Below are 55,213 nucleotides of genomic sequence, written 5' to 3'. Positions count from 1 at the left end.
GCGTCGAGGTGTGGGCCGACCCGCACAACGCCGACCCCCGCTTCGCCCGCTCCCGGCTGCGGCACGAGGTGCTGCCGCTGCTGGAGGACGTGCTGGGCGGCGGGGTCGCGGCTGCGCTGGCGCGCACCGCGGACCAGCTCCACGACGACGACGCCGCCCTCTCCGCCGCCGCTGCCCGGTTGCTGTCCGCGGCCCGCGTGGCCACGGACGGTGAGCGGGCCGCGCGGGCGGGGGAGCCGGGGCCGGGTGATTCCGGTGACAACGGCCCACCGCCGGGTGCCGCCGTGACGGAGCCGGCCGGGCCCGGGGCGGGGGCCGGTGAGGCCGTCGGCACCCCCCTCGACGCCGGGGTCCTGGCCGGTGCCGAGCCCGCCGTACGACGCCGGGTCCTGCGGGAATGGCTCGCCGGAGCCGGCGCGCGGGCACTCACCGACGCGCAGCTGCGGGCCGCCGACGACCTCGTCGGGGCGTGGCGCGGACAGGGCGGGCCGGCGCTGGGCGGCGGCTTGGTGCTGACCCGCGCCCGTGGCAGGCTCGTGCTGCGCCGCCACAGTCGGCCGCGTGACCGGGCGTGACCGCGGACCCGGTGGAGGCGTCGACCGGACCGACACACGGTCCGTGCGAGGGGGTCGGGTGTACGACGGGGACATCTCCTCGGTGCTGGTCACCGAGGAGCAGGTGCGCGAGAAGACCGCGGAGCTGGCGCAGCAGATCGCCGGTGACTACGCCGACCTCGTGCGTGACGGCCGCGAGTCCGACCTCGTGCTGATCGGCGTCCTCAAGGGCGCCGTCATGTTCATGACCGACTTCGCCCGCGCGCTGCCCATCCCGGCCCAGCTGGAGTTCATGGCGGTCAGCTCCTACGGCTCGTCGACGTCGTCGTCGGGCGTCGTGCGGATCCTCAAGGACCTCGACCGCGACATCGCCGGGCGGCACGTGCTGATCGTCGAGGACATCATCGACTCGGGGCTGACCCTGAACTGGCTGCTGGGCAACCTGCAGACCCGCTCGCCCGCGTCGCTGGAGGTCGTGACGCTGCTGCGCAAGCCGGACGCGGTGAAGGTCGACGTCCCGGTCCGCTACGTCGGCTTCGACATCCCGAACGAGTTCGTCGTCGGCTACGGCCTCGACTACGCCGAGCGCTACCGCGACCTGCCCTACATCGGCACGCTCGACCCGTCGGTCTACGCCTGAGGGCGGCTCAGCCGAGCCCGGGCCCGGCGGGGGTGGCCAGCGCCCGCGGGTCCACCCCGGGCGGGGTGGCGGTGAACGCGTGCCCGCCGGCGAGCGCGAGACCGGCCGGGCCGTCGGTGCGGGCGGCGTAGTCCAGCGCCTTCGCCAGGTCGGTGTACTCGATGCTGGGCAGGTCGTCGGTGGTGGTGAGGCTGGACAGCACGCCGATCGCGCGGCCCTGCGCGTCGAGCAGCGGGCTGCCCGACTCCCCGGCCACACCGTCCTGCACGGCGAAGATCGCGTGCCCCCAGCCGCCGCCGACCTCGGCGGCGGCCGCACCGGCGCGCACCCCGACCGTGCGGCCGCCGTCGGCGTCGGGCGGGTTGGTGAGGCCGAAGACCGGGGTTCCTGCGGGCAGCGGCGCGGTGCGGACCGCGCCGGGGCCGCCGAAGAACGGCACCGCGGCACCCACCGAGGGGCCGGCGCCCGCGGGCAGCTCGACGAGCGCGAGGTCGTTGTAGGCGCAGACGTCGGGGTTGCGCTCGCCCCGGGCCTGCATGGTGTTCCACGAGCTCCAGGCCAGCGTCCCGGTGACGGTCCCGCCGCGGCCGTGCACCAGCACCGGGGTGCCCAGCGGCACCGCGTCGGAGGTGCAGCCGTCGGTCTCGGTCTCGTCGCCGGTGCCGCCGCAGTGCGCGGCCTGGCCGAGGAAGGTGCGCTCGCCCGCGGTGAACACGAACCCGGCCGTGCACAGGCCCGCGCCGGTGGTCTCGGTGACGGTGCCCGGCCCGATCGACCCCGGCCCCGCGACGACGGCCGGGCGCGACGCGAGCGGGCCGGCGTCGGCCCGGGCGGTGGTCGCCGGCGGCGCGGTGACCACCGGCGGCGCCGGTGCGGCGGCCGCGGGCGGCGCGGTCACGGGCACGGCGACGGCCGCCCCGGCCGGCGCGGTGAAGACCGCCAGTGCCGCCGCGGCGGCGAGTCCGGTGGCGAGCAGCGACACCGTCCGCCGAGGTCCGGCCACCGTGTCGAGCGCCATCCGATCGTCCCTCCCGGCCCGCAGATCGTCGCCGCTGGTCCGGACGGAGCAGGGCGCCGCTGCCCTCCGCCGCCGTCCGGGTACCGAGCGTGCTGCACAGTTGTCCCACACGACGGTGCCGACGTGTGCGCCGGGACACCCCTGTGGGGGAACCGGGCAGCTCGCCGGTTCGTTCACCGGACGTCCGCCCGCACACCGGGCGGTCCGGCCAGGTCCGTCCGGAGCACTCCACCCACCGTGGGGCTATCCTGACGGGTCAGGGCCCTCCGGCGGGGCGGTACACCGTCCGCCGCCGCTGCCGAGAACCACTCCCGGGAAGGTGAAGGCCACCCAGGCCGACGTTGCATGGACCGCAAGCGCCTGCTCCGCAACCCGCTGATCTGGATCCTCGTCGCGCTCCTGATCTATCTCGGGTTCAGCCAGCTGTTCGACGACACCCGTGGATACACCGAGGTCACGACGTCGGTCGCGCTCTCCCAGGTGCAGTCGGGCAATGTCAAGGACGCCCTCGTCGAGGACCGTGAGCAACAGCTCCGCCTGACGCTGGACCGCCCGATCGAGGTCAACGGCAACGAGACCACCCAGATCCTCACCCAGTACCCGGCGCAGATCTCCGGCCAGATCTTCGACCAGATCCGCCAGGTCCCGGGGATCGCCGAGTACGACACCGTCGTGCGCCAGGACTCCTTCCTGTCCACGCTGCTGATCACGATGATCCCGCTGGCGCTGGTGCTGATCCTGCTGTTCTGGTTCCTGAACAACGCCCAGGGCGGCGGGAACCGGGTCATGAGCTTCGGCAAGTCCAAGGCCAAGCAGCTGAACAAGGACATGCCGAAGAACACGTTCGCGGACGTGGCGGGCGCTGACGAGGCGGTCGAGGAGCTCTACGAGATCAAGGACTTCCTGCAGAACCCGGGCCGCTACCAGGCCCTGGGCGCGAAGATCCCCAAGGGCGTCCTGCTCTACGGCCCGCCCGGCACCGGCAAGACGCTGCTGGCCCGTGCGGTCGCCGGCGAGGCGGGCGTGCCGTTCTACACGATCTCGGGCTCCGACTTCGTCGAGATGTTCGTCGGCGTCGGTGCCTCCCGCGTGCGTGACCTGTTCGAGCAGGCCAAGCAGAACGCGCCCTGCATCATCTTCGTCGACGAGATCGACGCGGTCGGCCGCCAGCGCGGCGCCGGTCTCGGCGGCGGTCACGACGAGCGCGAGCAGACCCTGAACCAGCTGCTCGTCGAGATGGACGGCTTCGACGCCCGCGGCGGGATCATCCTGATCGCCGCGACGAACCGGCCCGACATCCTGGACCCGGCGCTGCTGCGTCCCGGCCGGTTCGACCGGCAGATCCCGGTCGGTGCCCCCGACCTGGCGGGCCGTCGCGCGATCCTGGCCGTGCACTCCAAGGGCAAGCCCTTCGCCGACGACGTCGACCTCGAGTCGCTGGCCAAGCGCACCGTGGGCATGTCCGGCGCCGACCTGGCCAACGTGATCAACGAGGCCGCGCTGCTGACCGCCCGCGAGCACGGGACGCTGATCAACGGCGCCGCGCTGGAGGAGTCGGTCGACCGGGTCGTCGGCGGCCCCCGGCGCAAGTCGAAGATCGTCTCCGAGCGCGAGAAGAAGATCACCGCCTACCACGAGGGCGGGCACGCGCTGGCCGCGTGGGCCATGCCGGACCTGGAGCCGGTCTACAAGCTCACGATCCTGCCGCGCGGTCGCACCGGTGGGCACGCGCTCGTCGTCCCCGAGGACGACAAGGGCCTCATGACCCGCGCCGAGATGATCGCGCGGCTGGTGTTCGCGATGGGCGGCCGCTCGGCCGAGGAGCTCGTCTTCCACGAGCCCACGACCGGTGCGTCCTCCGACATCGACCAGGCCACCAAGATCGCCCGCGCGATGGTGACCGAGTACGGCATGAGCGCCAAGCTCGGCGCCGTCCGCTACGGCCGTGAGCAGGGCGACCCGTTCCTCGGCCGCTCGATGGGCAACCAGGCCGACTACTCGCTCGAGGTCGCCCACGAGATCGACGAGGAGGTGCGCAAGCTCATCGAGGCCGCGCACACCGAGGCGTGGGAGATCCTCAACACCTACCGCGACGTGCTCGACGACCTGGTGCTGGAGCTCCTGGACAAGGAGACCCTGAACCGCAAGGACCTCGAGCGGATCTTCGGGTCGGTGGAGAAGCGGCCGCGGATCACCGCGTTCGACGACTTCGGCGTGCGCACGCCGTCGGAGAAGCCGCCGATCAAGACCCGGCGCGAGCTGGCGTACGAGCGCGGCGAGGTGCTGCCTCCCGAGGAGGAGGAGCGCACCCCGGCCGAGGTCGGCTCGGGCTCCGCGAACGGCTACGGCGACGCGCCCGGCACCCCCGGTGCCTCCCCGTTCCCGGCCGGCGGCCCGGTCCCGAGCCGCCCGGACGCCCCGAACGACGGCGGGTACGGATCCGGGAACGGTGCCGGCAACGGGAACGGCAACGGCTACGGCGCGCCCGGCAACGGGCACGGCGCCCCGGCACACGGCTACGGCCGGGCCGGTTCCTACGGCGGCCCGGGGCAGCCCCCGCCGCCCGCCGTCGCCCCGAACTACGGTGCCCCGCCGGACTGGCGGCCCGCGACGACCCCGCAGGGGCAGAGCTGGCCGCCGCCGAACTGGGCGCAGCCGCCGCAGCAGGGCGGCCCGCAGGGGCCGGCCCAGGGCGGTCCGTGGTCCGGGCCGGGCAACGGCGGCAACGGCAGTGGCAACAGCAGTGGTAACAGCACTGGTAACGGCACTGGTAACGGCACTGGTGACGGCACTGGCAACGGTGCGCACGGCAACGGCGCGCCGGGTGGTGCGGACGACTCCGGCGCCGGCGAGCAGCGGCGCGGACACGACCCGGAGGCAGGACACTGAGCACGTCGACGACGGACGGACGCCTCGGTCCGGTGGAGTCCGCCGCGGTGGCGGCCGGGGTGACCCAGGCCGTGCCCGGCGGGATCGACCTGGACCGTGCGGAGCGCGCCGTCCGCGAGCTGCTGATCGCGGTCGGGGAGGACCCGGACCGCGAGGGCCTCAAGGAGACCCCGGCCCGGGTCGCGCGCGCCTACGGCGAGATCTTCGCCGGGCTGTTCGTCGACCCGGACTCGGTGCTGGAGAAGACGTTCGACGAGGGCCACGGCGAGCTCGTGCTGGTCAAGGACATCCCGATGTTCTCCACCTGCGAGCACCACCTGGTGCCCTTCCACGGGGTGGCCCACGTCGGCTACATCCCGGCCGTCGACGGGCAGGTCACCGGCCTGTCCAAGCTGGCCCGGGTGGTCGACCTGTACGCCAAGCGCCCGCAGGTGCAGGAGCGGCTGACCGCGCAGATCGCCGACGCCCTGGTGCGCAAGCTGAACCCGCGCGCGGTGATCGTCGTGCTGGAGGCCGAGCACCTGTGCATGGCCATGCGCGGCATCCGCAAGCCGGGGTCGCGCACCACCACCTCGGCGGTGCGCGGGCTGTTCAAGAGCTCGGCGTCCTCCCGCGCGGAGGCGTTGTCGCTGATCAGGGGGCGCTGACGTGGTCGCCCCCGGCGGGGCGCTGCCCGAGCTCGGCCGCTGCGCGGTCATGGGGATCCTGAACGTCACCCCCGACTCGTTCTCCGACGGCGGCCGCTACGTCGACCGGTCGCACGCCGTCGCGCACGGCGTCGCGATGCGCGACGCCGGCGCCGACCTCGTCGACGTCGGTGGGGAGTCGACCCGGCCCGGCGCGCAGCGGATCGACGCGGAGACCGAGCGGGAGCGCGTGCTGCCCGTGGTGCGCGAGCTCGTCGCCGCGGGCGTGCGGGTCAGCGTCGACACGACCCGGTCCGAGGTCGCCCTGGCCTGCGTCGAGGCCGGTGCGGCGATGGTCAACGACGTCTCCGGCGGCCTCGCCGACCCGCGGATGGCCGCGGTCGTCGCCGAGTCCCGGACGCCCTGGGTGATCATGCACTGGCGCGGGCACAGCGCCGGGATGGCCCAGCTCGCGGGCTACGAGGACGTGATCGGCGAGGTCCGGTCCGAGCTCGTCGCCCGGGTCGACCACGCCGTGATGTCCGGGGTCGACCCCGGCCGGATCGTGCTCGACCCCGGGCTCGGGTTCGCCAAGAACGCCTCGCACAACTGGGCGCTGCTGCGGCGGCTGGACGTGTTCGTCGACCTGGGCTTCCCGGTGCTGGTCGGGGCCTCGCGCAAGCGGTTCCTCGGCGAGCTGCTGGCCTCGGCCGACGGCGAGCCGCGCACGCCGGCGGGCCGCGACATCGCGACCGCCGCGATCAGCGCGCTCGCGGCGAACGCGGGCGCCTGGGGTGTGCGGGTGCACGACGTCGAGTCCACGATGGACGCCATCGCGGTCGCGGCCGCCTGCCGGCTCGGCGCCTCGCGCGCCCGCTCCCCGCGGGAGACCGGGCGGTGAGCGACCGGATCGAGCTGCGGGGGCTGCGGGTCCGCGGCCACCACGGCGTGTTCGACCACGAGCGCCGCGACGGCCAGGAGTTCGTCGTCGACCTGGTGGTGCACGCCGACCTCGCGCCCGCCGCCGCCTCGGACGACCTGGCCGACACGCTGCACTACGGCGAGCTCGCCGAGCTGGCCGCGGGCATCGTCGGCGGCCCGGCCCGCGACCTGATCGAGGCCGTCGCCGGGGAGATCGCGCAGGCCGTGCTGGACTTCGACGCCCGGATCGCCGCCGTCGAGGTGACGCTGCACAAGCCGTCGGCGCCGATCCCGCTGACCTTCGACGACGTCGCGGTGGTCCTGACCCGGAGCCGGGCGTGACCCGCGCGGTCCTGTCCCTCGGCTCCAACCTGGGTGACCGGGCCGCGCACCTGCGTACGGTCGTCGCGGACCTGGGGTCGGCCGTCGTGGCGGTGTCGCCGGTGTTCGAGACGGCGCCCTGGGGCGTGACCGACCAACCGGACTTCCTCAACGCGGTGCTCGTCGCCGACGACCCGGCACTCGACGCCCGGGGCTGGCTGCGCCGCGGGCAGGCACTCGAGGACGCCTCGGGCCGGGTCCGCGAGCAGCGGTGGGGGCCGCGCACCCTCGACGTCGACATCGTGCAGGTGACCGACGACGGCGCCCCGGTGACCTCGGACGACCCGGAGCTGCTCCTGCCGCACCCCGGCACCCCCGACCGGGCCACCGTGCTGCTGCCGTGGCTGCTCGCCGAGCCCGGCGCCGTCCTGCACGGGCACGGCCCGGTCGCCGACCTGCTGGACCGGCTCGGCCCGGACGGCTGCGCGGGCGTGCACCGCCGCGACGACGTCGTGCTGCGGGACCCGGCATGACCGCGCCCGGACCGGGCGGTCAGCGCCCCGGGCGCGGCCCGGACGACGACCCGCGCCCGACCGTGCGCCCGACCCGGGTCCGCGACGTCGCCGCCATCGCGGTGGTCGCGGCCCTGCTCGGCAACATTCTCGTCCAGCTGACCTACGGGATGCTGCCGACGTTGCCGGTCGCCGCGGCGGTCGTCGTCGCGGTGCTCGCCGCCGCCGAGGCCGCGGGCGGGGTCGTGCTGCGGCGCCGGATCGACCGCCGGAACGGGGCCGCGCCGGTGCCGCCGCTCGTCGCGGCCCGGGCGGTGCTGCTCGCGAAGGCCTCCGCGGTCGGGGGCGCGGTCGTCGCCGGGTTGTGGGTGGGCGTGCTGATGCACACGTTGCCGCGGGCCGCGGTCGTGGTGGCCGCGTTCCGGGACAGCGTCGTCGCCGGGGTCGGCCTGGTCAGCGCGCTGCTGCTGGTCGGTGCCGCGTTCTGGCTGGAGTACTGCTGCCGTTCCCCCGACGACCCGGACGACACCGACGGTGGGATCCGTGCCGGCTGAGGCGCGTCCCCCCGCGCGGCGGGGGCGGTTCTCTACGCTGGAGGGTCATGACGTCCCCGACGCTCGGCCGCCCGTACGCCCCGGTGCCGGCGCCGTCGGCCAAGCGACGGGGCGTGCTGCTGCCGGTCGTGGGCCTGGTGGTGCTGGCCCTGCTCGCGGTGATCACGCTCGGGGTGCTGCAACGCGCGATCGGGACGCCGGGAGTGGTCGTCGGGACCCTGGCCGCGCTGCTGCCGGTCGTGCCGGTGGTGGCGGCGTTCCTCTGGGTGGACCGCTGGGAGCCCGAGCCGCCGCGGATGCTGATGGGTGCGTTCCTCTGGGGCGCCGGGTTCGCCGCACTGGTCGCCCTGCTGATCAACACCAGCGCCTCGGCGGTGCTCGACGCGGCCGCCGGCCGCGGCGCGGGTGACCTGTTCGGCCCGGTCGTGGTCGCCCCGGTCGTCGAGGAGTTCACCAAGGGACTGTTCCTGATCGGGCTGCTGCTGTTCCGGCGCCGTGAGTTCGACGGGATCGTCGACGGCGTCGTCTACGCCGGGATCGTCGCCGCCGGGTTCGCGTTCAGCGAGAACATCCTCTACCTGGGCCGCGCGGTGTCCGAGCCGGAGTCGGCCGGGGTCCTCGCGACGCTGTTCGTCCGCGGCGTCGCCTCGCCGTTCGCGCACCCGCTGTTCACCTGCATGATCGGCATCGCTGCCGGGATCGCGGCGGCCAGCCGCAGCATCGGGGTCCGGGTGCTGGCGATGATCGCCGGCTACATCGCCGCGGTGGTGCTGCACGCGCTCTGGAACGGCGCGTCGGTGCTGGCCGCGACGCCCGGCGGCTTCTACCAGATCTACCTGTTCGTGATGGTCCCGATCTTCGTGGGGCTGATCCTGCTCGTGGTGTTCGCCCGTCGCCGCGAGGCGCGGATCGTCGCCGCCCAGCTGCCCGGGTTCGCCGCCGCGGGGTGGATCGCGCCCAGCGAGGTGCCCCTGCTGGCCCGGCTGTCCCGGCGGAGGGGCTGGCGCACGCTGGTGCGGCGCCGCTCCGGCCCGGCCGCGGCGAAGGCCGTCGCCGACTACCAGTCCGCGGTCACCGAGCTGGCGTTCATGCGGAACCGGATCGCGCGCGGCGCGGTGCGGGAGAGCGCCCACGCCCTGCACGACGAGAAGCTGGCCGCGCTGCTGCGGGCCCGCGCCGTCGCCGTCGGGGTGCCGGAGGCGCTGGTCGCGGCCTGGGCGCGGCAGCGTCCGTCGGACTGGGAGCCGCCGCCCCCGGCCGCGCCGGACGGCAGCTTCTCGGGCCAGTTCCGCATCCCGACCTTCCCCGACGGCGGCGGCTCGGCCGCCGCCGGCCCGCCCGTACCGCCGCTCCCGCCCGGCCCCGTCACGCTGGCGGCCGCCGCGCCGTGGGGACGGCCCGACGAGCTGCGCCCGCCCCGGTGGGCGGAGGCCCGGCGGAGCCCCACCCCGCCGGCGCCGGACACCCGGCCCGTCGGCCGCCCCGAGTCCCCGGCCACCGAGCACCGGGGCCGCCACCACGACGACCCGTCCGACCCCGGGCCGACCCGCCCGATGCGCCGCCCGGACGACGAGCCGGACCGCCCCCGCTGACCACCAGCCGGTGATCACCGGTCGTGGAGCCCTGCGTCCGCCTCGCGAACGCTCCGCTCCACAACCGTCGATCACGGGCGGGGCCGGGGTGAGGCCGGTCTCAGGAGCGCGCCCCGGACCCGGGGCCCGTCTACCCTCGCCTCCGGCGCGCGGCCACCGGAGGTCGCGCCGACCGCGGATTGCCCGACCGGTACCCCACCAGGACCGGAACGGGAGGAAACGGATTCTCGTGATGGACTCTGCGATCGATGGCGGTCGCCCCGCGCGGCTCGCGGTCGGGGTGGTCTCGGCCGGTCGGGTCGGCGCGGTGCTCGGTGCGGCGCTCGCCCGCGCGGGCCACGTCGTCGTCGCGGCCTCGGGGGTCTCCCAGGCCTCGGTGCGCCGGGCGGAGACCCTGCTCCCCGACGTCCCCCTGCTCCCGCCCGACGAGGTCTGCTCCCGCGCCGACCTGGTCCTGCTCGCCGTCCCCGACGACGTCCTGCCCGGCCTGGTCCGCGGCCTCGCCGCCGCCGGCTGCTTCCGCCCGGGCCAGATCGCCGTCCACACGGCGGGGTCGCGCGGCGTCGCGGTGCTGGACCCGGCGACGGAGCAGGGCGTACTGCCGCTGGCGCTGCACCCGGCGATGACCGTGACCGGCCGCCCCGAGGACGTCGAGCGGCTCGCCGCCTGCTGCATCGGCGTCACCGCACCCGGCGACCCGGAGCACGGCGACCCGCGCGACGCCGTCGGCTGGAGCGTCGCCGAGGCGCTCGTGCTGGAGATGTCGGCCGAGCCCGTCCGCATCCCGGAGGCGATGCGTCCGCTGTACCACGCCGCACTCGCCCACGGCGCCAACCACCTGACCACGCTGGTCGGGGACTGCGTGCAGCTGCTGGAGACCGCGGGCATCGCGCCCGCGGAGCGTCTGGTCGCGCCGTTGCTGTCGGCCGCGCTGGACAACGCGCTGCGTCACGGCGACCGCGCGCTGACCGGACCGGTCGCCCGCGGCGACGCCGGCACCGTCCGGACCCATCTGGCCCGCATCGGCGACGCCGACCCCGACCTGGCCGCCGTCTACCGCGCGCTGGCCGGGCGGACCGCCCACCGCGCCGCCGCCGCCGGGCTCCTCGGCCCCGACGGCGTCCGCGACATCGAGACCGCACTGGAGGAGAAGTGAGCACCCCCGGCTCCACCCGGAACGGGTACGGCACCGGCCGGCTGACCGTGCACAGCGACCCGGCGAAGCTCGCCGCGGTCACCCGTGCGCTGCGCGGCGCCGGCCGCAAGGTCGTCCTCGTCCCCACGATGGGCGCGCTGCACGAGGGCCACCGCGAGCTGATCCGGCACGCCAAGCGGATCCCCGGCGCCGTCGTCCCGGTCGTGTCGATCTTCGTGAACCCGCTGCAGTTCGGTGCGGACGAGGACCTCGACCGCTACCCGCGCCCGATCGAGGCCGACCTCGACGCCTGCCGCGACGAGGGAGTCGAGCTGGTGTTCACCCCGCAGGTCGAGCACATGTACCCGCCGGGCTCGCAGACTCGGGTCACCGCAGGACCGCTCGGCGACGAGCTGGAGGGCGCCTCCCGCACGGGCCACTTCGACGGCGTCCTCACCGTCGTGTCGAAGCTGTTCCACATCGTCGGCCCGGACGTCGCGCTGTTCGGCGAGAAGGACTACCAGCAGCTCACGCTGATCCGGCGGATGGTGCGCGACCTGGACTTCCCGACCCGGGTCGTCGGCGTCCCGACCGTCCGCGAGGACGACGGGCTGGCCCTGTCCTCGCGCAACGTCTACCTCGACCCCGGTCAGCGCCGCGCTGCCGCCGTGCTGTCGCGGGCGCTGGCCGCCGGTGCCGCGGTGTCGGTCCGCGGGCACGACGCGGTGCTGGAGGCCGCCCGCGCCGAGCTGGCGACCGAGCCGGAGGTCGACGTCGACTACCTGGAGCTGCGCGACGCCGACCTCGGCCCCGCTCCCGCTCCGGGCGGCGGGGACGGCCGCCTGCTCGTCGCCGCCCGGGTCGGCACCACCCGGCTCATCGACAACGCCCCCATCGCGTTCTGACCGCCTCCGAGGAGAACCGCCGTGAACCGCACGATGATGAAGTCCAAGATCCACCGCGCCACCGTGACGCAGGCCGACCTGCACTACGTCGGCTCGGTCACCGTCGACGCCGACCTGATGGCGGCCGCCGACCTCCTCGAGGGCGAGCAGGTCAGCATCGTCGACATCACCAACGGCGCCCGCCTGGAGACCTACGTGATCACCGGTGAGCCCGGCTCCGGGGTGATCGGCATCAACGGCGCCGCCGCGCACCTGGTGCACCCCGGTGACCTGGTCATCCTGATCTCCTACGGCTCCTACGACGAGGCCGAGCTGCGCGACTACAGCCCGCGCGTCGTCTTCGTCGACGCCGACAACCGGATCGCGGACCTGGGCGCCGACCCGGGGCACGCCCCGGCAGGCTCGGGTCTGCTGACCAGCGCGGCCCGGTAGGGACGACGCGGTGCTGCTCTGCATCGACGTCGGGAACACCCACGTCTCGCTGGGGCTCTACCCCGACACCGGGACCGATGCGGAGGGGCTCGACCCGGTGCCGGAGCGGCGCTGGCGGCTGCGCACCGACACCTCCGCCACCGCCGACGAGCTGGACCTCACCGTCTCCGGGATGCTCGGCGCGCACTTCCCCGAGGTCACCGCGGTCGCCGCGCTGTCCACGGTGCCCGGGCCGTCGCGGGAGCTGCGCACCCTGCTCGCGCGCTGGTCGGACCGGATGCGGACGCTCGTCGTCGGGCCGGGGGTGCGGACGGGCGTGCCGCTGCTGGTGGACCACCCGCGCGAGGTGGGCGCGGACCGAGTGGTGAACTCGCTCGCCGCGCACCACCTGTTCGGTACCACCTGCATCTGCGTCGACCTCGGGACCTGCACGAACATCGACGTGGTCACCGCGAAGGGCGAGTTCCTCGGCGGCGCGCTGGCCCCGGGCGTCGACATCGCGATGCAGGCGCTGGCCGAGCGGGCGTCGTCGCTGCGGCCGGTGGACCTGGTCGAGCCGCGCTCGGTGATCGGCCGCACGACGGTCGAGGCGGTCCAGGCCGGGGTGCTCTACGGGGCGGCAGGTCAGGTCGACGGGCTGGTCCGCCGGATCCTGGCCGAGCTGGGGCCGGACGCGCTGCCGGTCAGCGTGATCGTCACCGGCGGGCTCGCGGAACTCGTCCACGGGCGCGCCGACACCGTCACCCACCATGTCCCGGACCTGACCCTGCACGGGCTGCGGCTGACCCACCTGCGCCACCACCGGACCCGCTGACGGGCTGCCGACGGGGCTCAGGCGCGCCGGGCCCGCCACACGATGGTGCGCATCGGCATCGTGAACCGGCCGTCGGCGTCGGCGACCCGCTCGCGCAGGAAGCCACGCACGGCGGCGAACACCGCGTCGCGCTCGTCGGGGGTGCTCAGGAGTGCCCAGGAGTGGGTGGCGATGTCGGCGACGTGCTGCTCGACGCCGGTCGCCCGCGGCCAGGTGACCTGCTCCTGGTGCGCGTCGGTGAACCAGGGCTCGCCGGGCATCCGGGGCGGGGTGCCGCCCCCGGCCGCGTTCCCGGGGACCCGCCGTCCACGCTCACCCACCTCGCCCAGCTCGCGGACCCAGCCGACGTCGGGGTCGCCGCTGTTCCACAGCCCGGCCAGCACCCCGCCGGGGCGCAGCACCCTGGCGATCTCCGGTACGGCCCGGTCCAGGTCGAACCAGTGCAGGGCCTGCCCGACCAGCACGGCGTCGACGTCGCCGTCGGGCAGCGGGATCGTCTCCGCGGACCCGGCCCTGGCGTCGGCGCCGGGGGTGCGCGCCCGCAGCACCGCGAGCATCTCCGGGTCCGGTTCCACCGCCACGACGTCGAGCCCGCGCGCCACCAGTGACCGGGTCAGCTTGCCGGTCCCCGCGCCCAGGTCGAGGACCCGCACCCGCCCCGGGCCGGTCCCGGCCAGCGCCAGGTCGACGGCGGCGTCGGGGTAGGAGGGCCGGTGGTCGTCGTAGGCAGGGGCGACGGCGCCGAACGTGCGGCCGCGGTCCACCTCGTCGTCGGGCACCGTCCCACGGTAGGCCGGTGATCGGCCGCCGCGCGATGTCCCGACGCCCCGCCGCGTGCGCCGGTCGCCGGGCAGGGGGGTGACGACGGGCGCTCCCGGGTACCGCCGATAGCCTGACCTGCCGTGAACACTCCCGGCACCCCGACCGACCCGGCGACCGAGGCCGACCTCCCCGAGCAGATGCGGGTGCGCCGGGCCAAGCGCGCGGAGCTGATCGCCGCGGGCACCGACCCGTACCCCGTCGAGGTCCCCCGCACGCACTCGCTGCGCCAGGTCCGCGAGGCCCACCCGGACCTGCCCGCGGACACCGCGACGGGCGAGACCGTCGCCGTCGCCGGCCGGGTGATCTTCGTGCGGAACACCGGCAAGCTCTGCTTCGCGACGCTGCGCGAGGGCGACGGCACCGAGCTGCAGGCCATGCTCTCCCTCGACCGGGTCGGCGCCGACGCGCTGGCCGGCTGGAAGGCCGTCGTGGACATGGGTGACTTCGTCGCGGTGCGCGGCGAGGTCATCACCTCGCGGCGGGGCGAGCTCTCGGTGATGGTCGACGAGTGGTCGGTCGCCGCGAAGTCGGTCCGGCCGCTGCCGACCGCGCACAAGGAGCTCTCCGAGGAGAACCGGGTCCGGCAGCGCTACGTCGACCTCATCCTGCGTCCGCAGGCCCGCGAGACCGTGCGCGCGCGGTCCACCGTGCTGCGGACCGTCCGCGAGTCGCTCACCGGCCGCGACTTCATCGAGGTCGAGACGCCGATGCTGCAGAACCTGCACGGCGGCGCCACCGCGCGCCCGTTCGTCACGCACGCGAACGCACTCGACTCCGATCTGTATCTGCGGATCGCCCCGGAGCTGTTCCTGAAGCGTTGCGTGGTCGGCGGTATCGAGCGCGTCTTCGAGCTGAACCGGGTGTTCCGGAACGAGGGCATCGACTCCACGCATTCCCCGGAGTTCGCGATGCTGGAGGCCTACCAGGCCTACGCGACCTACGACGACATGGCGGTCCTGACCCGTGAGCTGATCCAGGCCTCGGCACGGGCGCTGTTCGGTTCCACCACGGTGCGCCACCACGACGGCACGGAGCACGATCTCGGTGGCGAGTGGCGTTCGGTGACCATCTACGGATCGGTGTCCGAGGCCGTCGGCCAGGATGTGACGCCGGACACCGAACTGACTGAACTGCAACGGATCGCGCACGAGCACGACGTCGACATCACCGATTATCCGACGGCTGCCCAGATCGTGCTCGAGTTGTTCGAGAAGCTGGTCGAGCACACCCTGCTCGAGCCGACCTTCGTGCGGGACTTCCCGGTCGAGGTGCGGCCGCTGACCCGTGCGCACCGCGACGACCCCCGGCTGTCGGAGTCCTGGGACCTCATCGTCTTCGGGGTGGAGCTGGCCACGGCCTACTCCGAGCTGGTGGACCCCGTCGAGCAGCGGGAACGCCTGTACGCCCAGTCGCTCAAGGCCGCGGCGGGCGACCCGGAGGCCATGCAGCTCGACGAGGACTTCCTGCGTGCCATGGAGTACGGCATGCCGCCCACCGGCGGCATGGGAATGGGTATCGACCGTCTGCTGATGACGCTGACCGGCCTCGGAATCCGCGAGACGATCCTGTTCCCGCTGGTCCGCGGGGAGTCCTGAACCGGTTCCGAACGCACATCCGACGACGTCCCCGGCCGCGAACGGCGACCGGGGACGTCGTGTTTGTCGGACCCGTACGAGTGGTGTGGGGCTCGTTTCGCCGCATTCTCCCGACCCGGGTCGACGCCACGATCATTTCTCGGATACTCTCTGATTCGAGTCGGAACCGGTACCCGGTGGTGTCGTATTGCGTCCTGCTATTGCGTCGCGCAGTCGCCGATGTCGGCCCCGGTCCCTCATCATGAACGTGTTCGGCCATTCAAGGAGGCTGCGGAGATGGCGCAGATCAAGGAAGTCCGGCTCGTCGACGATCTGACCGGTGACGCGGCGGACGAGACGATCGAGTTCGGTATCGACGGGCGCAACTACGAGATCGACCTGTCGGACGGGAACGCGAAGAAGCTGCGCGACGTGCTCGCCGACTACGTCGCCGCGGCCCGCCGGGCCGGGGGCGCGACCCGGCGTCGCGGCAGCGGCTCGGCGAGCACGGCGGCCCGCCGTCCGTCGGTCGACCGCGAGCAGAACCAGGCGATCCGCGAGTGGGCCCGCAACCGCGGGATGAAGGTCTCCGACCGCGGCCGCATCCCGGCCGAGGTCCTCGAGGCCTACCACCAGGAGAACTAAGGTCTACCTCACCGAACGGGTCGGGGGAGGGGTACCGTCGCGACGGCCCCTTCCCCTTCGTCGTTGGGAGGCAGCCCGATGGCCCGCCCCGTCACCGATCTCCGGGTGCTCCGCACCGAACGCCTGAGCCCGCACATGGTGCGCGTCGTCGCCGGTGGCGACGGCCTGGCGGCGTTCCCCGACACGGAGTACACCGACCGCTACGTCAAGATCCTCTTCCCGCTCCCCGGCGTCGAGTACCCCGAGCCGCTGGACATGGACCGGGTGCACGCCGAGCTGCCGCGTGACCAGTGGCCCGCCCAGCGGACCTACACCGTCCGCTCGCTCGACCACGCCGCCGGCGAGCTCGTCATCGACTTCGTCCACCACGGCGACACCGGTCTCGCAGGCCCGTGGGCGGCCGCCGCCCGCCCGGGTGACCGGCTGCGGATGGTCGGCCCTGGCGGTGCCTACGCCCCGGACCCGGACGCCGACTGGCACCTGCTCGTGGGCGACGAGGCCGCACTGCCCGCGATCTGCGCCGCGCTCGAGCGGATCCCGGCCGGCCGGCCGGTCGTCGCCGTCCTGCAGGTGGAGGCCCCCGGCGACGAGATCGCCGTGCCGACCGGCCCCGACGTGGACGTGCGGTGGCTGTACCGCAGCGACGCCGGGGGCGACCCGGACTCGGAGCAGCTGCCCGCCGTCGTCGCGGATCTGGAGTTCCTCCCCGGCCGTGTCCACGCCTTCGTGCACGGCGAGGCGATCGCCGTGCGCGAACTCCGCAGGCATCTCACCCGCGAGCGCGGCGTCGCCAAGGACGACCTGTCGATCTCCGGCTACTGGCGTCGCGGGCGCGACGAGGAAGGGTTCCGGCAGTTCAAGGCGGCCGAGCGGGAACGCGAGGAGGCCGCCGCCACGACCGGCTGACAGTCGCCGGGAACACGGCAGGTGTCCCCCGTGTTACCGCCGGCACGTACCCCGGTGCACGTCAGGTGGAGGCGCCGGGGCCCCTTCGACCGATACAGTGGTATGAGGTCTCCCGCGAGGGTGGCCTGGCGCGGTGTCACGCGAGGGCGCAGTGTCGGTTCGGGCGAGCCCCGGACCGTACGACAGATGCTGGTCGCGCCGTCAGTGAGGCGCAGCAGGCAAGGAGTGCGAATTGTTCGAGAGGTTCACCGACCGAGCGCGACGTGTTGTCGTCCTGGCCCAAGAAGAGGCCCGGATGCTCAACCACAACTACATCGGGACCGAGCACATCCTCCTTGGCCTGATCCACGAGGGAGAGGGCGTCGCCGCGAAGGCGCTCGAGTCCCTCGGTATCGCTCTGGAGGGCGTGCGACAGCAGGTCGAGGAGATCATCGGCCAGGGGCAGCAGGCCCCGTCCGGCCACATCCCCTTCACGCCCCGGGCGAAGAAGGTGCTGGAGCTATCGCTGCGCGAGGCGCTGCAGCTCGGCCACAACTACATCGGGACCGAGCACATCCTGCTCGGGCTCATCCGTGAGGGCGAGGGCGTCGCGGCCCAGGTGCTGGTCAAGCTGGGCGCCGACCTCAACCGTGTCCGTCAGCAGGTGCTCCAGCTGCTGTCCGGCTACCAGGGCAAGGAGCCGCAGGAGAGCGGCACCGGTGGCCGTGGCGAGGGCACCCCGTCCTCGTCGCTGGTGCTGGACCAGTTCGGTCGCAACCTCACCCAGCAGGCCCGTGAGGGCAAGCTGGACCCGGTCATCGGCCGGGAGAAGGAGATCGAGCGGATCATGCAGGTCCTCTCGCGGAGGACCAAGAACAACCCGGTGCTGATCGGTGAGGCCGGCGTCGGCAAGACCGCCGCCGTCGAGGGCCTCGGCCAGGCGATCGTCAAGGGCGAGGTCCCGGAGACGCTGAAGGACAAGCAGCTCTACACCCTCGACCTGGGCTCGCTGGTCGCCGGTTCCCGCTACCGCGGTGACTTCGAGGAGCGCCTCAAGAAGGTGCTCAAGGAGATCCGCACCCGCGGCGACATCATCCTGTTCATCGACGAGATCCACACCCTGGTGGGTGCGGGTGCCGCCGAGGGCGCGATCGACGCCGCCTCGATCCTCAAGCCGATGCTGGCCCGCGGCGAGCTGCAGACCATCGGTGCGACGACGCTCGACGAGTACCGCAAGTACGTCGAGAAGGACCCCGCGCTGGAGCGCCGCTTCCAGCCGATCCAGGTGTCCGAGCCGTCGGTCGAGCACACGATCGAGATCCTGCGCGGGCTGCGTGACCGGTACGAGGCGCACCACCGCGTCACGATCACCGACGACGCGCTGACCTCGGCGGCGACGCTGGCCGACCGCTACATCAACGACCGCTTCCTGCCGGACAAGGCGATCGACCTGATCGACGAGGCCGGCGCCCGGATGCGCATCCGCCGGATGACCGCTCCGCCGGACCTGCGGGAGTTCGACGAGAAGATCGCGAACGTCCGCCGGGACAAGGAGTCGGCGATCGACGCGCAGGACTTCGAGCGGGCCGCGCACCTGCGCGACCAGGAGAAGACCCTGCTCGGCGAGAAGGCCGAGCGCGAGAAGCAGTGGAAGTCGGGCGACCTCGACGTCGTCGCGGAGGTCGACGGCGAGCAGATCGCCGAGGTGCTGGGGAACTGGACCGGCATCCCGGTGTTCAAGCTGACCGAGGAGGAGACGACCCGTCTGCTCAAGATGGAGGACGAGGTCCACAAGCGGATCATCGGCCAGGAGGACGCGGTCCGCTCCGTCTCGCAGGCGATCCGTCGTACCCGCGCCGGTCTGAAGGACCCGAAGCGCCCGTCCGGCTCGTTCATCTTCGCCGGCCCGTCCGGTGTCGGTAAGACCGAGCTGTCCAAGGCGCTCGCGAACTTCCTGTTCGGCGAGGACGACGCCCTCATCCAGATCGACATGGGTGAGTTCCACGACCGCTACACCGCCTCGCGGCTGTTCGGCGCCCCTCCCGGGTACGTCGGCTACGAGGAGGGCGGCCAGCTCACCGAGAAGGTGCGGCGCAAGCCGTTCTCGGTGGTGCTGTTCGACGAGATCGAGAAGGCGCACCAGGAGATCTACAACACGCTCCTGCAGGTGCTCGAGGACGGCCGTCTCACCGACGGCCAGGGCCGCACGGTCGACTTCAAGAACACCGTGCTGATCTTCACCTCGAACCTGGGCACCCAGGACATCTCGAAGGCCGTGGGGCTGGGCTTCTCCTCCGGCGGCGACGAGAAGTCGAACTACGAGCGGATGAAGACGAAGGTCAACGACGAGCTGAAGAAGCACTTCAGGCCGGAGTTCCTCAACCGCATCGACGACATCATCGTCTTCCACCAGCTCAACCAGGAACAGATCATCCAGATGGTCGACCTGATGATCGGGCGGGTGGAGAAGCAGCTGGCGAACAAGGACATGGGCATCGAGCTCACCGACAACGCCAAGAAGCTGCTGGCCCACCGCGGGTTCGACCCCGTCCTGGGCGCCCGGCCGCTGCGCCGGACGATCCAGCGGGAGATCGAGGACCAGCTGTCGGAGAAGATCCTGTTCGGCGAGATCGAGGCCGGGCAGATCGTCATCGTCGACGTCGAGGGCCTCGACACCTCCGCGGAGGAGGGCTCCAACGCCTGGTCGGACAAGGCCAAGTTCACCTTCCGTGGTGAGCGCAAGCCGTCCGAGCCGGTGCCGGACTCCCCGCCGACCGCGCTGGCCGGCGAGGAGTAGCAGGACCCACGCACGACGACGGCGGGCCGTCCCGGGAGTTCCGGGGCGGCCCGCCGTCGTGTGCGGGCTCTACGCCGAGCGCAGCGCGACGACCAGGTCGGCCCGGCCCCGGGAGGCCTCGACCAGGCGGGCGTTCGGCTCGTCGGTCCGTTCCACCCAGGCCCGCGCCGCCTCCGGGGTCTTGCCGAAGTGCACGTGCCGGGCGACCAGGCGTTCCAGCCGGAGCGCCTCGTCGGTCTCGTGGAACCACACCGCGTCGAACCCGGCCCGCACCGCCCGCCAGGTGGGGGTGTCGAGGAGCAGGTAGTTGCCCTCGCTGACCACGAGGCGGCACTCCGGGTGCACCGGGATCGACCCGGCCACGGGCTGCTCGATCTCCCGGTCGAACGCCGGGGCGTACACGGGGCCCGCGCCGTCGGTGGGGGTGGCCCGCAGGCGGGCGATCAGTGCGGCGTAGCCGTCGGCGTCGAAGGTGTCCGGAGCGCCCTTGCGGTGACGGCGGCCCAGCCGGTCCAGCTCGACGTCGGCGAGGTGGTAGCCGTCCATCGGGACGTGGGCGACCCGGCCCGGGCCGAGCCCGGCCGGGGGCGCGGCGGCGAGCGCGCGGACCAGGGCCAGTGCGACGGTCGTCTTCCCGGCCCCGGGCGGGCCCGCGATGCCCAGCAGCGCCCGTCGTCGTCCGGCGGTGAGTGCCCGCGCGCGCTCCACCAGCTCGTCGAAGCGGTCGATCCGTGCCGGGGTGTCCACGGCCGTCATTCTCGCCCCCCTGCGGCCGGGTTCCGCCCGTGGCAGCACCTCCTCCGAGGAGTACGCCTGACCGGCTGACCGCTCATCCAGACGACGGCCCGGAGCCCGCACGGGATCCGGGCCGACCGGCGTTCTCGGGCAGGCCCAACAGCCGGGTGACGGCGGGGGCGAGGACCTCGGCGTTCGCGGCGGTCTCCGTCGGCGTCCAGTCGGCCGCGCGCTCGACGACGGCGCGGATGGCCCCCAGCGTCGCCACCAGGAGCGTCTCGAACTCGGCCGCACCCACGACGATGTCGGCCGCGGCCAGGGCGGCGCGCACGTCCGCCTCCATCCGTCGCGACAGGGCGTCCGTGCCCGCGGGCCGGTCTGCGCGGCTCAGGGCCTGCGCCAGTTCGGGTCGTTCGACGATGAGCCTGCCGGTGAGCCGGATGCTCTCGGTGAGCCGCCGCACCGGGTCGGCATCGGCCTCGAGACGCGCGTCCAGCCAGGCGAAGTAGTCCGCGACGGTCTCGTCCCTCGCCGCCTCGAAGAGGTCTTCCTTCGAAGCGAAGTGGTTGTAGAACGAGCCGAACCCCACGTCCGCGAGCTCGGTGATGGTCTGGATGCTCGCCTGCCTGCCGTCCCGCTCGAGGAGGAGGCGTCGAGCAGCCCCGACGAGCGCCGTGCGAGTGCGTTCCTTGCGGCGCTCCCGACGCCCGCCGCGCGGCTCCTCCGGGGTGTCCGGCATGCCCCGGAACGTAGCACCGACGCCAAATCTGATGATATCATCAGTAATGATGCTTCCATCGGAAAGGCGAGAGGGGTGAACCCGATGCCGGCCGACGGCGACGAGGCGGCGGAGCTCGAGGTGGAGGGCCCCTCCCGGGTGAGCAGCAGACGGCGGTTCCTCGCACGAGCGGGCGTGGGGGTGGCACTCGTAGGGCTCGGCGCGGCGGGTGCGGAGGCCATCCGGGCGGCGACCGTGTCCGAGCCTCGCCCGCGGGCCGTCGTCGCGCCGTCCAGCGCCGTCCGGATCGACGGTGTGACCGTCGTCGACCCCGCGGACGGGAGCCGGGTCGCCGGCCGGTCCATCCTGGTCGACGGTGGCCGCGTCCGCGCGGTCACGGCCACGGCGGACGCCCCGTCGTCGGGCGCCCGGGTGATCGACGGGACGGGCCGTTTCGCGGTGCCGGGCTACAACGAGATGCACACCCACGTGCTCCAGCTCCCGGACACCGAGCTGGGCCTCACCCTGATGCTGGCCCAGGGCATCACCGGGATGCGGCAGATGGAGGGATCGCCCGAGCTGCTCGCCGACCGCGCGCAGCAGCGGCTCGGCCTCGACGAGTACGCCCCGCAGCTGCTCGGGATGCCCGGCGACCTGCTGCTGCCCTTCAACGCGGCCTCGGTCGAGGGCGTCCGCGAGGAGATCGCCCGGCAGTGGGACCAGGGCGCGGACTTCATCAAGATGATCCTCACGGAACCGGAGGTCTTCTTCGCCGCGGTGGACGAGGCGCACCGGCGCGGGCTGCGGATCGCGGGTCACCTGCCACCGGCGGTCCACATCGAGGACGCGGCCGCGGCGGGCTTCGACTCGATCGAGCACCTCGGGACGGGCCAGAGCGTGTTCCTGACCCTGTCGTCGGAGTCGCAGGCGCTGTGGGCCCAGGAGCCGACCGGCCTGCCGTTCCCGGCCTGGGTGGCCCGGCTGCCGTTCGCGGCCGAGTTCTTCGACGCGTTCCTGAAGGAGAGCTTCCTCGGCCCCGCCACGAGCACCACGGACGAGGCACAGATCGCCCTGCTCCGACGGGCCTTCGAGACCTACTCCGAGGAGCGCACCGACGCGCTGGGTCGCTCCTTCGCGGACAACGGGGTCTGGCACTGCCCGACCCTCGTCGGCCTGCGTGGCAAGTACCGCCCCGATGGCCCGGAGTTCCGGGAGGATCCCTGGCTGCAGCGCGCGCCCGCCGACCAGCGCGAACGTCAGCAGGCCGGCGCCGAGGCGTTCCGCGCGGCCCCGCAGGCCGACCGCGACGTGCTGCACGAGTACTACGAGCGCTGTGTACGGACGGTCGGTCGGATCGCCGCGGCAGGCACGCGGATCATGAGCGGAACCGACACCAGCGGCCGCGGTGTCGCGCGCTCGATCCACGAGGAGTTCCGGGAGCTCGGTCGGGCGGGCCTGAGCCCGCTCGAGGTGCTCCGCAGCACCACCACGGCGCCGGCCGAGTACCTCGGCCGCGGCGACCGGATGGGCCGCATCGTCCCGGGGGCCGACGCGGATCTCCTCCTGCTCGCCGCCGACCCGCTGCAGTCGGTCGAGAACCTCGCCACGGTCTGCACCGTGGTGCGCGCCGGGCACGTGCACCCCATCGACGCGCTCGACGCCCGGGTGGGCGCGCTCCTCGCGACGGCCTGAGGCCGAGCCCGCCACGACGCGGGGTGACGGCGTCCCTAAGGTCGACTCCATGCGCTCCCTCGCCGTCCTCGGCCTGCTCGTCACTCTGGCGGGCTGTTCCTCCCCGGCCCCCGAACCGGCCCCGGCACCGGCGGCCGCCCCCGCGCCGCCGCCCGTCTGCACGGTGGACGACATCGGGGTGGCGGGGGACCCCGGCAGCAAGCCGACGATCACCGTGCCGGACACCTGCACCCCGCCCGCACAGCTCCTGAGCAAGGACCTCGTGGTCGGCACCGGTCCCGAGGTCGTCCTCGGCTCCACCGTGCAGACCCACTACGACCTCGTGACCTGGTCGGACAAGCGGGAGCTCGACGCCTCCTGGTTCCGCGGCGAGACCTTCCCCCTGGAGAAGGTGGGCGACGCCCCGGTCATCGACGGCTGGAACGAGGGTGTGGTCGGCATGCGCGAGGGCGGCCGCCGACTGCTGGTGATCCCGCCGGACAAGGCGTACGGGGCGGGCGGTCGCGGCATCGCACCGAACGAGACCCTCGTCTTCGTCGTGGACGCCGTCCAGGTGTCCTGAGCTCCGTCCGGGCGGTCCGCAGGCACTCGTCGTCGCGGTCACGGGCCTGCTCCGGTTCGACCCGCACCGCCGGGTCCTCCGAGGTGGGCAGGAGCTCGCCGAGGTGCACGGTGGCGGCGTCCTCCTGCGGCTAGGTTCTGCGCATGAGCTCGGTGCGCCCGGTCCCGGAGACCCGGCTGATGACCGGCGAGGAGCTCTCCGCCGACGACGCCGCCCACACCCTGCGCCGTTACGGCCTGGGGCACCTGCTGTCCGCGGGTTTCCTGCGCTTCCGCTACGGCGACGGCTTCTCCCACGCCCGCGCGTTCGGCCTGCAGCTCGCGCTCGCCGCCGTCCCGCTGATCATCGCCGGGGTCGGACTGTCCGCCGCGGCGGGCGCCGAGGGGGCCTCGGAGGTCGTCGCCCGGACGGTGCTGGCACTGTCCCCGGGCACCAGCGACGAGCTGGTCGCGGACGCGGTCGGCGACCCGGGCGCGACGGGCACCGGCACCGGCGGCCCGGAGGACCCCGGCGAGCAGCCGGAACGCGACGACACCCCCACCGGGGAACGCGGTGAGCTGGTGCTCGTGCTCGGCCTGCTCACCGCGTTCGCCGCGGCCACCTCGGCGTTCGCGCAGCTGGAGCGGGGCGCGAACCGGATCTACGGCACCGAGCGGGACCGGCCCGCGCTCGCCAAGTACGCGCGTGCCGCAGCGCTCACCGCCACGGCGGGCGTCGCGATGGCGGCCGGGTTGCTGCTGATCGTGGCGGGGGAGCCGTTCGGGGACGCGGTGCGCGAGGTGTACCGGTGGGGCGCGGTCGCCGAGACGGTGTGGGACGTCGTGCGCTGGCCGGTCGGGCTGGCGCTGCTCGTCGTCGCGGTGACGGTGCTGCTGCGGTTCGCGCCACGCCGCCGTCAGCCGGGGCTGTCCTGGCTCGGCGTCGGGGCGGCGGCGACGGTCCTGATGTGGCTGGTCGCGTCCGGGCTGCTGGGGCTCTACGTCGCGGTCGCCGACACCTTCGGCGAGACCTACGGCCCGCTGACGGCGGTGATGGCCCTGCTGATCTGGGCGAACGTCACCGGGGTCGCGCTGCTGGCCGGGGTGGCGCTGTCCGCGCAGCTGGAGGCGGTGCGGGCCGGCGAGGAGGACCCGCGACTGCCCGACTCCGACGACGACGGCATCCCCGACCACACCGACCCGGGATGAGCCCTCAGCCGAGCTCGTCGCGCCGCGGGTCCGACGACGGCAGCAGACCCCGCAGCCGGTGGCGCAGCTCCTCGTCGTCGGTGCCCGCTGTCCGACCGGCCCGGACCAGGGTCCACAGCGCGTCCGGGTCGTCGGCCCGCAGCAGCGCCGACCGGACCGCGACGGCGAGCTGCTCGCGGGCCCGGCGGATCTCCGGTGCGTCGGAGGTCGGCAGCAGCGGCCCACGGGCGGCCTCGGCCGCGGCGTCGCGGACCCGACCCTCCCGCAGCGCCGCGCGCAGCCGGAGGAAGTCGGCGTCGACGTCGGCGACGAGCCGGTAGGGCTGGGTCCGCACCGTGTCCTCGCCGACGGCGCGCCGCAGCCGGTGCACCTCGGCGCGCACGGTGATGGCGCGGCCGCCGTCGCCGTAGAGGGCAGCCGCGAGCTGGTCGGCGGTCAGCCCCTCCGGGTGCAGCGCCAGCAGCGCGAGGACCTCGGCGTGGCGCAGGCCCAGGCGCACCGGGCGCCCGTCCCGGCGGGCGACGACGGGGGTCCGCGCCCCGAGCAGCGGCAGGGTCAGTGCCGTCCGCGCGGGCCCTCCCACGGACAGCCGCAGCAGCCAGCCCTCGCCCAGCGGCTCCAGCACCCCCGCGACGGACCCGCCGCCCACCGGCGCCCCGCCGACCACGACGCCGTCGACGACGACCCGGTCCCCGCCGTCGGGCAGGGCGATCCGCTCCGGGAACTCACTGCCCGGCGACGCGGCCAGCACCCGCCCGTGCGCGGACAGCAGCGCGCCCGGGGTGCCCCCGAGCCGGGTCAGGTGCGGCCAGTACTCCTCGCGCAGCCGCCGGTCGTGGGCCTCGGCGATGGCCAGCAACCGGTGCTCGGCCAGCCGCGCGGCCGCGGTGACCAGCGCCAGCGTCGTCGGGTGGAAGCTCTCCTCCGGACCGGTGACGTCGACGGTGCCCACCACCTGCCCGGTCGCGGGGTCGCGCACCGGCGCGGCCGCGCAGGTCCACGGGTGGTAGGCGCTGACCAGGTGCTCGGCGGAGTGGATGCGGACCGGGGCGGCGCCGGCCAGCGCGGTGCCCATCGCGTTGGTGCCGACGGCGTCCTCGCTCCACCGGGTGCCCTCCACCAGGTCGACCCGCTCGGCACGGGTCAGCACCGCACGGGCCCCCTCGCGCCACAGGACCCGCCCGCGCCCGTCGGTCACGACCATCATGTGCCGGGCCTGTTCGGCGGCGTCGGTCAGCGTCTCGCGCAGCACCGGCAGCACGGACGCGAGGGGGTGCGCCGCCCGCCGGTCGGTGAGCTCGGCACGGTCGTAGTCGTGCGGGGGACGGGCGCGTTCCGGGTCGACCGCCGCTGCCAGCGAGCGGGCCCAGGAGGCGCGGACCTCGGGCCGGACCCCGGCGGGGTGCGTGCCGGGGGTGCCGCCGAGCAGGGCGTCGCGCGCCCGCTCGTACACCCGGCGATCCGCGTGCTCCGCTGCCACGTCCTCACCTTACGGTCAGCTTTGCCTTACCTGAATCGAATCCGCGTGATCGGCACTCACCGGAGGGTCAGGTTCCGCATCTGCGTGCAACTTCTGTGCAACCCCCACCTTCCTAGTGTCGGCGGTCACGCGCAACGTGCGTTCCGCACCGCGCCCTCGGTTCGACGAAGCACCTCAGGGAAGGACCATTCATGGCCGTCTACGCCAACCCCGGTCAGCCGGGCAGCGTCGTCTCCTTCAAGCCGCGCTACGAGCACTTCATCGGCGGCGAGTACGTCGCTCCGGTGAAGGGCCAGTACTTCGAGAACCCGACCCCGATCACCGGTCAGAACTTCACCGAGGTCGCCCGGGGCACCGCCGAGGACATCGAGAAGGCGCTCGACGCCGCGCACGCCGCCGCCCCGGCGTGGGGGAAGACCTCCGCCGGCGAGCGGGCGAACATCCTGAACAAGATCGCCGACCGGGTCGAGGCGAACCTCGAGCTGATCGCGATCGCCGAGTCCTGGGACAACGGCAAGGCCTGCCGCGAGACCCTGGCCGCCGACATCCCGCTCGCCGTCGACCACCTGCGCTACTTCGCCGGTGCGATCCGGGCGCAGGAGGGCACGTCGTCGGAGATCGACGCCGACACCATCGCCTACCACTTCCACGAGCCGCTGGGCGTCGTCGGTCAGATCATCCCGTGGAACTTCCCGATCCTGATGGCGATCTGGAAGCTGGCCCCCGCGCTCGCCGCCGGCAACGCGATCGTCCTGAAGCCGGCCGAGCAGACCCCGGTCTCGATCCACGTGCTGCTCGAGCTGGTCGCCGACCTGCTCCCGCCGGGTGTGCTGAACGTCGTCAACGGCTTCGGCGTCGAGGCGGGCAAGCCGCTGGCGTCGAACAAGCGCATCCGCAAGATCGCCTTCACCGGTGAGACCACGACCGGCCGGCTGATCATGCAGTACGCCTCGGAGAACCTGATCCCGGTCACCCTGGAGCTCGGCGGCAAGAGCCCCAACATCTTCTTCGACGACGTCGCCTCGCAGCAGGACGCCTTCTACGACAAGGCGCTCGAGGGCTTCGCGATGTTCGCCCTCAACCAGGGCGAGGTCTGCACCTGCCCGTCGCGCGCGCTCATCCAGGGCGGCATCTACGACGAGTTCCTCCAGCAGGCCGTCAAGCGGGTCGAGCAGATCAAGCAGGGCAACCCGCTCGACACCGAGACCATGATCGGTGCGCAGGCCTCGAACGACCAGTTCGAGAAGATCCTGTCCTACATCGACATCGGCCGGCAGGAGGGAGCCAAGGTCCTCGCCGGTGGCGAGAAGGCCGAGATGGGCGGTGACCTCGCCGGCGGCTACTACATCAAGCCGACCGTGTTCGAGGGCAACAACCAGATGCGGATCTTCCAGGAGGAGATCTTCGGCCCGGTCGTCTCGGTGGCCCGCTTCACCGACTACGACGACGCCATGAAGATCGCCAACGACACGCTCTACGGCCTCGGCGCCGGCGTGTGGAGCCGCGACGCGAACACCGCCTACCGGGCGGGCCGCGAGATCCAGGCCGGCCGGGTGTGGGTGAACAACTACCACGCCTACCCGGCGCACGCGGCCTTCGGCGGCTACAAGCAGTCCGGCATCGGGCGCGAGAACCACAAGATGATGCTGGACCACTACCAGCAGACCAAGAACATCCTGCAGAGCTACTCGCCGAACGCGCTGGGCTTCTTCTGATGGGTGAGCCGGACGTCGGTGTCACCCCGACCGAGCGGGTGACGCTGACGCCGGCCGCCGCCGATCTGCTGGTCAGACTCACCGACCTGCACGGTCCGCTGATGTTCCACCAGTCCGGTGGGTGCTGCGACGGCAGCGCCCCGATGTGCTACCCGGACGGTGACTTCAAGACCGGCAACTCGGACGTCCACCTGGGCGACCTGCGGGTCGAGGGACTGGAGAAGCCGATCGGCTTCTGGATGTCGGCGTCGCAGTACGAGTACTGGAAGCACACGCATCTCACCGTCGACGTCGTGAAGGGACGCGGCAGCGGGTTCTCAGTCGAGGCGCCGGAGGGCGTCCGGTTCCTGATCCGCTCGCGGCTGTTCACCGACGACGAGTGGCGGGCGATGCAGGACTGACCCACCACGGCCCGGGGCACCCCGCCCCGGGCCGTGGTCGTACCCGGGGCGAGGAGCACCGATGACGCACACCCTGCGCGGACTGATGGGCCTGCCGGCGGACCCGGCGCCGCTGTCCCGCTCCGCACTCATCATGATCGACCTGCAGAACACCTACACCGAGGGCGTGATGCGGCTCGAGAACGTCGAGCCGGCCCTCGGCGAGGCGGCCGAGCTGCTCGACCGCGCCCGCTCCGCCGGGTCCCGGATCATCCACGTCCGGCACGACGCCGGTGCGGGCAGCCCGTACGACGTCACCGTGCCGATCGGTGCCATCCACGACTCGGTGGCCCCGCGCGACGGCGAGGCGGTGGTGACCAAGAACTTCCCCAGCGCGTTCGTCCACACCGGGCTGGCGGAGCTGCTGGAGGGCTACCAGGACCTCGTGCTCGCCGGGTTCATGACGCACATGTGCGTGAACTCCACCGCGCGCAGCGCGTTCTCGGGCGGCTACGTGCCGACCGTCGTCGCGGCGGCCACGGCCACCCGGGCCCTGCCCGGCGTGCACGGCACCGTCGCGGCGGCCGAGGTCCACGACGCGGCGCTGGCCGGCCTCGCCGACCTGCCCGCGATCGTCGTCCCGGACCAGAAGGCCGTCCCCTCCTGAGCCGCACCCGCCCGGGCCCGGACGGGCTCGGGCGGGCCGGTCAGAGGGCGGTGTCGTCAGAGGACGGCGTCGATCGCGGCGAGGGTCGCGGCGGCGGGGGCCGGGATGCCGACACCGCGGCCGTGGCGCACCTGCGGCTCGCGGACGTTGATCCGCACCAGCGCGCCGGTCGCGGCCGAGGCCAGCTCCGAGCGGCGACGCACCGTGGGCAGGGCCCCGCCCGCCCCCAGCTCGACGACGACCACCCCGGCCCGGTGCGCCGCCAGCCAGTCCACGTGACGCTGCAGCGCCGTCGCGGCGTGGGAGTCGTCCCAGCCGCCGTCGCCGAACATCAGGATCGCCGGACGGGCGAGCCCGCCGCAGCCCGGGCAGCGGGGCAGCTCACCGACGGCGCGCATGGTGGCCTCGTCGACCGGCACCTCGACGCCGTCGGCGGGCCACACGCCGTGGCCGCAGAGCCGCAGGCACTGCAGGTGGTGGATGGAGCCGTGGACCTCGGCGACGTCCTCCGGGGCGAAGCCCGCCCGCTGGAACTGGCCGTCGACGTTCGAGGTGAACACGTTCGACGGCATCCGGTCGGCCCAGCGGCGCAGCACCGCGAACCCGGGGTGCGGCACGGTGTCCCGGTAGAGGTGCAGGCGGTGGCCGTAGAAGCCCCAGGCCAGCTCCGGGTCGTCGGCGAAGTGCTCCGGGTCGGCCAGCTCCTCGAAACGCAGCCCGAGGCGCGCGTAGGGCGGGTAGGCCCGCCAGAAGCCCTCGCCGCCGCGGAAGTCCGGCAGCCCGGAGTCCACGCCCATCCCCGCGCCCGCGGTGATCAGCAGGGCGTCCGCGTCACGGACCAGGCGCGCCGCCGCGGCGATCTCGGTGGAGAAGGCCGCGGCGACCTCGCCGGGGTCGGGGTGAGGGTCGATCAGGACCCCGCCGCGATCTGCTGCAGGTCGACGACCTCGAACTCCAGCAGTGACGCGCCCTTGGCGACCGGCTGCGGCGAGCGCTCACCGGCGTGCGCCTCGGCGGCCGGCCCCGCGCGCCAGGCCTGGAAGTCCTCCTCGGTCTCCCAGCGGGTCACGACGAAGTACCGGTCGTCGCCGGAGACCGGGCGCAGCAGCTCGAACCCGAGGAAGCCGGGCTGCCCGTCGACGGCGTGCAGGCGGTTCGCGAACCGCTTCTCCAGCTCGGGGCCCGCGTTCTCCGGGACCTCGATCGCGTTGATCTTCACAATGGCCATGCCCGCCACGTTATCCCCGCCCGGCCTCGTCGACGCGCATGCGCCACGCGTCACCGATCAGCTCGGCCAGCCGGCCGGTGTCCACCTGCTCCAGGCGGACGAGCACCAGCGGCCACGGTGCGTGCCCGGGGTCGGTGAAGAACAGGTCGGGCTCGCCGAGCAGCAGGGCCTGCTTCTCCGCCTCGTCGCCGACGTACAGCACCGCGACGTCGGTCCTGATCACCCGTCGTCTGCCGGGCACCCGCTCCGGCCACGACCACACGAAGCCCTTGCCGCGCACCCGGAAGTCGAACCCCTCGCTCGGGTTCTCGACGACACCGTCGAGGGCGAGCGCGATCCGCCGCACGTCCTGTTCGTCCCCCACGGGGCAAGCCTAGGGGCGACGGGCGGGGCCCTCCGGCCGCGCTCCGAGGACCGCCGTCTCCCCGGTGCGTGAGTCGTGCAGCTCGACGGCGGTGATCCGCGCCCGCACCGGGGAGACCGGGTGCAGCAGCGCGAAGGCCGCGGCGGGCCGCCCGGTCGCCAGCACCACGTGCGGCAGCCAGGAGCCCGGCAGGTGCGCGGCGTGCGCTCCTCGCACCCGTCCGGCCAGCGCGTCGTGCACGGCGGTGTGCACGGCCAGCACCTCGGGGTCGGTGACGGCGGTCAGCGCCAGCACCTCCGGTGCGTCCGGGCCGACCGAACCGAGACCGGCCAGCCACAGCACCGGCAGCGCGACCAGCCGCAGCTGGGCGGTCAGCTCCCGCACGGCGGTCGGCGGGATCGTGCCCGCCGCGGCGACGGTCACGTGCGGCGTCCCGGCCGGGACCGGGATCCCGGCCCCGGCGAGCCGGTCGCGCAGCGCGGTGAGTGCGGCGGCGCCGTCGTCGTCGAGCCGGAACCGGACGGTGCTGGGCATCGGGGCCGCCGCTCAGACGGGGAGGGCGAAGCGGCCGTCGTCGGTCTGCTCGGCCAGCCCGTCGACGAGCAGCGAGTGCAGGCACCGGTCGCGCTGGCCCGCATCGGACCAGACGGCGTCCAGCGCGGCCCGCTCGACCGGCCCGTGCGCGGCGCGCAACACGTCCATGAGCCTGCCGCGCACCTGGCGGTCGGTGCCGGCGAAGCCCTGGACCGGTTTGCGCGGGCCGTCGTAGGCGGGGCGGCCTGCCGCCACCCAGGCGCAGCGGGCCGCGACCGGGCAGTCCGCGCAGTGCGGCGAGCGGGCGGTGCAGACCACCGCGCCCAGCTCCATCAGGCCGGCGGAGACGACGGCGGCCTCGGCGTCGTCGTCGGGCAGCAGCGCGTCGACGTCGGCCAGGTCGGCCCGGGTGCGGGCCGGCCCGGCGTCGCCCTGTCCGTGCACCGCGCGGGCCACCACCCTCCGGACGTTGGTGTCGACGACGGCGGCACGCAGGCCGAAGCCGAACGCCGCCACCGCCCGCGCGGTGTAGGAGCCGACGCCCGGCAGGGCCTCGAGCGCCTCGACGTCGGAGGGGACGGCGTCGCCGTGCTGCTCCGCGATCGCCGCGGCCGCGTCGTGCAGCCGGATCGCGCGGCGCGGGTAGCCGAGCTTGCCCCAGGTCCGCAGCACGTCCGCGCGCGGCGCGGCCGCCAGCGACGACGGCGCGGGCCAGCGCTCCATCCAGGCCCGCCAGACCGGCTCGACCCGCGCGACCGGGGTCTGCTGGAGCATGAACTCGCTGACGAGCACGCCCCACGGGGTGGTCTCGGGGCGCCGCCACGGCAGGTCGCGGGCGTGCGCCCGGAACCACGGGGAGATCAGATCGGCCACCACCACCCCAGTGTCGCGTGCCCCGGGCCGGGCCCCGGCGACGACCCCACCGGGGGAACGGGTCGGGTGCGTCGGCGTCGCGGGAGGCCGACGCGGGCCCGGCATGTGGATCACGTGCACTACCGCGTCCGCCACCGGGGCGCGCGCCACGACCGGGGCGGTTCCCCGCCGCGCCGGACCGGTCGGGACGGTGTCGCCTGACGACGGCGGTCACCCCAGGTCGACGAGTCACCTGCACGGGGGTCGGGCGATCCGGTTCGGCGACCCCGTCCGGGTCGGTCCGAGGAGTGCGCGGGCGACCGTTCCGCCGGTGTGCTCACCCGGTCGGGACGCGCGGGTCGCCCCGCCGGGTGGACCTCGCCGGACATGTCCGGTCCCGGCGCGGCGTTGGCGACTTCGCGTAACCGGAGATCTACCGTCAGTGACATGCACCCGGTGGGTCCCCTGCCGGCGTCGGTCTACTGGCGTCGGCGCGCGTGCGCGGTCGGCGTCGCGCTGCTCGCGCTCTTCGCGTTGCTGTGGCTCACCACCTGGGTGCTGGTCCCGCGGGGTTCCGACGAGCCCACCGGGACGGCCGCACAGACGAGCCCCCAGTCGTCGCAGACCACATCGGACACCGGGACGGCGGCCCCCGCGCCGTCCCCGGCGTCCCCGTCCCCGGCATCCCCAGCCCCGGGGACGGGGACGCCCCCGTCCGTGCCGCTCCCCGCCCCCGCCGCGCCCGGAGCGCCTCCGGCCGCCGCGGCGGGGACGTCCGCCGGGCCCGTGACCCCGAACGCGGGCCCGGCGGACGAGACGGTCCGCCCCGACGACACGCCACGCCCGTCCGTGCAGGTGCCGCAGGCGGCACCGTCCCCGCCGACCGGCCCGGTGCCCTGCACCGACGCGATGATCGAGGTGCGCGCCGAGACGGGGCAGCCGACCTATCCCGCCGGCGCGCGACCCGAGCTCCGGCTGGTCGTCACCAACGTCTCCGGCCAGCCCTGCGTGCGCGACCTCGACGGCGCCCAGCAGGAGATCGCGGTGTGGAGCGGCGACGGGGCGACCAAGCTCTGGTCGTCCAACGACTGCTCCAACCCGTCGTCGGACGATCTGCGGACCCTGGTGCCCGGCCAGCCGGTGGCCTTCGCCGTGACCTGGACCGGGCTCGGCTCCGAGCCCGGCTGCGCGGGCGAGCGCACCCGGGTGGGCCCCGGCGGCTACCGGGTCCTGGCCCGGCTCGACCAGGTCGTGAGCGAGCCCGTCCCGCTGCTCATGAGCTGAGGCTCAGCGGATGCGGGCCATGATCTCGCGCAGCGACGAGGCCTCGGTGATCTGCATGCCGGTGCGGCCGACCTCGGCCCCGGTCGGGACGATCGCCCGGGTGAAGCCCAGCCGCGCGGCCTCCGCGAGGCGCCGGTCCACCCCGTGCACCCGGCGCAGCTCGCCGGCCAGCCCGAGCTCGCCCAGCACGACGAGGTCCGCGGGCAGGGCCGCGTCCCGCTTCGCCGAGACGACCGCGAGCGCGATCGCGAGGTCGGCCGCGGGCTCGGTGATCCGCATCCCGCCGACGGTCGCGGTGTAGACCTCGGCGTCGTGCAGCTTGAGCCCGCCCCGCCGCTCGACGACGGCGAGCAGCATCGGCACCCGCGACGAGTCCAGCCCGGTCACCGCCCGGCGCGGGCTCGGGATGTTCGCTCCCGCCACCAGCGCCTGAACCTCGGCGAGCAGCGGGCGTCGCCCGTCCATCACGACGGTCACCGCGGTCCCCGGCTGCACCGCGTCGGCGCCCTGGCCGAACCGGCCGAGGAACAGCCCCGAGGGGTCGGCGAGGCCGACGATGCCCGAGTCGCGCAGCTCGAAGCAGCCGACCTCGTCGGCCGGGCCGAACCGGTTCTTCACCCCGCGGACCATCCGCAGCGCCGAGTGCTTGTCGCCCTCGAAGTGCAGCACCACGTCGACCAGGTGCTCCAGCACCCGCGGGCCCGCGATGCCGCCGTCCTTGGTGACGTGGCCGACGAGGAGCACGGCCAGGCCGCGCTCCTTCGCCAGCGCGGTCAGTCCCACGGTCACGGCGCGGGTCTGGGTCACCCCGCCGGGGCTGCCGTCGACCGAGGCGGTGGACATGGTCTGGATCGAGTCCACCACCAGCAGCGACGGCCGCAGCGCGTCGACGTGGCCCAGCACCGACTCCAGATCGGACTCGGCGGCGAGGTAGAGCTCGTCGTGGACGCCGCCGGTCCGCTCGGCGCGCAGCCGCACCTGGCCCGCGGACTCCTCACCCGAGACGTACAGGACCCGGGACCGGGCCGCGGCCTGCGCGGCGACCTCCAGGAGCAGCGTCGACTTGCCGACGCCCGGCTCACCGGCCAGCAGGACCACCGCGCCCGGGACGAGCCCGCCACCGAGCACCCGGTCCAGCTCGTCGACGCCGGTCGGCCGGGCCCTGGCGGAGTCCAGCTCCACCTCGGCGATCCGCCGGGCCGGGGTGCTGGGTGCTCCGGCGACGACGGTCCGGCCGCCCCCGCCGGTGCGCACCGGCTCGACCTGCTCCAGCGAGCCCCAGGCCTGGCAGCCCGGACAACGCCCCACCCACTGCGCCGTGCGGTGGTCGCACTCGGTGCAGCGGTAGCCGCCCGAGCGGGCGGCGCGGGACCGGGGGGTCAGTTGCCGGCGGCGCCGCCGGCGCCGCTGCCCTCGTTGCCGGGCGCGACGGGGGCGCCCTCACCGGCCGGGACCGGGTTCGGCCGGTCGACCGGCGGGGCCTCGGCCTGGCCGCCGGTCTCGGAGTTCACGCCGGTCTCGGCGCCGTTGGTGCCGGACTCCTCGGAGTCGAACGACGCCCGCTCCGGGGCGTGCCCCGGCGAGCCCGCGGTGTGCGGCACGCCGGTCGGGACGGTGACGGTCACCGAGCCGGCCCTCTCGAACACGAAGGTCATCGGGATCTGCGCCCCGGCCGGGACCGGACGGGTCAGACCTTCGGCGACGAGCTGGACCCGCTTGGCGTTGGTCGGGGAGAGCTGCAGGTTGCCCGGCGAGACCAGCGCGATGTCCTGCGGCATGGTCGGGTCGCCCTGGATCTGCACCGACGCCGCGGCGGGGGAGGTGACCGACAGCAGGCGGTCGGCGACCGGAGCGGTGTTGACCAGGGTCGCGACGAGCGGTGCGGCGCCGCCCTGGCGGTACAGCGCGTCCGGACCGGCGGGCGTGGTCGGGTAGGCGATCTGCACGTCGCGCAGGTCGACCGAGCCGACCGTGACGTTGGCGCCGTTCACGGCGGCGACCTGGCGGGAGGTCTGCGAGATCTGCCCGGTCCCGCAGCCGCTGAGCAGCAGGCCGGTCAGGGCGGCGGCGCCGGCGACCCCGGCCAGGGTCCGGGCGGAACGGCGGGTGCGGCTCACGGTCGTCGTGTCCTTCCTTGCCGGTGCCCCGAAGTGCCCCCGGCGCACGTGCTGGGTCTGTCGGGGGGCAGCCTAGTCGCGCGCTCCGACAGGTTGCGCGGTCGGGCACCCGGGTGTGACGACCGCGTCCCCACTGGACGGCGGGGACGGAAGACCCGGTGGTCCGGGACGTGACGCGGCGGCGACCGGCACGTGGCCGGACGGCCCCCGACGGGCGCCACGCCCGCGGGGAACACGTTCCTCCGCCGTTGTCAACCCCCTGACCTGCGACGACGGTAAAAGCCGGTCGCCGTCCCGCTCTGACGACGTGTTAATCTGGACGCAGCGAAAGGGGCCAGAGGACACATGGTTTTCAAGGTCGGAGAGACCGTCGTCTACCCGCACCACGGTGCCGCGCTCATCGAGGCGATCGAGACCCGGACGATCAAGGGCGAGGAAGTGCAGTACCTCGTCCTGAAGGTCCAGCAGGGTGATCTGACGGTGCGCATCCCCGCCGACAACGTCGAGGTGGTCGGTGTTCGTGACGTCGTGGGCCAGGAGGGATTGGATCGGGTCTTCGAGGTGTTGCGCGCGCCGCACACCGAGGAGCCCACGAACTGGTCGCGCCGGTACAAGGCGAACTGGGAGAAGCTCACGTCCGGCGACGTGAACAAGGTCGCCGAGGTCGTCCGCGACCTGTGGCGGCGAGAGAAGGACCGGGGCCTGTCCGCCGGTGAGAAGCGGATGCTGGCCAAGGCGAGGCAGATACTGGTCAGTGAACTCGCGCTGGCCGAGGGCACCGACGAGGAGCGGGCCGAGGTCCTGCTCGACGAGGTGCTCGCCACCGCGAACGCCTGACCGGCGTGCACGGACCGTCCTCCGGGGCGGGTGTCGTCGCGGTGCTTCCCGCGGCCGGTTCCGGGGTGCGGCTGGGTGCAGGTGTGCCCAAGGCGTTCGTCGGACTGGCCGGGGTTCCCATGCTGGTGCGCGCGGTCGACGGCCTTCTCGCGTCCGACGTCGTCGGGCACGTGGTGGTCGTCGTCCCCGCGGACCAGGTGGACGACGCCGCGGCGATGCTGCCCGGTCGCCCGGCGACCGTCGTCGCCGGCGGTGCCGACCGCACCGCCTCCGTCGCGGCGGGCCTCGCCGCTACCGGTCCGGACGCCGAGGTCGTGCTGGTGCACGACGCCGCGCGCCCCCTCACGCCACCCGACGTCGTCCGTCGGGTGGTCGACGCCATACGCGCGGGCGCTCCCGCCGTCATCCCGGTGCTCCCCGTGGCCGACACGGTCAAGCGGGTCGACGCCGACGGCACCGTCGTGTCCACCGTGGACCGCTCGGAGCTGCGCGCGGTGCAGACCCCGCAGGGATTCCGCGCGGCCGACCTGCGTCGCGCGCACGCGGACACGCCCGACCCCCGCACCGACGACGCCGGGCTGGTCGAGGCGCTCGGCGACCCGGTCGCCACCGTCGCCGGGGACCCGCTCGCGTTCAAGGTCACCACCGCGTGGGACCTGCGCATCGCCGAACTGCTGCTCGCCGGGGCGGGCCGCGTCACCGAGCACGAGGAACACGCATGAGGGTCGGGATCGGAACCGACGTGCACCCGGTCGAGCCGGGCCGCGACTGCTGGGTCGCGGGTCTGCTGTGGACCGGCACCGACGGGTGCGCCGGACACTCCGACGGCGACGTCGCCGCGCACGCCCTGTGCGACGCCCTGCTGTCCGCGGCCGGGCTGGGCGACCTGGGCGCGGTGTTCGGCACCGGCCGTCCGGAGTGGACGGGCGCGAGCGGGGCGGCCCTGCTCGCCGAGGTCCGCCGCCTGCTCGCCCGCGACGGCTGGACCGTCGGCAACGCCGCCGTCCAGGTGATCGGGAACGACCCCAAGATCGGCACACGCCGGACCGAGGCCGAACGGGTGCTGTCGGAGGTGGTCGGCGGCCCGGTGTCGGTGTCCGGCACGACCACCGACGGGCTGGGGCTGACCGGACGCGGTGAGGGGCGCGCCGCCGTCGCGACGGCGCTGCTGCTCGCTGCGGGTTAGAGCTGCGGGCCAGGGCTGCGGGCTAGAGACGCCCGGTCCGCTCCTGGATCTGCTCGGGCGTCAGGTCGCCGGTGTGGGCCGCCACCATCCAGGCGTGGCCGAACGGGTCGGCGATCCGCCCGGCGCGCTGCCCGTAGTCGTGGTCGGTCACCGGGAACAGCACGCGGCCGCCGTGGGCCACCATCGCCGCGGCGACCGCGTCCGGGTCGTCGACCTCCAGGGCCATGATCACCGATCCGGGCCCCGACGGAGCCGGGTCGACGGCGTCGCCGTCCTTGAGGGCCCACTCGGCGCGACCGGCCCGCAGCAGGGCGTGCACCACGGCACCGGAGCCGTCGGTGTAGCGCTCCACGAGCTCCGCGCCGAACGCGGCGAGGTAGAAGTCGATCGCGGCGTCGGCGTCGTGCACGACCAGCCGCGGGTACATCCGCTCAACAGCCATGCCGGACACCTTGCCCCAGCCCCACCGCGCGTGTAGTGGACGAATCGGAGGCCCGTACCCTGGTGACGTGAGCCTCAGACTTCTCGACTCAGCGACCAGGGAGCAGCGCGCCTTCACGCCGCTGCGGACCGGAGCCGTGTCGATGTACGTCTGTGGGGCGACGGTGCAGGGCCTGCCGCACATAGGCCACGTCCGCTCGGGGCTGAACTACGACGTGCTGCGTCGCTGGCTGGCCCGGTCCGGCTACGACGTCACGCTGGTCCGCAACGTCACCGACATCGACGACAAGATCCTGCGCAAGGCACAGGCCGCGGGCCGTCCGTGGTGGGAGTGGGCGGCCACCCACGAGCGGGCCTTCACCGCCGCGTACGACGCGCTGGGCTGCCTGCCGCCGTCGGTGGAGCCCCGGGCGACCGGGCACATCACGCAGATGGTCGAGCTGATCGAGCGGCTGATCGAGCGCGGTCACGCCTACGCCGCGGGTGGCGACGTGTACTTCGCCGTGCGCACCCTGCCCGACTACGGCGCGCTGTCCGGTCAGCGCGTCGACGACGTCCACCAGGGTGAGGGCGAGGGCGGCGCCAAGCGCGACGCGCTGGACTTCACGCTGTGGAAGGCGGCCAAGCCCGGCGAGCCCAGCTGGCCCACCCCCTGGGGCAACGGGCGCCCCGGCTGGCACCTGGAGTGCTCGGCGATGGCGACGGCCTACCTCGGCCCGGAGTTCGACATCCACGGCGGCGGCCTGGACCTGGTCTTCCCGCACCACGAGAACGAGCGCGCCCAGAGCCACGCCGCCGGCGACGGCTTCGCCCGCTACTGGCTGCACAACGCCTGGGTCACCATGGGCGGGGAGAAGATGTCGAAGTCGCTGGGGAACACCCTGGCGATCGAGAACCTGCTCGAGCGGGTCCGCCCGGCCGAGCTGCGCTACTACCTGGTCGGCCCGCACTACCGGTCGGCGATCGAGTACTCCGACGCCGCGCTGGACGAGGCCGTCGCCGCGTACCGGCGGATCGAGTCGTTCGTGCACCGGGTGCGCGAGCGGCACGGCCTGCCCGAGGTCGCGACGGAGCTGCCCGGCGCGTTCACCGCCGCACTCGACGACGACCTGGGGACCCCGCTCGCCCTCGGCACCGTGCACACCCTGGTGCGCGAGGGCAACACCGCCCTCGACGCCGGGGACGTCGCGGGCGCCCTGCGGACCGCGTCCGCGGTCCGTGCGACGACCGAGGTGCTCGGCCTGGACCCGCTGGCAGCCGGCGGTGCGGCCGAGGAGTCGGGCGACGCCGCCCGGCAGGCACTGGGCACCCTGGTGGAGTCGATGCTCGAGCGCCGCCGGGCCGCGCGCGCCGAGCGCGACTTCGCCACCGCGGACCGGCTCCGCGACGAGCTGCTCGCCGCCGGGATCGCCGTCGAGGACGGTGCCGACGGCTCCACCTGGACTCTCAAAGACGCTTAGGACTCGTAGAACTCATGGCAGGCAATTCCAAGCGCCGCGGTGCGATCCGCAAGGAAGGCACCAAGAAGGGCATGGTCGTCGGTTCCGGCGGTCAGGCCCGGCGCGCACTGAAGGGCAAGGGGCCGACCCCGCCCGCCGAGATGCGCCCCGGCCACCCGAAGGCGAGGGCGGCCGCGCGGCGTGCCGCCCAGGACCAGCAGCAGCGCCGACGCCCGGTCGCGGGCCGTCGCGGTGACGGGGAGACCCCGGAGACCGTGCTCGGGCGCAACCCGGTCGTCGAGTGCCTGCGGGCGGGCGTCCCGGCGACGGCGCTGCAGGTGGCCACCGGCATGTCCGCCGACGACCGGGTCACCGAGGCCGTCGCACTGGCGGCGGAGCGGGGCATCTCCATCCTGGAGGTGCCGCGCAACGACCTCGACCGGATCAGCGGCGGAGCGCTGCACCAGGGCCTCGCCCTGCAGGTGCCGCCGTACTCCTACGCCCACCCCGACGACGTGCTGGAGGCCGCGTCGCACTCCGGGCGCCCGGCACTGGCCGTGGCCCTGGACGGGGTGACCGACCCGCGCAACCTGGGTGCGGTCGTCCGGTCGGTGGGGGCGTTCGGCGGGCACGGCGTCGTCGTGCCGCAGCGGCGCGCCGCCGGCATGACCGCGGTCGCCTGGCGGACCTCGGCGGGCACCGCGGCCCGGGTCCCGGTCGCACGCGCCACGAACCTGACCCGCACCCTGCAGGAGTACGCCTCCGCCGGGCTGATGGTCGCGGGCCTGGCCGCCGACGGCGACGTCTCCCTCGACGACTTCGACCTGGCCACCGGGCCGCTGGTGATCGTCACCGGGTCGGAGGGCAAGGGGCTGTCCCGGCTGGTCCGCGAGACCTGCGACGTGACCGTCTCGATCCCCCTGGCCGGCCGGGTGGAGTCGCTGAACGCCTCCGTCGCCACCGGCGTCGTGCTGGCCGAGGTGGCCCGCCGCCGTCGCACCCACCGCTGACCCGATCCCATGATCGCCGCGACGCGCGGTGATCCGTTCCCCGCGCGCGTCCGGACGCGCGCGAACAGCGGATCACCGCGCGCCGTGCGGATCAGGCGCGGACCGGGCCCCGGCCGCGCAGCCGGCCCACCAGGCGGCACAGCAGGTAGGCGACGAACCCGATGGTCGCCACGTAGGCCGAGATCGGCAGCCCCGGCGCCAGCGACAGGATCGTCCCGCCGACCAGTGCGACCTCCGCGATGACGATCGCGATGACGGTCGCCAGCAGCGGGTTCGCGGTCACCCGGTTCGCCGCGGCGCCGGGCACGATCAGCACCGACAGCACCAGGATCGCGCCGACGATCGGCACGGCCAGCGCCGTCACCAGCCCGATCAGCACGCTGAACACCAGGGTCAGCGCGCGGACGGGCACGCCGCGCGCCACTGCGACGTCGGGGTCGGTGCTGGCGAACAGCAGCGGCCGGTAGAGCACCGCCAGCGTCGCGAGCACGACGGCCGCGACGACCCCCAGCACCCACAGGTTCTGCTGGTCGACCGAGACGATCGAGCCGGTGAGCAGGCCGAAGCGGTTGGAGGAGCGGCCGTCGTAGAGGGCCAGGAACAGCACGCCCAGGCCGAGCCCGAACGCCATCACCACGCCGATCGCGGAGTCCCGCTCGCGTTGCCGCAGCCCCAGCACACCGAAGATCACCGCGGCGACGACGGCGCCCACCACCGCTCCCACCCCGACGGCGACGCCGAGCAGCAGCCCGGCCGCGGCGCCGGTGAAGGCCAGCTCGGCGGTGCCGTGCACGGCGAAGGCCATCCCGCGGCTGACGATCAGCGGGGCGAGCAGCCCGGCGACCAGCCCGAGCACCGCGCAGGCGATGAGCGCGTTGCGGACGAACGGGTAGCCCAGCAGTGCGCCGGTGCCGGACAGATCGAGGATGCGGGCCAGGAACTCGGTCACGCGCCACCCCCGACCGTGGTGACGCCGTGCTCGGCGTGCTCGTCGCGGGTGACCGGCGAGTCGTCGGCCCCGACCACGACCAGCCGGTCCCGGACCCGCAGCACGTCGACGTCGGTGCGGTAGAGCCGCGACAGCGTCTCCGAGGTCATGACCTCGTCGGTGGTGCCGATCGAGAACCGGCCGGCGACGAGGTAGAGGACCCGGTCCACCAGCGGCAGCACCGGGTTGATCTCGTGGGTCACGAACAGCACCGCGGTGTCCGCGGCGCGGCGGCGCTCGTCGATCAGCCGGGTCACGATCCGCTGGTGGGACAGGTCCAGGCTGAGCAGGGGCTCGTCGCACAGCAGCACCGCCGGGTCCCCGACGAGTGCCTGCGCGACCCGCAGCCGTTGCTGCTCGCCGCCGGACAGCCGCCCGACCGGGGCGTCGGCGTACCCGGTGCCGCCGACCTGGGACAGCGCGCGGTCGACCCGCTCGCGCCGCTCGCGTCGCCGCCCCAGACCGAGGCCGAAGCGGTGCCCGTCGAGGCCGAGACCGACGAGGTCGCGCCCGCGCAGCGGCAGGTCCGGGTCCAGCGGCTGCTGCTGCGGGACGTAGCCGATCTCGGGGCTGCCGCGTCGCGGGGTGTGCCCACCGACGGTCACGGTGCCCTCGGACAGCGGGAGCAGCCCCAGCAGGACGCGCATCAGCGTCGTCTTGCCGGAGCCGTTCGGGCCGAGGACGGCGACGAACTCGCCGGGTGCGACGTCCAGGTCGAGGCCGGACCACAGGGTCCGGTCCCCGAACCGCAGGCCTGCCCCGCGCAGCGACAGCGCGGACCGTTCCGGGAATCCCATGTCAGCGGTTCAGCGCCGCGGACAGCTCGTCCAGGTTGGCGTTCATCCACTGCACCCAGTCGGTGGTGCCCGCGGGCAGGGTCTCCGACATCTGGATCACCGGGACGCCTCCCTTCTGGGCCGCGTCGCGGACCTGGTCGGTGGTCGGCGAGGTCGTCTGGCTGTTCAGGATCAGCGCGTCGACCGGCGGCTGGGCGGTGAACAGCCCCAGCATCTGCGCGACGACGGCGGCCGGCGGGTCGGTGCCCTCCTCGACGGCCGAGGAGAACGCCTGCGGGGTGGCGTTCGCGATCCCGGCGGCCTGCAGCAGGTAGTCGGGCACCGGCTCGGTGACGGCGACCCGGGCCCCCGGGTGCGCACGGCCGATCTCGGTGGCCTTCGACGTCAGCTGGGCGACGCCGCCCCGGAGGGTCTGGGCGTTGGTGCGGAAGTACTCCGCGGCGCTCGGGTCGATCCGGCCGAGCTGCTCGGCGAGCTGGTCGGCGACCCGGCCGACCGCGGCCGGGTCGTACCAGACGTGCTCGTTGAACGAGCCGTGCTCGTGCTCGTGCTCGGCGCCCGCGGCGGGCTCGGCCCCGGCCTCACCGGCGTGGTCGTGGTCGGCGCCGGTGGTCGGCTCGGCGGCGTGGTCGTGGCCGTGGTCGTCCGCGGCGGCCTCCTGGGCCCCCTCGATGCCGGAGACCTCGACGGCGTCGATCAGCGGGGCCTTGTTGCCGGAGGCGGAGACGAGGTCGGTCATGAAGGCGTCGTACCCGCCGCCGTTCATGAGCAGCAGCTGGGCCTCGCCGACGGTGGCCGCGTTCTGCGGGGTGGGCTCGTAGCCGTGCGGGTCGACGTCGGGGGAGCTGATGATCGACTGGACCTGGGCGTAGTTGCCGCCCACGGCGCGGGCGACGGCGCCCCAGGCGTCGGTGGAGGCGACGATCTTCACCTGCGGGGTGTCGGCGCTGGTGGGGGCGTCGACCTGGCCGGAGCCGCAGGCGGTCAGCCCCAGGGCGAGTGCGGCCAGCCCGGCCACGAGCGCGGCCGGGCGGAGCGGGGATCGGGACACGGACGGAACTCCCATCAACACATCGGCATACATTTATTGGAAATCATTCTCAGATTCACTCTACCGTTGCACGGCGCGCCGGGCCCGCGCCCGCCGTGTGATCCCGTCACGGCCGGTCGGGGCCGACTTTCACGTGCGTGACCGTGCCGCTACCGTTCGGGGAATGACCGGACCCCAGCACCCGCGGCGCCCGGCGACGCTGGCGTCGCTGGCCGCCGAGCTCGGGGTCTCGCGGACGACCGTGTCGAACGCCTACAACCGGCCCGACCAGCTGTCCGCGCCGCTGCGCGAGCGCGTCCTGGAGGCGGCCCGCCGGCTCGGCTACCCGGGCCCGGACCCGGTCGCCCGCTCACTGCGCACCCGGCGCGCCGGTGCGGTCGGCCTGCTGCTCACCGAGGCGCTCAGCTACGCCTTCCGCGACCCGGGCGCCACCGGCTTCCTGGAGGGGCTCGCCCTGGCCTGCGAGAAGGCGGGCACCGGGCTGCTGCTGATCCCGGTCAGCCCGGAGCACTCCGACGTCGACGCGGTCTACCAGGCCGGAGTCGACGGGTTCGTCGTCTACTCGGTCAGCGAGGACGACCCGCACTTCCGGGCCGTCCTGCAGCGCCCGGTGCCGACGGTGGTCTGCGACCAGCCCACCGGGATCACCGGCGTGGACCGGGTCGGCGTCGACGACCGCGCCGGCACCCTCGCGCTCGGCCGGCACCTCGTCGAGCTCGGCCACCGCCGCGTCGGCGTGCTCTGCATGCGCCTGTCGTCGCACCGGCACGACGGCCCGGCCGACATCGCACGCCAGGAGGGGAGCTCCTACGCCGTGCAGCGCGAGCGCCTCGCCGGGCTGCGCGCGGCGTTCACCGAGGCCGGTGTCGACTGGGCCGACGTCCCGGTCATCGAGCGGTTCGAGCACTCCCTGGACGCCGGCGCGGACGGTGCGGCCACCCTCCTGGCGTCGCACCCCGGCATCACCGCGCTGGTGTGCACCTCCGACATCCTCGCCCTCGGCGCGCTGCGCGAGGCCCGTGACCGCGGCGTGCGGGTCCCCGAGGACCTCTCGGTCGCCGGGTTCGACGGCGTGCCCGAGGCCGAGCGCCTCGGCCTGACTACGGTCCGCCAGCCGTTCCGGGAGAAGGGCCTCGAGACCGGGCGGCTGCTGCTCGAGCGCGGCGACCGCCACGTCCCCGAGTACGTCACCCTCCCGACCGAGCTGATCGTCGGGTCGACCACCCGGGAACTGCGTCAGTCCGGGGAGTTCTTCTCCGGATGGTGAGTCTGTCCGGGCTGCGGCGCTACCCGGTGAAGTCCTGCCGGGGTGCCGAGGTGGCGCGCGCCGTCGTCGAACGGGCCGGTCTCGCCGGGGACCGGCGGTGGATGCTCGTCCGCGACGACGGCGCCGTGGTCACCGCGCGCACCCATCCCCGGCTCGTGCTCGTCGCACCCACCCCCGCCGCCGACGGGCTCCGCCTGACCGGGCCGGGGATGCCGCCGCTGACCGTCCCGGTGCCCGACGGCGAGCCGCTGCCGGCCCGTGTGCACCGCTGGGACACCGCGGGCGTCCCGGCCGGCCCCGAGGCCGACGGCTGGTTCTCGGACCTGCTCGGCTCCCCGGTGCGGCTGCTCCACCTCGACGACCCGGCCCGGCGCCGCCCCGACCCGGCCTTCTCCCACGACGACGACCGCGTCTCCTTCGCCGACGGCTACCCGCTGCTGCTCACCTCCGCCGCCTCGCTCGACGCGCTGAACGCACTGGTCGCCGAGGGCAGGCACGCGGCGGAGGCGCCGCTGCCGATGACCCGGTTCCGACCGAACGCCGTCGTCGAGGGCGCACCCGCGTGGGCCGAGGACGGCTGGCGGCGCATCCGGATCGGCGCCGCGGAGTTCCGGGTGGCGAAGGGCTGCGCCCGCTGCGTGCTCACCACCGTCGACCCGGAGACGGCGGCCAAGGGCCGCGAGCCGATGGCGACCCTGGCCCGGCACCGGCGGTTCGACGGCAAGGTGTGGTTCGGGGTCAACCTGATCCCGGACGACCCGGGCGCGGAGATCACCGTCGGTGACCCGGTCGAGGTGCTCGACGCCGTCGACCCGGCCTGCGGCCCGCCGCGCTGACTCCGACCGCCCACGGATCGTCCCGGCCCGTCGGTATCGTCGGGTTCGGGTCGCTCGTCCGGGTGGCCGGACCGGGCGAGGGGGAGGCTGGGTTGAACGACGCCGGCCCGCCCCGACGCCCGCGCCGCGGCCCGCCGCACGGACGCTCCGCCGTGCCGCCGGCGTCTCCGCCCGCCGCACCGCGCCCGCCGTCGGGTCCGCCGCGCCCTGCCGGCCCGGACCCCGCGCGAGCCCCGGGACCGGGCGGCGCCCGGCCCGCCCCGTCGGACCAGCGCGGCCCGGGACGGGGCGGACCCCCGCGTGTCGCCGGCCGGGGTCCCGGGTCGCCGCCCGTGCCGCCGGCCCCGCCCGACGGGCGTTCCGCGCCGCCCGCACCGCGCGTCGTCCCGCCCCGCCGCGGCCCGGCTTTCCCCCCGGCCGCCCCACGGCCGGTCCCACCGGCCGACGACCGCGTGGACGCCGACCGTCGCCGGGACGAGGCGTCGCAGGCGCCGGAGGTGCTCCACCCCGCCCAGCGACCCCTGCCCTCCCGCCGCGGCGTCCGCCGGAGCGGCCCGCCCCCGCGACGCGGAGCGGCGGTCCCGGAACCCCGGCCGGAGGTCGGCCGCCCCTCGCGCCGCCCGATCGGGCCGCAGGTCGCGGCGCTGCGGGAACGGCTGCGCCGGCTGCGACCGCAGCGGCCACCGGGGACCCCACCGCAGTCGACCCGGGTCCGGCTGCGCAGGGTGCTGCGCTGGGCGCTGGTCGCCCAGACCGTCCCGCTGGTCCTGGTACTGCTGTTCACACTGGTCAACCCGCCGTACACGATGTTCCGGCTGTGGAACTTCGGGCCGACCGTCGCGCAGTGGACCGACGCCGAGCACGTGTCGCGCAACTTCCTGGTCGTGGTGATGGGGCAGGAGGACCAGCAGTTCCCGGAGCGGACGCTCGCCGTCGACTACGGGATGCAGTGGGCGCGCGTCCAGGCGTACCTGGACGGCACCGACGACCCGTCCGGGTCGACGATCACCCAGCAGACCTCGAAGAACCTGTTCCTGTGGGCCGGTCGTTACCCGCCGCTCGAACCGCTCCGCAAGGCACTGGAGATCCCGCCGGCCGAGACGATGGAGATCGTCATGTCCAAGCGGCGGATCCTGGAGATCTACGTCAACGTCGCGCAGTTCGCGCCGCGCGTCTACGGCGTCTGCGCCGCGTCCTGGTACTACTTCGGCAAGTCCAGTCGCTCGCTCAGCGTCGACGAGTCCGCCCAGCTCGTCGGGCTGCTGCCGTCCCCGCTGCACGTCGAGCGCGCCCCTGGTGGCGGCATGCGCTTCCTCGGCGACGCCAACGGCAACGGCGTCGCCGACCCCGGCGAGCGCGGCTGGATCAGTGCGAAGGGCTACTGGCACGCCCGCGAGCGCGCCCCGCGCTGGTACGCCCAGATGGGCGGGCTCGCCGCGACCGAGGGCATCGGCATCGCGGGCAACGCCTCGGACCTGCCCGCCGCCGACGACCCGTGCCGCGAGCCCCCGGCCGCGCTGGCCGACCTCGACTGACCAGGCCCCGTCACGCCCCGGTGCGCAGCGCGGCGAGGCGTTGCAGGACCGCGGCCACCTCCTGCGGGTCCGCGACCCGGTACCGGGCCGCGGTGTCGCCGTCGCCGACCTTGAGCCCGACGTCGCCGTCGTCCAGCACCCGGAACGCGGTCTCGTCGGTCACGTCGTCGCCGGCGAACAGCACCGCGTCGACGCCCAGCGCGGCCCGCAGCACGTCGACTGCGGCCCCCTTCGTCGTCTCGACGACCGCCAGGTCCAGCACGTCCTTGCCGGCGGTGGCGTCCACCCCGTCCCGGACCCAGTCGGCGCGGACCCGTTCCAGCAGGGCCGTCCCGGCGGCCGGGTCCATCCCGCGCACGTGCACCGCACCGCCCGCGGGCTTGGTCTCCAGCCGCGCCCCGGGAGTCCCGTCGACCACGGCGCGCAGGCCGTCGAGCAGCGTCGCGCGCCGCTGCTCCTGCTCGGCGGTGAGCAGGCCGCCGCGGCCGAGCAACGCGCCGAGCTCGTCGTCGTACTCGGCGCCGTGGCTGCCCACCAGCCCGACCGGCGGGCCGAACCCGGAGACGGCCGCGAGGTCGTCGCGGCCACGCCCGGACAGCATCACCACGGTCGTGTCGTCGAGCGCGGCGAGACGGCGGACGGCGTCGGCGGCGGCCGGCAGCGGCCGGGACGCCGACGGGTCGTCCACCAGCGGGGCCAGCACGCCGTCGAAGTCGAGCGCGACGAGTAGCCGCGGCACCCGGGCGAGGCGGGTCAGCGCGTCGTCGAGGCTCACTGCTCCACCCGGATCCCGAGCGCCTCCAGGAACGAGGTCGCCCAGCGGTCGACGTCGTGGTCGAGGACCTGTCTGCGCAGGGTGCGCATCCGTTTCCTGCCCTCCTCGGCGTTCATGGTCAGCGCCGCGTACAGCGCCTCCTTGACCCCGTCGGTGTCGTGCGGGTTCACCAGCAGGGCACTGGTCAGCTCGATCGCGGCGCCGGCGAACTCGGACAGCACGAGACAGCCGCCGTCGTCCGGGCGGCAGGCGACGTACTCCTTGGCGACGAGGTTCATGCCGTCGCGCAGCGGGGTCACGAGCATGACGTCGGCGGCGAGGAAGAACGCGGCCAGCTCCTCGCGCGGCAGCGAGCGGTGCAGGTAGTGCACCGCCGGGTGCCCGACGCGGGCGAACTCGCCGTTGATCCGCCCGACGGCCTGCTCGATGTCGGCGCGCATCTGCTGGTAGTGCTCGACCCGCTCGCGCGACGGCGTCGCCAGCTGGATCATGACGGCGTCGTCCACGGTCACCCGCTGCTCCTCCAGGAGCTCGTGGAAGGCGCGCAGCCGGACGTCGATGCCCTTGGTGTAGTCGAGCCGGTCGACGCCCAGGACGATCTTGCGCGGGCTGCCCAGCTCCTCGCGGATCTGCGCGGCGCGCTTCTCCACCTCGGGGGTGCGGGCCAGCTCGTCGAGCCGGTGCGAGTCGATCGAGATCGGGAAGGCGCCGAGCCGGATGCGCCGGCCGCCGTGGCGGAGCACCTCGGGGTCGCGCTCGGAGACGGCCCCGGCGAGCTCCTGGGCGAGCCAGTGGAAGTTGCGGACGCCGCCGTCGGTGTGGAAGCCGACCAGGTCCGCGCCGAGCAGCCCCTCCATGATCCGGGTCCGCCACGGCAGCTGGCGGAACAGCTCGACCGGCGGGAACGGGATGTGCAGGAAGAAGCCGATCCGCAGGTCCGGGCGCAGCTCGCGCAGCTTCCCCGGGACGAGCTGGAGCTGGTAGTCCTGCACCCAGACCGTCGCGCCGTGCGCGGCGATCTTCGCGACCTCCTCGGCGAAGCGCTGGTTCACCGCGGTGTAGGCGCGCCACCAGTGCCGGTGGAACTGCGGGGGTGCGACGACGTCGTGGTAGAGCGGCCACAGCGTGCCGTTGGAGAAGCCCTCGTAGTAGTCGGTGACCTCGCTCGCGGTGAGCGTCACCGGGAACAGCGACAGACCGTCCTCGGCGAAGGGCTCGACCTCGGCGTCGGGGACGCCGGGCCAGCCGACCCAGGCGCCCTCCCGGGCCCGCAGGGTCGGCTCCAGCGCCGTGACCAGGCCGCCCGGGCTGCGTCGCCAGGTGGTGCTTCCGTCCGGGTGCCGCTCCAGGTCCACGGGGAGCCTGTTGGCCACCACCACCAGATCCGCCGCCGACACCGGTTCCCCTGTGGACACACGCCCTCCTCGACGCTCGACCCTCGCGCCGACCCTACTTCGGATCGGCGCCGTCGGCCGTGCCGTCCGACACCGGGGAGCCGACGGCCGCGCCGCCGGTGGGGGAGTTCTCGGCCCCGCCGGGCCGGTCCTCCGGGCGGCGGCGCGGGCTGGCCACGAACTGCCCCAGGGCGACGCCCGCGGCCAGCGCCAGCCCGACGGCCAGCGCGATCGTGATCGTCACCAGTCCCTCGGACGGCCCCTCGATCGCCAGCTGGTAGAAGCCGCGGTAGGCGGCCAGACCGGGCAGCAGCGGTGTGACCCCGGCCAGGGTGACGACCATCGGCGGGGTCTGGGTGCCCCGGCGCAGCAGGCCCGCCGCCAGGCCGACGACGAGCGCAGCGGCCCCGGTCGCCGGTACCTGTCCGAGCCCGGCGTTCTGCGTGAGCAGGCCGTAGACGAGCCAGCTCGACGCGCCGACCGCGCCCGCGATCGGCAACGACCGCAGTGGCGCGTACCCGGCGAGCGCGTAGAACGCCGCCGCCAGCGCACCGGAGACCAGCGACAGCCCGAACTGGCCGGGACCGGACGGCAGGTCCCCGGACACCTCGATCTGGGTGCCCATCGCGAGCCCCAGCTGCAGCCCCAGCACGACGCCGGTCAGCAGCCCCGCCGACAGCAACGAGATCTCCACCATGCGCGCGGCCGCGGTCAGGTAGTAGCCGGTCAGCGCGTCCTGCACGGTCGAGACCACACTCAGCCCGGACAGCAGCACCGTGATGCCGGCCGCGACGACGTAGGACGCCCGGGTGCCCGGCGGGAACACCTCCAGCTGCACCAGGGCCACCGTCGAGGCGGTGACGAGGAACCCGCCGACCACCTGCTGGAAGAACGCCGCGACCCCGCGCCGCGCCAGCACCCGTCCGATCCGGTCGATGATCGCGGTGGTGACGAACGCCGTCGTCGCGGTCAGCGGGCCGCCGCCGAGCAGCAGGGCGATCGACGCGGCCAGCGCGGCCCAGCCGAACGTCGCCACCCAGCGCGGGTACGGGTGCGGATGCCGCACCACCTCCGACACCTTCGACGACGCCGCCCGCACGTCGAGCCGGCCCGCCTCGACCTCGCGGATGATCTCCTCGGTCTCGGCCAGCCGGGAGAGGTCGAGCGTCCGGTAGCGGACCAGCCGCATCGTCGTCACCGGCTGCGCGGCGTTGCCCCGGTGGCAGCACATGGTGATCGAGGTGAACGTGATGTCCACGTCGACGGCGGGCAGACCCGCCAGGTTGGCCAGCCGCAGCATGGTCGCCGTGACTTCGTCGACCGACTCGCCGGAGGACAGCGCGATCTCACCGATCCGCATGCAGAGGTCCAGGACCTCCTGCACGCGGGCGTCGTCGGGGACCTGCGGGCCGAGCATGAGCATCGGCACCGTCGACGGACCCGGGGTGAGCAGCCGTCTCGCGTCACGCCGCAGCGCGCCGCGCAACCGCCGCGCGAACCGGTCCGCCGGCGGCGTTCCCTCGGCCACGGGTCCCTCCCTCCGTCGGTGCTGTCCGCACCAGGCTAGGGGCGGGCCGACGGCGCCCTGCCCGGCCCCACACCCGGCGTCGGCGGGGGCGGGCGGGAGGGTCGTGACGGTGCCGGGGCGTTAGGCTGTGGTCCCTCGCCGGTGTAGCTCAGTGGTAGAGCAACCGCCTTGTAAGCGGTAGGTCGTCGGTTCGATCCCGACCTCCGGCTCCCGCGCTGACCTGCGTGAACACTACTCGTCGTCCGGCTCCTGACCGGCCTCCGTCTCGTTTCCCGTCTCAGTTCCCGCCCGGAGGAACCCGTCCAGCCGGACCGCGACGTCCTGCCGGAGGGCGTCGGTCACGTGCTGGTAGCGCTTCGCCATCGCCCCGTGCGACCACCCCATGACCTCCATCGCGACCCGCTGGGACACCCCGAGCAGGAGGAGCACCGTCGCGGCGGTGTGCCGGGCGTCGTGTAGCCGCGCCGTCCGGACCCCAGCATCGGTCAGGAGCCGTCTCCACTCGTTCCGGTCCATCGTCGGGTCGATCGGCTTCCCGTTCTCCTGGGCGAACATCCACCCGCCGTCCTGCCACTCGGTGCCCGCGCGGACCCGCTCGGTCTCCTGAACGACGCGGTGCTCCTCCAGCAGCTCGGCGAGCTGGTCGGGCAGCACGATCCCGCGGCGGCCCGCACGGGACTTCACGTCCACTTCCACCATCCCGCCGCCGTGGCGCTGAGGGCAGCTTCGGGCGTGGCTCGTGCAGCTCGGCAGGCACGGTGCCGGGCAGGACCTCGTGTGCCGCGTGCAGCTCTCCGGGCACGGCCTGCGCTTGTGCAGGCGCTCTCCGCATACGTGCGGGTCCGAGCAGCCGTGTTTCCAGGTGTGCCGCTGGATCTGCCGGACGATCCGTACCGTGCGCGTGCTCGGGTCGTACCGGTTCCAGCGCAGTCCCGTGGTCTCCGCCTGCCGGGTGCCGAGCGCCAGCGCGATCACGTACCGAACCCCGTTACGGCGCTTCAGCGCGGTCGTGATCAGGCGCCGTATCTCCTCGGTCTCGAACGGCTCGATCTCGTCCTCGTCCAGCCGGGGAGCCTTCGCGAGCGCCACCGGGTTGCGGCTGATCCGCCCGCGCCGCAGCGCTTCACCGAACGCGGTCCGTGCGGTTCGGTGAACCTGGTGGGCGGTCCCCGGCTTCGCTCCGGCCGCGATCATCTTGGCGTAGAGGCGCTCGAAGTGCTCGGGCTGGATCTTGTTGATGCGATGCTTCCCGAGGCCCGGGATCAGGTGCACCCGCACCGCCGATTCGTACGCCCGGTACGACTTGTAGCGCACCGTCGGCTTGGAGATCTCCTCGACCCATTCCGACAGCCATTCGGCGACCGTCGGAACGCGGCCGGCCTTCGAGATCGTCCCGGCGTCGCGCTCGCGCTCGATCTCGTTGACGCGCCTGATGACCTCGTTCTCGGTCGCGCGCTCGACGTGGCGCCGGTCCGGGGACCCGTCGTCCTTCGTGCCGACCGTCACCCGGCCGTGCCACTTCCCGTCCCCGCCGAGGTAGATCGACGATTCACCGTTCGCCGCCCGGGTGCCGGGTTCACGGACCTTCCGCTCCTTGCGCACCATGTTCCTCTCCCCTCAGTTCTCGATGGGTCGGTGCGTGGCCCGGGCCGCTGCCCGCAACCGGGCGGTGAACTCGTAGAGGGCATCGGCCGGAATACGCCTCGCTCGACCGAGGAGGACGCTGTCGATCTCGTTGTTCCGGATGAGTCCGTACATGCGGGTCCGGCTGATCGAGAGCAGTTCCGCGGCGGCTTCCACCGTGAGCATGACGCGCGGCTCGGTCGGATCCGGGCCGTATGTGGTGACGGATGCGGTCATCTGAACCTTCCTCGGTTAGTCAACGGTGCGTAGTCGGTCGGTCGGGGTCAGGGGCGGGGAGGGACCCGGGCTGAGGTGCGCGGATGCGGTGATCTGTCCGGTTCGGGGGCTGTCGAGCGGGTGGGGGTCCCTGGTCTCCCTGGACTCCCTGGCGCAGGTCAGGCCGAGGGGCCCGATCAGGGACCCGGTGAGGGAGAACTCCCTCGGTCCCCGGCCGGTCCCTGACTGGCTCCCTCGCTTCGCCGGCCACGCAGAGTGTGCGTCTTCGACGGCTGGAGCCGGGGGGTCAGCGGCGGGTTCGCCGCCTCCGGCTGCACCGGGAGGTGGTGCGTGGCCGGCGCCGGGACGGCCTCGGGTGGGTCACATCAGCCGGTTCGCGCGTGCCGGGTTCGTCGAGGCTGAAACAGTGGGGGCAGGTGCCGTAGGCGAGCAGGATCGATCCGGTTCGGATCATGCCGGGGTGGATGGTCTCGACAGTGCGCCGGCATCGGTCGCAGGTGAGGCCTTCGACGCGGCCGGCCCGGAGCAGGGTGGGTGCGCAGGTGGGGCAGGCCAGCGTGGCGGGCTCCCAGACGGTGGCGTAGGCGACTGCGGGCCCGGTGCCGAGGTGCGGGCAGCCGCGCGCGGTGCCGACGTGCAGGGCGTCTCGGAGGGCGCTGAGATGGCCGTGAAGCCACGCCGGCGCGGTGGTGCGGGTGGATGGTCCCGCCGTAGACGACGGCCAGGCCGTCGAGGTGGCGGTCCGCGTCCGTCGTCGCGGCGGCGAGCTGGTCGGCCAGCGCGGTCGGGTCGGTGATCGGTCGCATCAGCGGGTGTCCTTCGAGTCATCGGAGTGGGGGGTGCGGGCCGCAGTGGCGCCAGTCCCGCCAGTGGCGCCAGTCCCGCCAGGCTGGGGCCCGGTGGCGTCACTGGCGCCCCTGGACGCCGAGCCGGGCCCGGGGCGGGCGGTGTCGAGCAGGGACCAGGTGGTGATCCGGGGGAATCCGGCGGACCGGGCCTGGACGAGGTCGCGTGCGGCTCGCTCGACGGAGCGCTCGGCGAGTCCGGCGGCCCGTGCCGCCTTCTTGACCTGCGCCGAGGGGATCGGCTCGGTGGCGGCCGTCAGGTAGTCGACGAGCCACGCGGCGGCCTCGTCGCGGGCGCTGATCCCGCCCGGTGCGCCGTCACCTGCGCTGCCGGTGCCGGTCTCGGCCTCGCGCAGGATGGTCTCGACGTGGCGGTCGGTTTCGCCGAGCATGACCAGCCGTCCCCAGACGGCCGGGCCCTCGACCGTGTCCAGCTCGATCGGCTCGACGCGATAGCGAAGTGAGGGCAGATCGAGCGGCCCAAGGTTGTTCTTGACCTGGGAGATCACGCAGGAGCCGTCGTCGGCTCCGGGGTCGCGGGCGAAGGCGACCGCCGCGCGGGCGACGGCGGCGAACGCGCGGGATCCGGTGACCCGAGACAGGACGTCGGCGCCGCCGGCCTTGTTGAAGTGCGCCAGCCCGAACACCGCGGCGTTCGTCAGGTCCGCCAGCTTCGCGAGGGGTTCCAGCGCGGTGCGGAGTTCCTCCTGGTTGACGTTGATCCGTGAGTCGATCGCGGAGATGAGTGGGTCCAGGACGAGGAGCGCGACGTCGCGCTCGGCCATCGCGGCGGCGAGCTGGTCGCAGTCGCGCGGCAGGGTCAGTGGCATCGTCAGCTCGCCGTCCGGGGTGGGGTGGGTGACGTCGACCCGGAACACGCGGGTCATGTCGGCGCCGGCGGCGATCAGCCGGCCGGCGATGGTGCGCTCCCAGGAGTCCTCGGTCGCGGCGTAGACGACGCCGCGCGGGTGGCCGTCGTGCAGGCCGGTGAGGGTGCCGGTGGTGACGCGGGCGGTGAGCCACGCGCAGAACAGGGACTTCCCGATCCCCTCGCGGCCGGGCCCGAGGACGATCGATCCGGCCGGGATCCGATCGGCCCACAACCAATGGGTGGGCCGCAGCACGATCGACGTCGCGGGGGTCAGGATCAGCCGTCGCCCGACCGGATCCGGGGCCGGTGCCGATGGGGTCGATTCTCGCAGCTCACCGGAAGGATCGGAGCGGCTGTCGGGGGGTGGCAGGGCGCGCAGTCGCGCGGGTGGGTGGCTCACGTGTACCGGGCCTCCGGTCGAGGGAGATCGAGACGGGATCGGGTCCCACCTGTCGAGCAACCCCCCGGGTTCAGGGGGGGTTGCTCGACAGGTGGGTCAGGCCGCGGTGAGCTCGGCACGCAGCCGCCGGCCTCGGCCGGCGTTGACGAGGAGGAACGCGGCGTCGGTGCACTGCTGGGCCCGCCGGTCGGAGCCCCAGAGGGTGCGTTGGGCGCGAAGTTGGCCGGTGGTGGCGCCGGTCTCGCCGGGCAGCTCGGCGAGGTTGGTGGCGCGGTCGGCCTCAGTCAGCCGCTGGACCTCCCGGCTGCTGTGGCGCAGCAGGACCGCCATCACCTGGCGGGCCAGGTGCTCGGGCGCGGGTCGGGTCGAACGCGAGCTCCACGTCGCCCCGGACAGCCCGATCGCGACCGCGATCTCGGCCTCGGAGAGCACCACGCCCGGTCGGCCGCCGGCCGGGGAGAACGTGATTCGGCCGCGCGGGTCTACGGCCACCGTGACCGGGGCTTCTGCGATCGCGGCCATCACCGGACCCCCTGCAGCCGGTCGGAGGCCCATGCGGACGGCGGGCCCGCCCCGGGCTCGGCACCGGGGGCGGGCCTGGGCCTGGGCGCCGGCGGTGCGGGGGCCGGGATCGGGCGGGCCCCGCACAGCAGCTGCACTCGTGCCCGCACTGAGGTGTTCTCAGTAGCGGGGTGGCAGGTCGTGGCGACACGCCGAGGGTGGTGAGATGAGCGGGAACGGGGCAGGACCCCGGTAGATCGGTTCGGTCCAGCACAGATCGACACCGTCACCGAGGTCCTGCATGTCTGATCCTGTCACCTACACCGCTGTCCTCCCGATCGGGGAGCGCACCGTGGCCTATCTGGCGCGGCTCCTGGTCCTTCAACGCCGTCGACGTGGCACCCGGCGGCGGGCGTTGACCCCGTTCGCCCAGGCAGTGCTGGTGATCCGCTGGTTCTGTGATGCTACCCGGGTCCGATGTTTGGCCGGTGACAACGCGAT

55 protein-coding genes, 1 tRNA gene and 1 pseudogene (1 of these 57 cut by a window edge) are annotated in these 55,213 nt (G+C 74.1%); 34 read left to right on the top strand and 23 right to left on the bottom strand.

The annotated features are described in order from the left end of the window. Together tilS and hpt are read left to right on the top strand one after the other, a co-directional pair. Positions 1–575 carry the 3' portion of a tRNA lysidine(34) synthetase TilS gene (gene tilS, locus Ae331Ps2_RS33110; protein WP_083695361.1) on the top strand. The gene continues 556 nt to the left of window position 1, outside the view, so only the last 575 of its 1,131 coding nucleotides appear in the window; its start codon lies beyond the left edge, outside the window; it ends in the stop codon at positions 573–575. A 58-nt stretch (positions 576–633) separates the two neighbouring features. Continuing rightward, positions 634–1,194 carry a hypoxanthine phosphoribosyltransferase gene (gene hpt / locus Ae331Ps2_RS08455; RefSeq protein ID WP_020623080.1) on the top strand — a complete coding sequence of 187 codons (561 nt, stop codon included), beginning with the start codon at positions 634–636 and terminating at the stop codon, positions 1,192–1,194. Positions 1,195–1,201: 7 nt separating this feature from the next. Here the strand turns inward: hpt and Ae331Ps2_RS08450 are convergent, their stop codons facing one another. Continuing rightward, the gene (locus Ae331Ps2_RS08450; protein WP_083695360.1) at positions 1,202–2,212 is read right to left on the bottom strand and encodes a hypothetical protein; all 1,011 of its coding nucleotides are present in this window, start codon (positions 2,210–2,212) and stop codon (positions 1,202–1,204) included. A gap of 345 nt (positions 2,213–2,557) precedes the next feature. Here Ae331Ps2_RS08450 and ftsH point away from each other — a divergent pair, with 345 nt between their 5' ends. From ftsH to Ae331Ps2_RS08395, 11 genes are all read left to right on the top strand, one after another. Then, complete coding sequence (gene ftsH / locus Ae331Ps2_RS08445; protein ID WP_083695358.1) at positions 2,558–5,101, top strand: ATP-dependent zinc metalloprotease FtsH; 2,544 nt, start codon at positions 2,558–2,560, stop codon at positions 5,099–5,101. 32 nt (positions 5,102–5,133) lie between these two features. Continuing rightward, entirely contained in the window at positions 5,134–5,748 is a 615-nt protein-coding gene (folE, locus tag Ae331Ps2_RS08440) for a GTP cyclohydrolase I FolE (RefSeq protein ID WP_020626238.1), read from the top strand. A 49-nt stretch (positions 5,749–5,797) separates the two neighbouring features. Continuing rightward, positions 5,798–6,628, top strand: coding sequence for a dihydropteroate synthase (gene folP, locus Ae331Ps2_RS08435; RefSeq protein ID WP_075312685.1), 831 nt, complete (start codon positions 5,798–5,800; stop codon positions 6,626–6,628). Next, positions 6,625–6,990: a dihydroneopterin aldolase gene (gene folB / locus Ae331Ps2_RS08430; RefSeq protein ID WP_020626240.1), complete on the top strand. Its 366-nt coding sequence runs from the start codon at positions 6,625–6,627 to the stop codon at positions 6,988–6,990. The genes folP and folB overlap by 4 nt, the downstream gene beginning before the upstream one ends. Beyond that, complete coding sequence (gene folK, locus Ae331Ps2_RS08425) at positions 6,987–7,502, top strand: 2-amino-4-hydroxy-6-hydroxymethyldihydropteridine diphosphokinase (protein WP_075309657.1); 516 nt, start codon at positions 6,987–6,989, stop codon at positions 7,500–7,502. Before folB ends, folK begins: the two co-directional genes overlap by 4 nt. Next, on the top strand, positions 7,499–8,035 hold the full coding sequence (locus Ae331Ps2_RS08420; protein ID WP_075309659.1) for a DUF3180 domain-containing protein: 537 nt from the start codon (positions 7,499–7,501) through the stop codon (positions 8,033–8,035). Before folK ends, Ae331Ps2_RS08420 begins: the two co-directional genes overlap by 4 nt. 47 nt (positions 8,036–8,082) lie before the next feature. Beyond that, positions 8,083–9,627, top strand: coding sequence for a PrsW family intramembrane metalloprotease (locus Ae331Ps2_RS08415; RefSeq protein ID WP_075309661.1), 1,545 nt, complete (start codon positions 8,083–8,085; stop codon positions 9,625–9,627). A 232-nt stretch (positions 9,628–9,859) separates the two neighbouring features. Continuing rightward, entirely contained in the window at positions 9,860–10,783 is a 924-nt protein-coding gene (locus tag Ae331Ps2_RS08410; protein ID WP_020622273.1) for a Rossmann-like and DUF2520 domain-containing protein, read from the top strand. After that, positions 10,780–11,667, top strand: coding sequence for a pantoate--beta-alanine ligase (gene panC / locus Ae331Ps2_RS08405; RefSeq protein WP_075309663.1), 888 nt, complete (start codon positions 10,780–10,782; stop codon positions 11,665–11,667). Before Ae331Ps2_RS08410 ends, panC begins: the two co-directional genes overlap by 4 nt. A 21-nt stretch (positions 11,668–11,688) precedes the next feature. Beyond that, the gene (gene panD / locus Ae331Ps2_RS08400; protein WP_020622271.1) at positions 11,689–12,099 is read left to right on the top strand and encodes an aspartate 1-decarboxylase; all 411 of its coding nucleotides are present in this window, start codon (positions 11,689–11,691) and stop codon (positions 12,097–12,099) included. Positions 12,100–12,109: 10 nt separating this feature from the next. Further along, entirely contained in the window at positions 12,110–12,913 is an 804-nt protein-coding gene (locus tag Ae331Ps2_RS08395) for a type III pantothenate kinase (protein WP_075309665.1), read from the top strand. 17 nt (positions 12,914–12,930) lie between these two features. Here the strand turns inward: Ae331Ps2_RS08395 and Ae331Ps2_RS08390 are convergent, their stop codons facing one another. Next, positions 12,931–13,692: a class I SAM-dependent methyltransferase gene (locus Ae331Ps2_RS08390; protein WP_075309667.1), complete on the bottom strand. Its 762-nt coding sequence runs from the start codon at positions 13,690–13,692 to the stop codon at positions 12,931–12,933. A gap of 180 nt (positions 13,693–13,872) precedes the next feature. On the opposite strand from Ae331Ps2_RS08390, the gene lysS reads away from it, so the two are divergent. The 4 genes from lysS (at position 13,873) to Ae331Ps2_RS08370 (ending at position 19,636) form a co-directional block, all read left to right on the top strand. Then, on the top strand, positions 13,873–15,330 hold the full coding sequence (gene lysS, locus Ae331Ps2_RS08385) for a lysine--tRNA ligase (protein ID WP_075312687.1): 1,458 nt from the start codon (positions 13,873–13,875) through the stop codon (positions 15,328–15,330). Positions 15,331–15,606: 276 nt separating this feature from the next. Continuing rightward, on the top strand, positions 15,607–15,954 hold the full coding sequence (locus Ae331Ps2_RS08380; protein ID WP_020622267.1) for an Lsr2 family protein: 348 nt from the start codon (positions 15,607–15,609) through the stop codon (positions 15,952–15,954). A 78-nt stretch (positions 15,955–16,032) separates the two neighbouring features. Further along, positions 16,033–16,860 carry a siderophore-interacting protein gene (locus Ae331Ps2_RS08375; protein ID WP_075309669.1) on the top strand — a complete coding sequence of 276 codons (828 nt, stop codon included), beginning with the start codon at positions 16,033–16,035 and terminating at the stop codon, positions 16,858–16,860. 232 nt (positions 16,861–17,092) lie between these two features. Further along, on the top strand, positions 17,093–19,636 hold the full coding sequence (locus Ae331Ps2_RS08370) for an ATP-dependent Clp protease ATP-binding subunit (protein WP_060714044.1): 2,544 nt from the start codon (positions 17,093–17,095) through the stop codon (positions 19,634–19,636). Between the two features lie 69 nt (positions 19,637–19,705). Here the strand turns inward: Ae331Ps2_RS08370 and Ae331Ps2_RS08365 are convergent, their stop codons facing one another. Together Ae331Ps2_RS08365 and Ae331Ps2_RS08360 are read right to left on the bottom strand one after the other, a co-directional pair. Continuing rightward, complete coding sequence (locus Ae331Ps2_RS08365) at positions 19,706–20,392, bottom strand: nucleoside/nucleotide kinase family protein (protein WP_075309671.1); 687 nt, start codon at positions 20,390–20,392, stop codon at positions 19,706–19,708. A gap of 73 nt (positions 20,393–20,465) precedes the next feature. Next, positions 20,466–21,110, bottom strand: a complete 645-nt coding sequence (locus tag Ae331Ps2_RS08360) for a TetR/AcrR family transcriptional regulator (protein ID WP_075309673.1) — start codon at positions 21,108–21,110, stop codon at positions 20,466–20,468. Positions 21,111–21,194: 84 nt separating this feature from the next. On the opposite strand from Ae331Ps2_RS08360, the gene Ae331Ps2_RS08355 reads away from it, so the two are divergent. From Ae331Ps2_RS08355 to Ae331Ps2_RS08345, 3 genes are all read left to right on the top strand, one after another. Beyond that, positions 21,195–22,781: an amidohydrolase family protein gene (locus tag Ae331Ps2_RS08355; RefSeq protein WP_249265680.1), complete on the top strand. Its 1,587-nt coding sequence runs from the start codon at positions 21,195–21,197 to the stop codon at positions 22,779–22,781. Between the two features lie 49 nt (positions 22,782–22,830). Continuing rightward, a complete protein-coding gene (locus Ae331Ps2_RS08350; protein WP_075309677.1) occupies positions 22,831–23,343 on the top strand; it encodes an FKBP-type peptidyl-prolyl cis-trans isomerase in 513 nt (170 codons plus the stop codon). A 143-nt stretch (positions 23,344–23,486) separates the two neighbouring features. Next, complete coding sequence (locus Ae331Ps2_RS08345) at positions 23,487–24,530, top strand: YihY/virulence factor BrkB family protein (protein ID WP_075309679.1); 1,044 nt, start codon at positions 23,487–23,489, stop codon at positions 24,528–24,530. A 4-nt stretch (positions 24,531–24,534) separates the two neighbouring features. Here the strand turns inward: Ae331Ps2_RS08345 and Ae331Ps2_RS08340 are convergent, their stop codons facing one another. After that, entirely contained in the window at positions 24,535–26,010 is a 1,476-nt protein-coding gene (locus Ae331Ps2_RS08340; protein WP_075309681.1) for a helix-turn-helix domain-containing protein, read from the bottom strand. Positions 26,011–26,201: 191 nt separating this feature from the next. Between Ae331Ps2_RS08340 and Ae331Ps2_RS08335 the strand changes: the two genes are divergently transcribed. The 3 genes from Ae331Ps2_RS08335 to Ae331Ps2_RS08325 all read left to right on the top strand — a co-directional run bounded on the left by Ae331Ps2_RS08335 (position 26,202) and on the right by Ae331Ps2_RS08325 (position 28,772). After that, positions 26,202–27,725, top strand: coding sequence for an aldehyde dehydrogenase family protein (locus Ae331Ps2_RS08335; protein ID WP_075309683.1), 1,524 nt, complete (start codon positions 26,202–26,204; stop codon positions 27,723–27,725). After that, complete coding sequence (locus tag Ae331Ps2_RS08330) at positions 27,725–28,126, top strand: DUF779 domain-containing protein (protein ID WP_020626793.1); 402 nt, start codon at positions 27,725–27,727, stop codon at positions 28,124–28,126. The genes Ae331Ps2_RS08335 and Ae331Ps2_RS08330 overlap by 1 nt, the downstream gene beginning before the upstream one ends. 61 nt (positions 28,127–28,187) lie before the next feature. After that, positions 28,188–28,772: a cysteine hydrolase family protein gene (locus tag Ae331Ps2_RS08325; RefSeq protein ID WP_075309685.1), complete on the top strand. Its 585-nt coding sequence runs from the start codon at positions 28,188–28,190 to the stop codon at positions 28,770–28,772. Between the two features lie 56 nt (positions 28,773–28,828). Here the strand turns inward: Ae331Ps2_RS08325 and Ae331Ps2_RS08320 are convergent, their stop codons facing one another. The 5 genes from Ae331Ps2_RS08320 to Ae331Ps2_RS08300 form a co-directional block, all read right to left on the bottom strand. Then, positions 28,829–29,569: a Sir2 family NAD-dependent protein deacetylase gene (locus Ae331Ps2_RS08320; protein WP_020626795.1), complete on the bottom strand. Its 741-nt coding sequence runs from the start codon at positions 29,567–29,569 to the stop codon at positions 28,829–28,831. Between the two features lie 113 nt (positions 29,570–29,682). Then, entirely contained in the window at positions 29,683–30,000 is a 318-nt protein-coding gene (locus tag Ae331Ps2_RS08315) for an antibiotic biosynthesis monooxygenase (RefSeq protein WP_075312689.1), read from the bottom strand. 10 nt (positions 30,001–30,010) lie between these two features. Continuing rightward, positions 30,011–30,364, bottom strand: coding sequence for an MmcQ/YjbR family DNA-binding protein (locus Ae331Ps2_RS08310; protein WP_075309687.1), 354 nt, complete (start codon positions 30,362–30,364; stop codon positions 30,011–30,013). Between the two features lie 9 nt (positions 30,365–30,373). After that, positions 30,374–30,898 carry a 2'-5' RNA ligase family protein gene (locus Ae331Ps2_RS08305; protein ID WP_075309689.1) on the bottom strand — a complete coding sequence of 175 codons (525 nt, stop codon included), beginning with the start codon at positions 30,896–30,898 and terminating at the stop codon, positions 30,374–30,376. 12 nt (positions 30,899–30,910) lie between these two features. Continuing rightward, entirely contained in the window at positions 30,911–31,774 is an 864-nt protein-coding gene (locus tag Ae331Ps2_RS08300) for an A/G-specific adenine glycosylase (RefSeq protein ID WP_075312691.1), read from the bottom strand. Between the two features lie 423 nt (positions 31,775–32,197). Here Ae331Ps2_RS08300 and Ae331Ps2_RS31055 point away from each other — a divergent pair, with 423 nt between their 5' ends. Beyond that, positions 32,198–33,034 (top strand): hypothetical protein, encoded by an 837-nt coding sequence (locus tag Ae331Ps2_RS31055; protein WP_075333964.1) that lies wholly within the window; start codon positions 32,198–32,200, stop codon positions 33,032–33,034. A gap of 3 nt (positions 33,035–33,037) precedes the next feature. Here Ae331Ps2_RS31055 and radA read toward each other — a convergent pair whose 3' ends face one another. Then, positions 33,038–34,417 (bottom strand): DNA repair protein RadA, encoded by a 1,380-nt coding sequence (radA, locus tag Ae331Ps2_RS08285; RefSeq protein WP_075309695.1) that lies wholly within the window; start codon positions 34,415–34,417, stop codon positions 33,038–33,040. Further along, a complete protein-coding gene (locus tag Ae331Ps2_RS08280) occupies positions 34,414–35,151 on the bottom strand; it encodes a copper chaperone PCu(A)C (RefSeq protein WP_075309697.1) in 738 nt (245 codons plus the stop codon). The genes radA and Ae331Ps2_RS08280 overlap by 4 nt, the downstream gene beginning before the upstream one ends. Positions 35,152–35,496: 345 nt before the next feature. Between Ae331Ps2_RS08280 and Ae331Ps2_RS08275 the strand changes: the two genes are divergently transcribed. From Ae331Ps2_RS08275 to ispF, 3 genes are read left to right on the top strand one after another with little or no spacing between them, the layout of a single operon-like run. Then, a complete protein-coding gene (locus Ae331Ps2_RS08275; protein WP_020625956.1) occupies positions 35,497–35,988 on the top strand; it encodes a CarD family transcriptional regulator in 492 nt (163 codons plus the stop codon). Positions 35,989–35,993: 5 nt separating this feature from the next. Continuing rightward, entirely contained in the window at positions 35,994–36,710 is a 717-nt protein-coding gene (ispD, locus tag Ae331Ps2_RS08270; RefSeq protein ID WP_075309699.1) for a 2-C-methyl-D-erythritol 4-phosphate cytidylyltransferase, read from the top strand. Next, a complete protein-coding gene (gene ispF, locus Ae331Ps2_RS08265; RefSeq protein ID WP_075309701.1) occupies positions 36,707–37,174 on the top strand; it encodes a 2-C-methyl-D-erythritol 2,4-cyclodiphosphate synthase in 468 nt (155 codons plus the stop codon). The genes ispD and ispF overlap by 4 nt, the downstream gene beginning before the upstream one ends. A 22-nt stretch (positions 37,175–37,196) precedes the next feature. On the opposite strand, the gene Ae331Ps2_RS08260 is transcribed toward ispF, so the two are convergent. Next, positions 37,197–37,616, bottom strand: coding sequence for a glyoxalase/bleomycin resistance/extradiol dioxygenase family protein (locus Ae331Ps2_RS08260; RefSeq protein WP_043280414.1), 420 nt, complete (start codon positions 37,614–37,616; stop codon positions 37,197–37,199). 67 nt (positions 37,617–37,683) lie between these two features. Between Ae331Ps2_RS08260 and cysS the strand changes: the two genes are divergently transcribed. Then, a complete protein-coding gene (gene cysS, locus Ae331Ps2_RS08255) occupies positions 37,684–39,075 on the top strand; it encodes a cysteine--tRNA ligase (protein WP_075309703.1) in 1,392 nt (463 codons plus the stop codon). Positions 39,076–39,089: 14 nt separating this feature from the next. Continuing rightward, a complete protein-coding gene (rlmB, locus tag Ae331Ps2_RS08250) occupies positions 39,090–40,064 on the top strand; it encodes a 23S rRNA (guanosine(2251)-2'-O)-methyltransferase RlmB (protein WP_043280415.1) in 975 nt (324 codons plus the stop codon). Between the two features lie 91 nt (positions 40,065–40,155). Here rlmB and Ae331Ps2_RS08245 read toward each other — a convergent pair whose 3' ends face one another. Genes Ae331Ps2_RS08245 through Ae331Ps2_RS08235 form a run of 3 tightly spaced genes read right to left on the bottom strand, consistent with a single transcriptional unit; the run spans position 40,156 to position 42,900 of the window. Beyond that, a complete protein-coding gene (locus Ae331Ps2_RS08245) occupies positions 40,156–41,001 on the bottom strand; it encodes a metal ABC transporter permease (RefSeq protein ID WP_075312693.1) in 846 nt (281 codons plus the stop codon). An 8-nt stretch (positions 41,002–41,009) separates the two neighbouring features. Further along, a complete protein-coding gene (locus tag Ae331Ps2_RS08240; RefSeq protein ID WP_075309705.1) occupies positions 41,010–41,849 on the bottom strand; it encodes a metal ABC transporter ATP-binding protein in 840 nt (279 codons plus the stop codon). Between the two features lies 1 nt (position 41,850). After that, positions 41,851–42,900: a metal ABC transporter solute-binding protein, Zn/Mn family gene (locus tag Ae331Ps2_RS08235; protein WP_158071543.1), complete on the bottom strand. Its 1,050-nt coding sequence runs from the start codon at positions 42,898–42,900 to the stop codon at positions 41,851–41,853. 163 nt (positions 42,901–43,063) lie between these two features. Between Ae331Ps2_RS08235 and Ae331Ps2_RS08230 the strand changes: the two genes are divergently transcribed. The 3 genes from Ae331Ps2_RS08230 (at position 43,064) to Ae331Ps2_RS08220 (ending at position 46,538) form a co-directional block, all read left to right on the top strand. Further along, positions 43,064–44,167, top strand: a complete 1,104-nt coding sequence (locus Ae331Ps2_RS08230; RefSeq protein WP_020625965.1) for a LacI family DNA-binding transcriptional regulator — start codon at positions 43,064–43,066, stop codon at positions 44,165–44,167. Continuing rightward, positions 44,161–45,003, top strand: coding sequence for an MOSC domain-containing protein (locus Ae331Ps2_RS08225; RefSeq protein WP_075309709.1), 843 nt, complete (start codon positions 44,161–44,163; stop codon positions 45,001–45,003). Before Ae331Ps2_RS08230 ends, Ae331Ps2_RS08225 begins: the two co-directional genes overlap by 7 nt. A 452-nt stretch (positions 45,004–45,455) precedes the next feature. After that, a complete protein-coding gene (locus Ae331Ps2_RS08220; protein WP_083695352.1) occupies positions 45,456–46,538 on the top strand; it encodes a transglycosylase domain-containing protein in 1,083 nt (360 codons plus the stop codon). 10 nt (positions 46,539–46,548) lie between these two features. On the opposite strand, the gene otsB is transcribed toward Ae331Ps2_RS08220, so the two are convergent. Genes otsB through Ae331Ps2_RS08205 form a run of 3 tightly spaced genes read right to left on the bottom strand, consistent with a single transcriptional unit; the run spans position 46,549 to position 50,235 of the window. Then, a complete protein-coding gene (gene otsB / locus Ae331Ps2_RS08215) occupies positions 46,549–47,313 on the bottom strand; it encodes a trehalose-phosphatase (protein WP_075309710.1) in 765 nt (254 codons plus the stop codon). Beyond that, positions 47,310–48,728, bottom strand: coding sequence for a trehalose-6-phosphate synthase (locus tag Ae331Ps2_RS08210; RefSeq protein WP_043281470.1), 1,419 nt, complete (start codon positions 48,726–48,728; stop codon positions 47,310–47,312). Before Ae331Ps2_RS08210 ends, otsB begins: the two co-directional genes overlap by 4 nt. Before the next feature lie 34 nt (positions 48,729–48,762). Further along, the gene (locus Ae331Ps2_RS08205; RefSeq protein ID WP_075309711.1) at positions 48,763–50,235 is read right to left on the bottom strand and encodes a threonine/serine exporter ThrE family protein; all 1,473 of its coding nucleotides are present in this window, start codon (positions 50,233–50,235) and stop codon (positions 48,763–48,765) included. A 137-nt stretch (positions 50,236–50,372) separates the two neighbouring features. Here Ae331Ps2_RS08205 and Ae331Ps2_RS08200 point away from each other — a divergent pair. Continuing rightward, positions 50,373–50,444 (top strand) — tRNA-Thr (locus Ae331Ps2_RS08200). A 22-nt stretch (positions 50,445–50,466) separates the two neighbouring features. On the opposite strand, the gene Ae331Ps2_RS08195 is transcribed toward Ae331Ps2_RS08200, so the two are convergent. From Ae331Ps2_RS08195 to Ae331Ps2_RS08180, 4 genes are all read right to left on the bottom strand, one after another. Next, positions 50,467–51,840: a site-specific integrase gene (locus tag Ae331Ps2_RS08195; protein WP_075309712.1), complete on the bottom strand. Its 1,374-nt coding sequence runs from the start codon at positions 51,838–51,840 to the stop codon at positions 50,467–50,469. A 12-nt stretch (positions 51,841–51,852) separates the two neighbouring features. Beyond that, complete coding sequence (locus tag Ae331Ps2_RS08190) at positions 51,853–52,095, bottom strand: helix-turn-helix domain-containing protein (protein ID WP_075309713.1); 243 nt, start codon at positions 52,093–52,095, stop codon at positions 51,853–51,855. Between the two features lie 805 nt (positions 52,096–52,900). After that, positions 52,901–54,064, bottom strand: a complete 1,164-nt coding sequence (locus Ae331Ps2_RS08185; protein WP_075309714.1) for an AAA family ATPase — start codon at positions 54,062–54,064, stop codon at positions 52,901–52,903. Positions 54,065–54,307: 243 nt separating this feature from the next. Further along, positions 54,308–54,646 (bottom strand): hypothetical protein, encoded by a 339-nt coding sequence (locus Ae331Ps2_RS08180; protein WP_075309715.1) that lies wholly within the window; start codon positions 54,644–54,646, stop codon positions 54,308–54,310. Between the two features lie 367 nt (positions 54,647–55,013). Between Ae331Ps2_RS08180 and Ae331Ps2_RS32445 the strand changes: the two are divergent. Then, positions 55,014–55,213: pseudogene (locus tag Ae331Ps2_RS32445) on the top strand (IS5/IS1182 family transposase); the annotation flags it as partial.

The sequence above is a fragment of the Pseudonocardia sp. Ae331_Ps2 genome, assembly GCF_001932405.1.
Classification (GTDB): Bacteria; Actinomycetota; Actinomycetes; order Mycobacteriales; family Pseudonocardiaceae; genus Pseudonocardia.
Note: the sequence above shows the minus strand (reverse complement) of the source record. Positions and strands in the feature narration are given on the sequence as shown.

What these genes read in the sequence shown, in the direction of transcription:
- Ae331Ps2_RS08450 (WP_083695360.1), bottom strand. Translation starts at nt 2,212, where the DNA reads ATGGCGCTCGACACGGTGGCCGGACCTCGGCGGACGGTGTCGCTGCTC.
- ftsH (WP_083695358.1), top strand. Translation starts at nt 2,558, where the DNA reads ATGGACCGCAAGCGCCTGCTCCGCAACCCGCTGATCTGGATCCTCGTC.
- folP (WP_075312685.1), top strand. Translation starts at nt 5,798, where the DNA reads ATGGGGATCCTGAACGTCACCCCCGACTCGTTCTCCGACGGCGGCCGC.
- Ae331Ps2_RS08420 (WP_075309659.1), top strand. Translation starts at nt 7,499, where the DNA reads ATGACCGCGCCCGGACCGGGCGGTCAGCGCCCCGGGCGCGGCCCGGAC.
- Ae331Ps2_RS08415 (WP_075309661.1), top strand. Translation starts at nt 8,083, where the DNA reads ATGACGTCCCCGACGCTCGGCCGCCCGTACGCCCCGGTGCCGGCGCCG.
- Ae331Ps2_RS08410 (WP_020622273.1), top strand. Translation starts at nt 9,860, where the DNA reads ATGGACTCTGCGATCGATGGCGGTCGCCCCGCGCGGCTCGCGGTCGGG.
- lysS (WP_075312687.1), top strand. Translation starts at nt 13,873, where the DNA reads ATGCGGGTGCGCCGGGCCAAGCGCGCGGAGCTGATCGCCGCGGGCACC.
- Ae331Ps2_RS08380 (WP_020622267.1), top strand. Translation starts at nt 15,607, where the DNA reads ATGGCGCAGATCAAGGAAGTCCGGCTCGTCGACGATCTGACCGGTGAC.
- Ae331Ps2_RS08375 (WP_075309669.1), top strand. Translation starts at nt 16,033, where the DNA reads ATGGCCCGCCCCGTCACCGATCTCCGGGTGCTCCGCACCGAACGCCTG.
- Ae331Ps2_RS08365 (WP_075309671.1), bottom strand. Translation starts at nt 20,392, where the DNA reads ATGACGGCCGTGGACACCCCGGCACGGATCGACCGCTTCGACGAGCTG.
- Ae331Ps2_RS08360 (WP_075309673.1), bottom strand. Translation starts at nt 21,110, where the DNA reads ATGCCGGACACCCCGGAGGAGCCGCGCGGCGGGCGTCGGGAGCGCCGC.
- Ae331Ps2_RS08355 (WP_249265680.1), top strand. Translation starts at nt 21,195, where the DNA reads ATGCCGGCCGACGGCGACGAGGCGGCGGAGCTCGAGGTGGAGGGCCCC.
- Ae331Ps2_RS08350 (WP_075309677.1), top strand. Translation starts at nt 22,831, where the DNA reads ATGCGCTCCCTCGCCGTCCTCGGCCTGCTCGTCACTCTGGCGGGCTGT.
- Ae331Ps2_RS08345 (WP_075309679.1), top strand. Translation starts at nt 23,487, where the DNA reads ATGAGCTCGGTGCGCCCGGTCCCGGAGACCCGGCTGATGACCGGCGAG.
- Ae331Ps2_RS08335 (WP_075309683.1), top strand. Translation starts at nt 26,202, where the DNA reads ATGGCCGTCTACGCCAACCCCGGTCAGCCGGGCAGCGTCGTCTCCTTC.
- Ae331Ps2_RS08330 (WP_020626793.1), top strand. Translation starts at nt 27,725, where the DNA reads ATGGGTGAGCCGGACGTCGGTGTCACCCCGACCGAGCGGGTGACGCTG.
- Ae331Ps2_RS08325 (WP_075309685.1), top strand. Translation starts at nt 28,188, where the DNA reads ATGACGCACACCCTGCGCGGACTGATGGGCCTGCCGGCGGACCCGGCG.
- Ae331Ps2_RS08320 (WP_020626795.1), bottom strand. Translation starts at nt 29,569, where the DNA reads ATGGGCGTGGACTCCGGGCTGCCGGACTTCCGCGGCGGCGAGGGCTTC.
- Ae331Ps2_RS08315 (WP_075312689.1), bottom strand. Translation starts at nt 30,000, where the DNA reads ATGGCCATTGTGAAGATCAACGCGATCGAGGTCCCGGAGAACGCGGGC.
- Ae331Ps2_RS08305 (WP_075309689.1), bottom strand. Translation starts at nt 30,898, where the DNA reads ATGCCCAGCACCGTCCGGTTCCGGCTCGACGACGACGGCGCCGCCGCA.
- Ae331Ps2_RS31055 (WP_075333964.1), top strand. Translation starts at nt 32,198, where the DNA reads ATGCACCCGGTGGGTCCCCTGCCGGCGTCGGTCTACTGGCGTCGGCGC.
- Ae331Ps2_RS08275 (WP_020625956.1), top strand. Translation starts at nt 35,497, where the DNA reads ATGGTTTTCAAGGTCGGAGAGACCGTCGTCTACCCGCACCACGGTGCC.
- ispF (WP_075309701.1), top strand. Translation starts at nt 36,707, where the DNA reads ATGAGGGTCGGGATCGGAACCGACGTGCACCCGGTCGAGCCGGGCCGC.
- Ae331Ps2_RS08260 (WP_043280414.1), bottom strand. Translation starts at nt 37,616, where the DNA reads ATGGCTGTTGAGCGGATGTACCCGCGGCTGGTCGTGCACGACGCCGAC.
- rlmB (WP_043280415.1), top strand. Translation starts at nt 39,090, where the DNA reads ATGGCAGGCAATTCCAAGCGCCGCGGTGCGATCCGCAAGGAAGGCACC.
- Ae331Ps2_RS08240 (WP_075309705.1), bottom strand. Translation starts at nt 41,849, where the DNA reads ATGGGATTCCCGGAACGGTCCGCGCTGTCGCTGCGCGGGGCAGGCCTG.
- Ae331Ps2_RS08230 (WP_020625965.1), top strand. Translation starts at nt 43,064, where the DNA reads ATGACCGGACCCCAGCACCCGCGGCGCCCGGCGACGCTGGCGTCGCTG.
- Ae331Ps2_RS08225 (WP_075309709.1), top strand. Translation starts at nt 44,161, where the DNA reads ATGGTGAGTCTGTCCGGGCTGCGGCGCTACCCGGTGAAGTCCTGCCGG.
- Ae331Ps2_RS08195 (WP_075309712.1), bottom strand. Translation starts at nt 51,840, where the DNA reads ATGGTGCGCAAGGAGCGGAAGGTCCGTGAACCCGGCACCCGGGCGGCG.
- Ae331Ps2_RS08190 (WP_075309713.1), bottom strand. Translation starts at nt 52,095, where the DNA reads ATGACCGCATCCGTCACCACATACGGCCCGGATCCGACCGAGCCGCGC.